Below are 56967 nucleotides of genomic sequence, written 5' to 3'. Positions count from 1 at the left end.
TCGGCGGCGACGTCGTCGCGGTTGGCGGCGTCGCGCAGCGCGGACGTCGCGTACGGGACCAGTTCGGCCACGTCGAGGGCCGAGGCGGCGGCCACCGCCTCCCGGACCGCGGCGATCAGCCGCCCGACGGCGGGCCGGCCGATGACGCCGTGCCGGTCGGTGGCCTCGGCCAGCCGGACGGCGCTCTTCACCGAGCGGACGGGCATGGGCGGGTGGCCGGGGTCGAGGTCGGCCACCCGCAGGTGCGCCGAGTTGGAGCCGATGTCGAGCACGCCGAGACGCAGGGGGCCGTCGTTCATGCGACGTGCTTTACCCCGCATTTACGTTCTCAGTCCGAACCCGCCGCCGGGAGGCCGCGGCGGTGCGGTAGAAGGCGGCGACTTCGGGAAGGCCGCTGGAGAAGGCGACTATTGGAGGAACTCCCGGTGTCGCACGACATGGACGCTCGGGACACCGGCCCGCACGGCGTCGGCGCGCGGGCCGACGTCGCGGCCGCCCGCGACGAGGCCGTCCGGGCCATCGACGGGCTGGACGCCGCGCGCCGGCGCGCCGAACGGACCCGCGTCGACCCCGGGTGGGAGCGCCAGGTGGCCGACGCCGCGCGCGTCCTGTCCGCCGCCGCCCGCGAGCTCACCCGCCTCGTCGACGACCGCGGCCGGGAGCCCGCGGCCCGCTCCGCCGGCCGCCGGGCCGCGCCGCCGCCCGCCAGGCGTCCGCCCGAGGGTGAACCGCTCGTGACGCTCGACCTCGCGCACCGCCTCGCCCCGGGGTGGCGGCTGTGCCAGGTCACCCTCGCCGACCGGGACGCCCACCGCTGGCATCTGCGGCACGGGGACCACGCCGCCGGGACCGTGACGCACGCCCTCGGCCTGCGCGGGCGCCGCACCGGCTGGGAGGCCCGCGACGCGCGCGGGTACCGGCTCCGCCCGGGGCCGGGTCCGGACGCCTACCGGCTCGCCGCGCCCCATCTGTGGGCCACCAGGGCCGCCGCCGTCCTGGCGGTGGCACGCGCCCACCGCTGCCCCTGAGGGACGTTTCGCCCGGATCGTCGGGGTAGGCCCGCCTGGGACGGGCCACCGCGTCGAGGAGGAGTAACGATGAGGGCTGTCACCTGGCACGGCAAGCGCGACGTCCGCGTCGACACCGTGCCCGACCCGCAGATCAAGGAACCCGACGACGCGATCGTCCGGATCACCTCGTCCGGCGTCTGCGGATCGGACCTGCACCTGTACGAGGTGCTCGGGCCGTTCCTCGACGAGGGCGACATCCTCGGCCACGAGCCGATGGGCGTCGTGGAGGAGACCGGCCCGGAGGTCAAGCACGTCAAGCCCGGCGACCGCGTGGTCGTCCCGTTCAACATCGCGTGCGGACGCTGCCACATGTGCGGCATGCAGCTGTACGCGCAGTGCGAGACGACGCAGGTCCGCGAGCACGGCTCGGGGGCGGCGCTGTTCGGCTACACCAAGCTGTACGGGCAGGTGCCCGGCGCGCAGGCCGAGTACCTGCGGGTGCCGCAGGCGCACTTCGGGCCGATCAAGGTGCCCGAGGGCCCGCCGGACGAGCGGTTCGTCTACCTGTCGGACGTGCTGCCGACCGCGCGGCAGGCCGTGGACTGGGCGGACGTCCCGGACGGCGGGACGGTCACCGTGCTCGGCCTCGGCCCGATCGGCCAGATGTGCGCGCGGATCGCCCGCCATCTCGGGTACCGCGTGATCGCGGTCGACTTCGTGCCGGAGCGGCTGGAGATGGCGCGCCGGCACGGCATCGAGGTGATCGACTCCGATGACGCCGACGACGTGCCGGACGCGGTGCGGCAGCTCACCGGAGGCCGCGGCACCGACTCGGTGATCGACGCGGTCGGCATGGAGGCGCACGGCTCGCCGGGCGCCAAGCTGGCGCAGACCCTCACCGGGCTGATGCCGGGCAATTCCGCCGCGCCGCTGATGTCGCGCGTCGGGGTGGACCGGCTCGCGGCGCTGGGCACCGCGATCGAGATCGTCCGCCGCGGCGGCACGATCTCGGTCATCGGCGTGTACGGCGGCATGACCGACCCGCTGCCGATGCTGCGGATGTTCGACAAGGGCATCGGCCTCCGGATGGGCCAGGCGCACGTCAGGAAGTGGGTCGAGGAGCTGCTGCCGCTCGTCACCGACGACTCCGACCCGCTCGGCGTGATGGACCTCGCCACGCACCGCCTGCCGCTGGAGAAGGCGCCAGAGGGGTACGAGATGTTCCAGAAGAAGCAGGACGGCGCCATCAAGGTGCTGCTGCAGCCCGGGGCGTGACGCGTCCTTCGCGAGATCATCGCGGCGCGGCCCCGCTCCCCCTAGGCTTTCGGCACGCCCTCACGGGGCGTGCCGATGACCCGAGCCTGGAGGTGGGCCCATGCACCCGTTCCGCGCGGCCATTGAGAAGGGCGACGTCGACGCCCTCCCGGCGCTGCTGGCCGAGGACGTCACGTTCCTCAGCCCGGTGGCGTTCGCGCCGTACGAGGGACGGGCCGCCGTCACCGCGATCCTGCGCGCGGTGACCCGGGTGTTCACCGGCTTCCGCTACGTCCGCGAGATCAGCGACGGCCGCGACCACGCGCTGGTCTTCAAGGCGCGGGTCGGCGACCGCGAGGTGCACGGCTGCGACTTCCTGCACCATGACGACGCCGGGCTCATCGACGAGTTCTGCGTGATGGTGCGGCCGCTGTCGGGCGCCCGCGCGCTGTCGGACGCGATGGCGGTCGAGTTCGAGAACGTCCGGCGGGAGATGGGCCTCGCCTGAGCGCCCGCCCATCGGTGGTCCCGGCAGGCGGGCTCGGTCATGAACAGTCGGCGGAAGGCGGCGGGCCCGGCCCGGCGGCTCGCATGCGTCCGCCGGACCGGGCCCGTTCCCGAGCCCCCGCTCCCCCGGAACGGATGCCCGGCGGCCGTCAGGCCGGCACGTGCGCCTTGTCGCGCGTCCAGTGCCGGTGCGCCTTGACCGCCTCGATCAGTTTGGCGGGGAAGTCGCTGGAGGCTCCCTCGCCGGTGACGACGCCGGCGTCGCTGACCGTGTTCTGGTCCGCGAACTCCACGCCGGTGATCCCGGCGCGTTCCAGCAGCCCGATGCCGGCGTCGAGGGCGCCCACCGCCTTGCAGTGCACGAACGACTCGGCGACGAAGTGGACGGCGTCGCCGTCCTGCGCGAGCGCCCGGACGCTCTCCTCGCCGCCGGGCACGAAGACCGCGTCGTAGAGGACGGACGCGACGGTCGACATGGCCCGGGTGACCTCGACCTGACCGCCGTCGGCCGCCTGGACGAAGCCGTCCTCGGCGGCGAGGACCTCGCAGACCGCGCCCGCCTCGGTGAGCGCGTCCCCGACCGCGGTGACGGCGCCGGAGTCGACGCCGTCCGCCGCCAGGATCGCGACCTTGCGTCCCAGCACCGAGTCCGCGGCCGAGTTCGCCTGGCTGAGCGCGGGCGAGCTGCGGCCGTGGTTGGGGGTCGCGGCCGCCTCCGGCGGCGACACGCCGATGCCCTCGGCCACGCGGACGGCGAGATCGTGGTCGACGTGGTTGAGGTGCCCGACGACGCCCTCCCGGATGTGCATGTGGTCGCACTTGCCGAGCTCGAACCGGAACGCGCCGACGATGTGCTCCTTCTCCCAGTCCGCCATGCTGTTCCAGAACAGCGTCGCCTGGGAGTAGTGGTCGGCGAAGCTCTCGCTCCGCTTGCGGATCTTGTTGCCCTCCACCCGCTCCTGGTAGTGGGTGAACGAGCCCTCGCCGCCGACGGCCGGGCAGCCGCCCGACAGCGAGTTCTTGTGGTAGGCCGCCTGCGCCTGATGGACCTCCATCTGGTGGTAGCCGTCGCGGTGGTGGTTGTGCACCGGCGCGACCGGCCGGTTGACCGGGATCTGCGGGAAGTTCGGCCCGCCGAGCCGGATCAGCTGCGTGTCCAGGTAGGAGAAGAGCCGCGCCTGCAGCAGCGGATCGTTGCTGAAGTCGATGCCGGGCACGACGTTGCCGAGGTGGAAGGCGACCTGCTCGGTCTCGGCGAAGAAGTTGCCGGGGTTGCGGTTCAGCACCAGCGTGCCGACCGGCCGCACCGGCACGTCCTCCTCCGGAATGATCTTGGTCGGGTCGAGCAGGTCGAAGTCGAACCGGTGCTCGTCCTCCGCGGGGACGAGCTGGACCCCGAACTCGTACTCGGGGAACGCGCCCGACTCGATCCGCTCCCACAGGTCCGCCCGGCCGAAGTCGGGGTTCTTCCCGGCGATCTTCTGGCTCTCGTCCCAGGCGAGCGAGTGGGTGCCGAGCTTCGGCTTCCAGTGGAACTTCACGAACGTCGGGCGCCCCTCGGCGTTCACCAGCCGGAACGTGTGGACGCCGAAACCCTGCATCATCGCGAAGCTGCGCGGGAGCGCCCGGTCCGACATCAGCCACATCATCATGTGCATGGTCTCGGGCTGCAGCTGCACGAAGTCCCAGAGGGTGTCGTGCGCGGACGACGCCTGCGGGATCTCGCTCATCGGCTCCGGCTTCACCGCGTGCACGAAGTCGGGGAACTTGATGCCGTCCTGGATGAAGAACACCGGCATGTTGTTGCCGACGAGGTCGAAGTTGCCCTGCCGCGTGTAGAACTTCGTCGCGAAGCCGCGGACGTCCCGGACGGTGTCGGCCGATCCGCGCGAACCGGCGACGGTGGAGAACCGCACGAACACCGGCGTCGTCAGCGACGTGTCGGTGAGGAACTCGGCGGTGGTGTACTCGGCGAGCGACTCGTGCAGCGTGAATTCGCCGTACGCGCCGGCACCGCGCGCGTGCACGACCCGCTCGGGAATCCGCTCGTGGTCGAAATGTGTGATTTTCTCGCGCAGATGGAAGTCCTCCAGCAGGGACGGCCCGCGCTCGCCCACGGAAAGCGAGTTGTCGGTGTCGTCGACCCGGATCCCCTGATCGGTGGTGAGCTTCGTGCCTTCGGGGCTCACCCGCCGGAGGTCCATCTGCTCCTGTTTCGGGTCCGCCCGGTCGGCGGGATCGGCCATGGTCCAGCTCCCTCAATGGTGAATGGGCATGTCGATGCGGCTACCCCCCGATGCCCGCGCCATGCGCGCTTTGACCTGAACTTGAGTCCGCTCCGGCGCACCCGTTCCGGAGCGCTCCCGGGGCGGTTGTCAGCGGGATGACAAACGCATCTCCACACGGGTGAAGGCCGCTGAGTGTCGCGGATCACCCCGCGTACCTAGGTTGGGACGACCGGGACGCCGGGCGGCCCGGGAATGGCGCTTTCGCGCAAGCGAGCGGGAGGTGGCACCGTGACCGCGGCGTACGAGGACCCGCACTCCGGATCACCGGTCCTGGAGGGCCTGACGGAGGAGCCGTGGCGGGACGTCCCGGCGGAGGAGGCGCGCTGGATGCGCCCCCGCCTGCCGGACCTGCTCGGCGTGATGGTGAAGGGCGTGCTGCGGCACGTCCCCGAGTACGACCGGCCGGGCGACGCGGCCTACTGGCGGGTGGCCGAGGCCGCGGTCGCGCACGCGATGGAGCACTTCGTGCAGATGATCGCCGACCCGGACACCTCGTGGAAGGAGGTGTACCAGGTCTTCTTCGACGTCGGCTACGGCGAGGCCGTCGAGGGCCGCAGCCTGGAGCACCTGCAGAACGCGATGCGGGTCGGGTCGCGGATCGCCTGGCGGCACCTCGCGGTCGAGGCCGAGCGGCTCGGCCGCCCCCGCGCGCTGGTCAGCCTGCTCGCCGAGGCGAACTTCGCCTACCTGGACGCGCTGGCGTCCGCGGCGGCGCACGGCTACGCGCGGGCCCGGGAGAAGGCGGCCGGGGAGCGCGAGCAGCGCCGCGGCCGGCTGCTGGCGCTGCTGCTGTCGGACCCGCCGGCGCCGCCCGAGGTCGCCCGCGAGCAGTCCGCCCGGGCGGGCTGGCCGCTGCCGCGGCGGCTGGCGGTGATCGTGCTGCGCCCGCGGCCGGGCAGCGGCGGCGAGGGCCCCGCGGGGCTGCCGCCCTCCCTGCTGACCGGCCTGGACCGCGGCCGCCCCTGCCTCATCATGCCCGACCCGGACGGCCCCGGCCGCGTCGACGAGCTGACCGCGACGCTCGCCGGCTGGACGGGCGCGATCGGCCCGTCCGTCCCGGTGGAGGAGGCCGGGACGTCGCTGCTGTGGGCGCGCCGCGCGCTGGACCTCGCCCCCGCCGAGCCGGCCGGCCGCCGGGGGGCGCGGCGCGGCGGCGTGCTCGTCCGGGCCGAGGAGCACCTCCCCAGCCTGCTGCTGCGCGAGGGCGGGACGCTCGCCGCGATCGTGGCGTCCCGGCGGCTGGCCCCGCTGGACGCGGCGGGGCCGCGGCAGGGCCTGCGGCTCGCCGTGACGCTGCTGGAGTGCATGAAGCACGGCTTCAACGCCACCGGCGCCGCCGAGGTCCTGTGCGTGCACCCGCAGACCGTCCGCTACCGGCTGGCGCAGCTCCACGAGATGTTCGACTTCGACATCGAGGACCCGGAGATCCGGCTGGAGACGATGCTCCTCCTGCACACCTGGATCCAGCGCCACGACGCCTGACACCTGCCCCTGCACGGCCGCGTCCGTCCTCCTGCCAGGCCGGAATCCGCTACGGTCGGGGACGCCGCGTAGGCGAGGGGAAGGAAGACAGAGAGCACATGGCCGAGAAGGTCATTCGCGTGGACGACATCGACGGCTCCGAAGGCGACGACGTCGTAAAGCGAGACTTCGAAGTCTTGGGTCGGACGTTCACGATCGACTTGAGCGATGACAACTTCAAGCGGCTGAACGAGATGCTGGACGCGCTCGCGCCCTTCATCGAGAAGGCCGCGGAGGTGAAGCCCGCCGGGAAGGGCCGCAAGTCCCGCGTCGCGAAGATCAAGGGCTACACGAACGGCGATGTCCGCGAGTGGGCATTGCGTCAGGACATCGAAGTCTCCGAACGTGGCAAGATATCGGATGAGGTCTATGCTGCATTCATCGAGGCACATCCGGACGCCAAGCCGGACGCATAGCTAGAGGGAGTCCCCGCATGGCACAGAAGGTCGAAGTCCTTCTCGTGGACGACATCGACGGTGGAGAGGCTGACGAGACCGTCAGCTTTTCCCTCGATGGCACCACTTACGAGATCGACCTGAGCAAGAAGAACGCCGCCAAGCTGCGCAACGGCCTGGAGCCGTTCGTGGCGAGCGCCCGCAAGGCCCGCAAGACCGCCGGCCGCGCCGGCCGCGGGTCGCGCACCGCGGGGAGCCGTGAGCGCTCCGCCGAGATTCGCGAGTGGGCCAAGAACCACGGCATCAAGGTCAATGAGCGGGGCCGTATCCCCGCCAATGTGATCGAGCAGTACGAGGCCGCGCACTAGCGGTCCCGGGGCCGGCGGCGTTCCGGCACGGCACCGAGGGGCCGGGGTGGAATTCTCACACCCCGGCCTCTTCCGTGCACACCGGGCAAATCGCCATTAGCAGAGAATGCCGGGAATGGTGCGAGTCGCCGCAATAGGCTGTCTGGCGGGCAGCGGCTGGAGGGGGCGGAGCGGTTGGCACCTGTGACACGACGGGACCGTGTCCGGTACTGGTTCGACCGGACGATGTCGAAAGGGACGCCCGCGCTCATCGGCTGGCTCGGACTCGCCTCGGTGGCACTCGTGCTCGTGGTGGCGAGCGCGGCCGTCGTCCTGGCACCGCGCGACAGCGAGGAGAACGGGCACTGGCCCGGCATGGTCTGGCGCAGCCTGCTGCGCACGCTCGACCCGGGGACCATGGGCGGCGACACCGGCACGGGCCCGTACCTGGCGCTGATGCTGGTCTCCACCATCGGCGGGATCTTCATCGTCAGCTCGCTGATCGGCGTCCTCACCACCGGCCTGGAAGCGAAGATCAGCGAGCTGCGCAAGGGCCGGTCGCGGATCGTCGAGCACGGACACACCGTCCTGCTCGGCTGGTCGGAGCAGGTCTTCACCGTGGTCGCCGAGCTCGTGGAGGCCAACCAGAGCAAGCGCAGGTCGTGCGTGGCGATCCTCGCCAACCGCGACAAGGTCGAGATGGAGGACGCGATCCGCGCCCGGGTCGGCGACCTCGGCCGCACCCGGATCGTGTGCCGCACCGGCGACCCGCTGAAGGTCGCCGACGTGGAGCTGGTCAGCCCCGGCACCGCCCGCTCCATCATGGTCGTCACGCCCGAGGCCGACGACGCCGACACCCGGGTCATCAAGGTGCTGCTGTCGCTCGGCGCCCGCGACTGGGGGCGGCGCCGGCCGCACGTCGTCGCCGCCGTGCACGACTCGGCGAACCTGCCCGCCGCGCGGCTCGCCGGCGGCCCCCGCGCGCACGTCATCGACGCCGACGACGTCGCGATCCGGCTGATCGTGCAGTCGCACCGCCAGTCGGGCCTCTCGCAGGTCTGCACCGACCTGCTCGACTTCGCCGGCCACGAGTTCTACATGCGGCCCGAGCCGGCCCTCGCGGGCACGCCGTTCGGCGAGTCGCTGTCGGCCTACGACCTCGGCGTCCCGGCCGGGCTGCGGCGCGGCGACGGGACCGTGCTGCTCAACCCGCCGATGGACACCGTGATCCGCGCCGACGACGAGATCATCGTCCTGGCCGAGGACGACCTGCTCATCAGGCTCTCCGGCGGCCCCGCCCCGAGTGTCCGGGAGGAGGCGATCAGCACGGCCACCGCGCGGGAGCCGGTGCCCGAGCGGACCCTGATGCTCGGCTGGAACCACCGCGCCCCGAAGATCATCGAGCTGCTGGAGGAGTTCCTCGCCCCGTCCTCGGAGCTGGTCGTGGCCGCGCCGCGGGAGGATCCGACCGCGGACCTGGCGCCGGCCGCCAACCTCAAGATCGATTTCGTCCGGGCGGAGCCGACCGAGCGGCCGTCCCTGGAGTCCCTCGACGTCGGCTCCTTCCAGAAGGTCATCGTCCTGTCCGACGCCGGCCACGACCCCGACCACGCCGACGCCCGCACCCTCGTCACGCTGCTGCACCTGCGCGACCTGGAGGACGCGCTCGGCGACCCGTTCGCCATCGTCAGCGAGATCAACGACGACGCCAACCGGGAGATCGCGCAGGTCACCAAGGCCGACGACTTCGTGGTCAGCGAGAAGCTGATCAGCCTGATGCTGACCCAGCTGAGCGAGAACCGGCACCTGTACGACGTCTTCGTGGACCTGCTCGACCCGGCCGGCTCGGAGATCTACCTCAAGCCCGCCTGCGACTACCTGGTGCCGGGCGCGGAGGCCGACTTCGCGACGCTGATCGAGTCGGCGCGGCGGCGCGGGGAGGTCGCGCTCGGCTACCGGCTGACCTCGCGCTTCCACGACCCGCCCGGCTACGGCGTGGTGCTGAACCCCGACAAGGCGGCGCCGATCACGCTGGCCGCCGACGACCGCGTCATCGTGCTCGCCGAGGACTGACACCGGGTCGCTCGGACGGCAGGGCCAGGTCGTGGCCCGCGCGGATCGCGCCGGCGACGCGCTCGCGCAGCGCCGTCTCGGCCCGGCGGGCGTCCTCGGCCATCCCGCGGATCTCCGCACCCGCCATGTCGTCCCCGACGGTGCCGGCGAGCAGGTCCCGGTAGCGGGCGTTCTGCTCCGGAAGGCCCTGCAGCACCCGCGACTCGTGGTAGGCGTCGTCGGCCTCGGCGGCGCGGCGCGCGTACGCCTCCAGCGCCTCGATCCGCCCGGTGACCGAGCGGACCGACGCCTCCATGGCGCGGTCCTGCGGCTCCAGCAGCGCCCGGACCCGCGGCGAGAGCCGCTCGGGCTGCTGGGCGACGCGCTCCCGGCGCAGCCGGCTGTGCTCGGCGAGCGCGCCCGCGATGGCCCACTCCTGGCTCGGCAGGACGACGGCGTTGTGGATGTCGTCCAGCAGCCCGGCGCCGTGCGCCCGCGACCCGAGGACGGCGTCGACGGCCCGCTGGGCGCGGACGAGCAGCCCCGCGGCGGGCCGGTCGAAGTCGGCGGGCAGCAGGTAGGAGCCGTGGTGCTCGCGGGCGGCGCGGGCGGCGGCGGGCTCGCGGACGTGCCGCAGCGCGCCGGTCACCCAGCCGGTGAAGCTCACGGCCGCGAGGACCGCGGCGGCCTCGATCTGGCCGAGCATCAGCAGCAGGATCTGCAGCGCCGGGGTGAGCATCATCGCGAGGACGGGCAGCCTCCCCCAGCGCATCGCGCCGCCCAGCAGCTCGTCGTCGTCCAGCGAGGCGAGGAGGCAGACGCGCAGCCACCCGCCGGGCAGGACGCCGTAGAAGACGGCGAACGCCGGGATCCACACGAGCCGCGCGACGACCGTGGCGGCGCGCAGCCGCGGCGGCCCCGGCGCCGGCCGGCAGGCCGCGACCAGCCGTTCGGGGGCCGCGGCGAGCAGCGCACGGGTCTCGGTGCCGAGGGCCGGGTCGAACACCGGGCGGGGACGGTCTTGTCCGGTCATCGCCACATCCCTCCGTGTCCGGGAATCCTCCGGTAGCCGGGGACGGAACCGATTCTCTCCACCGAATCCATCCCGTTCCGGATTGTCACGAGATTCGGACATCGCATGCCTGCCGCCCGGCTAGTCCTGGAGTTCCGTCCAGACCTCCCGGTCGCGTTCCGCCGTCCAGATCCGGGGGCGCTCGACGCCGTCCAGCTCGTCCCAGAGCCGCGACACGTCGAACGGCAGGCAGTGCTCGAAGATCGGCCAGCCGCCGTAGGCGGGCGCGAGGGCGGCGTGCACGGCGCTGAACGCGTCCTTGAGCGTGCCGCCATCCCGCCGGACCCGGCCCACCTCGCCGATCATCGTCGTGAGGAAGGCGCGGGTCTGCGCGACCGCGGCGCGGGCGGCGTCCCGGCCGTGCGCGACGGCGCCGCGCCCGCCGACGAGCGTCTCGGCGCCGAAGGAGTCGACGTGGTCGAGCGTGCCGGACGCCCACTCCCCGTGGAACGCGTCGCCGGTGTAGAGCGCCGCCTGCGTCTCGACGAGGTCGCCGGCGAACAGGATCCGGTGCCGGGGCAGCCACGCCACGATGTCGCCCTCGGTGTGCCCTCGCCCGCAGTACGCCAGGTCGAGGTCGCCGCGGTCGCCGCCGAGGTCGATGGTCAGCGTGCCGGCGAACGTCACCGACGGCCAGGTGAGCCCGGGGATGCCGTCCGGGTCCTTGAACAGCCGGGGCATCCGGCCGAGCTCGGACTCCCAGTCCTGCTTGCCGCGCTCGGCGATCAGCGCGCGGGTCAGATCATGCGCGATCACCCCCGGGGCGCCGAACGCGCTGGCGCCGAGCGTCCGGACGGCGTGGTAGTGCGACAGCACCAGGTAGCGGATCGGCTTGTCGGTGTGCGCGCGCAGCACGGCCAGCCAGTCGCGGGCCGCCGCGGGCGTGGCGAGCGCCTCGAAGCAGACCACGAAGTCCTCGCCCTCGACGGCGCCGACGTTCGGGTCGCCTTCGGCCGTCAGCGCGTACACCCCGTCGGCCAGGATCTCCAGCGTCGGCGTCTTGTCGCCCAGATCTGCGGACGACGCGAACGGTCTGGGCATCGGCGCCCCCTCGCACTCGTGGCCCCGGCTCCTGCTCGGTCAGGCTCCTGCTCGGTGAAGGGTTCATTCCACGCAGAGCGGTCGATAACCGTCTCGCAATCGGGAGAGACACCGTCCCGGCGGGGTAAGGAGGATCATGGTTGCCGGCGCCGGCGGGAGGCGCGGCGGAGGGAGGCCGCGTGAACGGCGCGCTCGGGCTGCTGGCCGTGCTGGTGCTGACGGCCGCGACCGGCTACTTCGTGGCGCAGGAGTTCGCGTTCGTCACCGCGGACCGGCCGGCCCTCGACCAGCGGGCCGCCGAGGGCGACCGGGCGTCCGCGCGGGCGGTGCGGGTGATGGGCCGGCTGTCGTTCATGCTCTCCGGCGCGCAGCTCGGCATCACGGTCACCGCGCTGGTCGTGGGGTTCATCGCCAAGCCGGCCCTGGCCGACCTGCTCGACCCGGTGCTGCGCGCGGGCGGGGTGCCGGACGCGGCGGCCGGCGGCATGGCGGTGGCGGTCGGCTTCGCCCTCGCCACCGTGATCCAGATGGTGCTGGGCGAGCTGTTCCCGAAGAACCTCGCGCTCGCGCGGGCCGAATCGCTGGCCCGCGCGCTCGCCGCGTCCACCCTCGTCTACCTGATGGTGGCGGGGCCCCTGATCAGGCTGTTCGACGCGTCCGCGAACCGGCTGGTGCGCGCGATCGGCATCGAGCCGGTGGAGGAGCTGCACCACGGCGCGACGCTGGAGGAGCTCGGGCACATCATCGGCGAGTCCGGCGAGCAGCTGCCGGAGGGGCATGTCGACCTGCTGGAACGCGCGCTGGCCTTCTCCGAGCGCGACGCCGAGGAGGTCATGGTGCCGCGGGTGGACGTGATCACCGTGCCCGCGTCCGCGCGGGCCGCCGAGCTGAGCGACGTCATCTCCGCGAGCGGGCACACCCGCTACCCCGTCCTCGGCGAGGGCGTCGACGACGTCGTCGGCGTCGTCGGGCTGGAGGAGCTGATCATGCTCGGCCCGGCCGAGGCGGCGGGCACCGGCGTCGGCGAGATCGCCCGGCCGCCGCTGCTGCTGCCCTCCTCGCTGCCGCTGCCGGACGTGGTGCTGCGGCTGCAGGCCGCGGCCGAGCCGATGGCCTGCGTGGTGGACGAGTACGGCGGCTTCGCCGGCATCGTCACCTGGGAGGACGTCGCCGAGGAGCTGGTCGGGGAGATCGCCGACGAGAACGAGCCGGGCGAGGACCTCGCGATCCGGACCGGCGAGTGGTGGACGACCGACGCCGGTCTGCGGATCGACGAGGTCGCCCACGAGACCGGCGTCGCGCTGCCGGAGGGCGACTACGAGACCGTGGCGGGGCTGCTGCTGAAACGGCTCGGCCGGGTCGCGCGGCCCGGCGACGTGGTCACCGTGGACCTCCCCACGGACCGGCTGGGCGAGCCGCCCCGCACCGCCGTGGTGGAGGTCCTGACCGTCCGCCGGCACGTGCCCGAGCTGATCCGCCTCCACACCGTCGAGACCGCCCGGGAGGACCGGTGAACCTCGCCCTCGGCGCGCCCGTCACGCTGGCGCTGCTGGCCGGCAACGGCTTCTTCGTCGCCACCGAGTTCGCGCTCGTGGCGGCGCGGCGGCCGCGCCTGGAGCGGGCCGCCGCGCGCGGCGGGCGCGCGGCGGGCGCGGCCGTCGCCGGGATCGACGAGCTGTCGCTGACGCTCGCGGGCGCGCAGCTCGGCATCACGATGTGCTCGCTCGGCCTCGGCCTGGTGTCCGAGCCGGTGTTCGCGGGGGCGCTCGCCCCGCTGTTCCACTCCGCCGGGCTGCCCGGCGGGGCCGCGCACGCGGTCGCGTTCGTGCTGGCCCTCGCGCTGGTGACGTTCCTGCACATGGTCGTCGGCGAGATGGCGCCGAAGTCGTGGGCGATCGCCGACCCGGAGCGCTCCGCGACCGTGCTGGGCCTGCCGTTCCGCGCGTTCACGACCGTGGCCCGGCCGGTGCTGGCCGCCCTGAACGGCGCGACGAACCTGCTGCTGCGCGCGGTCGGCGTCCGGCCCGCCGACTCGCGGGAGGTGTCGCGCACGCCGGAGCAGCTGCGCAGCATCGCCGAGGAGTCGCGGCGGCTCGGGCTGATCGAGGAGAACGAGCTGTCGCTGCTCACCACCGCGCTGGACGCGCCGCGCGCCCCGCTGGCCGGCCTCGTCGTCCCGGTCTCCGGCATCGTGTCGGTTCCGGTGACGGCGTCCCCGCAGGAGGTCGTCGACACCGCCGCCCGCACCGGCCACACGCGGATCATGCTGCGCGATCCGGGCCGGCCGGGCGCCGCCCGGATGGTGCACGTCCGCGACGCCTACCTGGCCCGCGCGCGGGGCGCCGCGACGCCGGCCGGGGAGCTGGCGCACCCGGTCCCGGCGATGCCTGTCGCGACCCCGGTCGGCGAGGCCGTCGCCGTGCTGAAGTCCCACCACAGCCACCTCGGCCTGGCCATCGCCCCGGACGGCCGAGTCGCCGGCCTGGTCAGCCTGGACGACCTGCTCACCACGCTCCTGACCGTCCGCTGAACCACGGGCGGAACACACCGGCGGGAAATGTCAACGTTGGTTGACGTGGCTCGAATGTCAACCTACATTGACACCATGAGCGATGGAGTGACGCTCGCCCAGGAGGCGAGCAGCCGCGACCCGGCGGTGGGGCTGCGGGCCGTGCGGGCGCTGCGCGAGCTGGCCGAGCGGCTGGAGGCGCTGCAGGTCGCCGGCGCCCGCGAGCAGGGCTGGTCCTGGCAGGAGATCGCGGTCTGCCTCGGCGTGAGCAGGCAGGCCGTCCACAAGAAGCACGGCGGTGGGCGCCGCCTCACCAAGAAGGAGCAGTGAACGAGATGTTCGAGCGTTTCACCGGCCCCGCCCGCGAGGCCGTCACCGGCGCCCAGGCGGAAGCCCGGTCCCTGCGCGACCACCGGATCGGCACCGAGCACGTCCTGCTCTCCCTGCTGGCGAGCGACGACGCCGTGGGCCGCGCCCTCCGCGAGCGCGGGCTGGCCGCCGCCGACCTGCGGGCCCGGATCGCCCGCGACCGGGCCGGCGGCGACGTCCTCGACCCGGACGCGCTGAAGAGCATCGGGATCGACCTGGACGCCATCCGGGAGGCCACGGAGCAGAGCTTCGGCGAGGGCGCCCTCGACGCCCCCGCCGGGAAGCAGAACCGGTACCGCAGGGGGCACATCCCCTTCACGCCGAAGGCGAAGAAGGCCCTGGAGCTGAGCCTCCGGCACGCGCTCCGGCTCAGGCAGAAGCAGATCGGAAGCGGGCACCTCCTGCTCGGCGTCCTGCACGACGACGACTTCACGTCCGTGCGGCTCGCGAGAGAGGCGGGCGTGGACGTCGGGGCGCTGCGCGCCGACGTCGAGCGGCTGCTCACGGCCGAGGCGGCCTGATCAGCGTCCGAACTCGCCGGTGAGGGCGGCGACGCAGGCGTCCCTGCGGAGCGGATCGTCCGGGAAGCGGCGGCGGCATTCCGCGGTGACCCAGGACGGGGGCGCGGGCCGTGCGGGGCGCGTCTTGTGCTTCGCGGGCGGGCGCGGTTCGCGCGGTGCGGCCGGGCGATGTTGCCGGGGCTTCGGAGCGGGGTGCCCCCGGCGAGGGGTTCGCTTCTCGGCAAGCGTGGCGGGCGAGCCGTCCTCGGGCTCGGGCCGTTCCGCCGACGGCGCGGGCGGCTTCACGGACGGCGCAGGGGGCCTCACGGACGGCGCAGGGGGCCTCACGGACGGCGCAGGGGGCCTCGCGGACCGCACGGGCGGTCTCAAGGGCGGTGACGGTGTGGCGGCGTCCGGGGTCGCCGTCCGGGCCGGAGCCGGCCGTGCCGTCCGGTGGCCCGCCGCGAGGAGGCCGGCGCCGAGGACGATCACGAGGGCCGTGGCGATCAGCCACGGCGACCGGAGACGGCGCGCGCGGACGGGCGGGCTCGGCTCGGCGCGGGTGAATCCTGCGGGCGGAAGGCTGGAGGAGAGGCGCACCCTCCAATACTCACGCTGAGCACACATCCGAACACGGAGAATGACCTCGACCGTTGTCACCTTGATACACGGCCACCGTCCGGCCGATGCGCGGTCACCGTCCGGCGGGCAGCTCCACCACGGGCGCGAACTCCTCGACGAACGGGGACGAGACCGACGGGGTCACCCGGCGCGGGTGACCGTGAAGCGGCGCAGGCCGAGCGCCGGGTTCTGCCTGCGGACGGCCGCGACCCGCTCGAGCGAGATCTCACCGGACGCGACGCCCGGCCCGTCCCCCAGCCCGGCGACGACCACGCCCATCGGATCGACGATCATGCTGTTGCCGGCGCCCGTCGGCGCGCACTGGTCGGCGGCGGCCACGTAGATCGTGTTCTCGATCGCGCGGGCGCGGACCAGCGTCCGCCAGTGGTCCTCCTTCAGCGGGCCCGGCACCCACTCGGCGGGCAGCGCCACGACATCGGCGCCCGCGTCCACGATCCGCCGCGTCACCTCCGGGAACCGGACGTCGTAGCAGGTCTGCATGCCGAACCTGACACCGTCGACGGTGAACGTCTCCGGCTCGCCGATCTCGCCGGGCAGGACCAGCGCCGACTCCGTGTACCCGAACGCGTCGTACAGGTGGAGCTTGCGGTACTCGGCGACGACGTCCCCGCCGGGGCCGACGGCGACGAGCGTGTTGGAGATGCGGCCGGGGTCGTCCAGCCGCTCGTTCATCCCCGCGACGAGGTGCACGCCGTGCCGCCGGGCCAGGTCGCCGAGCCCGCCCGCGAACGGGCCGTCCAGCGGCTCGGCGGAGTCCACGAACCGCTCGTCCAGCTTCGGCGCGGTGAACATGGCGAACTCGGGGAACACCACGACCCGCGCGCCGCGCCCGGCCGCCTCCCCGGCGAGCTTGCCGATCGCCGCCAGGTTCTCGTCCTTGTTGACCCCGGGCGCGTACTGCGCGACCGCGACCTGCACCATCGCTGCCTCCCTACATCCGGCCTACATCCGGTCAACGGCGGTGACCCGGACCACGGCCTCGCCCTCCTGGTCCGAGCCCGCGAGGTCGACCTCGGCGCTGATTCCCCAGTCGTGATGCCCCTCCGGGTCGTCGAACACCTGCCGGACCCGCCACAGCGCGTCCTCCGGGACCTCCTCGATCTGCAGCAGCTTCGGCCCCCGCGCGTCGGCCCCGGTGAGCAGTTCCTCGTGCTCGGCGAAGTAGCCGTCCATGGCGTCCGCCCAGGCGTCGGCGCCGAAGTCGGGGTCCAGCTCGCCCAGCTCGCCGTACCGCTCCAGCGCGGCGAGCTCCACCCGCCGGAACATCGCGTTGCGGACCAGCACCCGGAACGCCCGCGTGTTCGCGGTCACCCTGGTGACCCGTTCCTCGATCGGCTCGTCCACGTCCTCGGCGGCCGGGTTCGCGAGCTGCTCCCACTCGTCCAGCAGGCTCGAGTCGACCTGCCGGACCAGCTCGCCCAGCCACTCGATCAGGTCGATCAGGTCGTCGGTCTTGATCGACTCCGGGACGGTCTGCTGCAGCGCCTTGTAGGCCCCCGAGAGGTACCGCAGGACGAGCCCCTCGGTCCGCGCCAGCTCGTAGTAGGCGATGTACTCGGTGAACGTCATCGCCCGCTCGTACATGTCGCGCACGACCGACTTCGGACGCAGCGGATGGTCGCCGACCCACGGATGCCCGGCCCGGTAGATCTCGTACGCGGCGTCGAGCTCCTCCTCCAGCGGCTTCGGGTGGTCGACGTCCTGGAGCAGCTCCATCCGCTCCTCGTACTCGATGCCCTCGGCCTTCATCTCCTGGACGGCCTCGCCGCGCGCCTTGTTGACCTGCGCCGCGAGGATCTGCCGCGGGTCCTCCAGCGTCGCCTCGATCACCGACAGGACGTCCAGCGCGTACGAGGGCGACGCCGGGTCGAGCACCTCGAACGCGGCCAGCGCGAACGTCGACAGCGCCTGGTTGAGCGCGAAGTCCTCCTGCAGGTCGACGGTGATGCGCGCGTACCGCCCCTTCTCGTCGGGCTCCGGCAGCACCTCCACGACCCCGCCGGCGAGCAGCGACCGGTAGATCGCGATCGCCCGCGAGATGTGCCGCCGGCGCGCCGCCGGCTCCTCGTGGTTGTCGGTGAGCAGCCGCTTCATCGCCTGGAACGCGTTGCCCGGACGCGCGATCACCGACAGCAGCATCGCGTGGCTGACCTGGAAGCGGGACCGGAGCATCTCCGGCGGGGCCTCCTGGAGCTTGGCGAAGACGTCCTCGTCCCAGCCGACGAACCCCTCGGGCGGCTTCTTGCGCTGCACCTTCCGCCGCTTCTTCGGGTCGTCCCCGGCCTTGGCGAGGGCCTTCTCGTTCTCGACCACGTGCTCGGGCGCCTGCGCCACCACGAACCCGACCGTGTCGAAGCCGGCGCGTCCCGCCCGCCCGGCGATCTGGTGGAACTCCCGCGCCCGCAGCCGCCGCACCCGGTGCCCGTCGTACTTGCTCAGCGCGGTGAAGACCACGGTCCGGATGGGAACGTTGACGCCCACGCCCAGCGTGTCCGTCCCGCAGATGACCTTGAGCAGCCCGGCCTGCGCGAGCCGCTCCACCAGCCGCCGGTACTTCGGCAGCATCCCCGCGTGGTGCACCCCGATCCCGTGCCGGACGAAGCGCGACAGGTTCCGCCCGAACTTCGTGGTGAACCGGAAGTTGCCGATGAGCTCCGCGATGCGCGCCTTCTCCTCCTTGGTGCACACGTTGACGCTCATCAGCGCCTGCGCCCGCTCGATCGCCGCCGCCTGCGTGAAGTGCACCAGGTACACCGGCGCCTTCTGCTCGGCGAGCAGCTCCTCGATCGTCTCGTGCAGGGGCGTCACCCGGTAGTCGTAGATCAGCGGGACGGGCCGCTCCGCCGACGTCACGAGCGCCGTCGGCCGTCCCGTCCGCCGCGTCAGGTCCTTCTGGAAGAACGAGACGTCCCCCAGCGTGGCCGACATCAGCAGGAACCGGGCCTGCGGCAGCTCCAGCAGCGGGATCTGCCACGCCCACCCCCGCTCGGGCTCGGCGTAGAAGTGGAACTCGTCCATGACGACCACACCGATGTCGGCGTCGGCGCCGTCCCTCAGCGCGATGTTGGCCAGCACCTCGGCCGTGCAGCAGATGATCGGCGCGTCCGCGTTCACGCTCGCGTCGCCGGTCATCATCCCGACGTTCTCGCGCCCGAACATCTCGCACAGGTCGAAGAACTTCTCCGACACCAGCGCCTTGATCGGCGCCGTGTAGAACCCGACCTGGTCCCTCCCGAGCGCCGCGAACAGCGCCCCGGCCGCCACCAGGCTCTTGCCCGACCCGGTCGGCGTCGAAAGGATCACGTTCGCGCCCGACACCACCTCGATGAGCGCTTCCTCCTGCGCCGGGTACAGCGTGATCCCGCGCCCCGACACCCACCGCTCGAACGCCTCGAACAACGAATCGGCGTCGACGTCATTTCCAGAGGGCAGCTCATCGATAAGGCTCACCCCTCCATCCTGCCCCCGATCCCCCACTGCCCGCGTCATCGCGGCGCTTCCGCCCGGCCGACGTCACACCAGAGCGTGCCCGTACCCGGCCGCCAAGGGCTGCAGATCCGGATCGCCGAACACCTCGCACATCGCCCCGAAGGCGGCGGCCTTCTCCACCCCGAACCGCCGCACATGAACGGCATAGGTCTCGGCGGACACGAACGCGGGCGGATTGGTCTTGCTATGGAACTTGTCGGCGTACATGACGAGCCGCTCCTCCCCGCTTTCGGCCACATAGTCGCCCGGCGGCACCGCGAGCCCCTGCCGCTCGATGTCGTCCCGCGTCAACCCCATCCCGGTATGGCAGGAACAGAACCGGCAGATCGCCTCGGGAAACCCCTCGCCCGCGAGCAGCTCATGCCCGAGCACCCCATGCCGGATGTACTGCCCGCGATCGAACCTCCCGGTGTCGTCGTACAACCGGTAGACCCCGACGTCATGCAGCAGGCACCCGGCACGCACGAGCGCCGCGTCCACCACGAGCCCGGCACGCGCCACGATCTGCTCGGCGATCTCACAGACGATCACGCAGTGCGTCCAGACGAGCTCGAACGCCTCCCGCCCTGGCGCCCACCTCTCATGCAACGCCCGGACCTCGTCGTCCCCCGGAATCCGCACCCCGCCAACCCTACGGTTCACGACGCCCTAGACGCGATCACGCCCTGACCCGGCACATGTCAATGCCCCCGGAGAAACGCTCCGGGGGCATCGTCTCGTCCACGGCTGCTACCGCATAGCGCTGCTACTGCATCACGCCTTCGGACTTGGCGACCAGGCGGGCCAGCGTCCCGGCCATCTCCTCCTGGCGAGCGGCCATCTTGCCGAACTCGCCCATGATCAAGTTGACCGCGGAGCCCAGCTCCTGCCTGACCGAGCCCACCTCCTGGTGGATCTCCTGCCTGACCGAGCCCAACTCCTGGTGGATCTCCTGCCTGACCGAGCCCAACTCCTGGTGGATCTCCTGCTTGAGCGAGCGGAGCTCCCTGGCGAGGTCGTCCTTGGTGACGAGGTTCTTGAGGTCGTCCTTGGTGACCAGGTCAGCGAGGGTGACCTGGTCGAGGGGCTTGGGCGACATGACGGGCATGCTACCTCTCCTTCTGGTCCTGTTTTCGCGGGAGAGCGACACCTCAACCTGGCACGCCCCGAGGACTCCAGGTCGTCATTCGATCACGTTTAGCCACAACGGGCCACCCGCGAATCACCCCACCCTCCAGTCGCTTTCCCTTGGGTGCACCCAAGGGAAACCGACTGAGCGCCTTCGGGAACCGGGGGCGGCTATCAGGCGGTGACCTCGGTGCGGTCGGCGCCCCAGAGGGTGTGGAAGGACCCGTCGCGGTCCACGCGGCGGTAGGTGTGGGCGCCGAAGAAGTCGCGCTGGCCCTGGGTGAGGGCGGCGGGCAGGCGGTCGGCGCGCAGCGAGTCGTAGTAGGCGAGGGCCGTGGAGAAGCCGGGCGCCGGGATGCCGAGGCGGGCGGCGGTGGCGACGACCTCGCGCCAGGCGTCCTGGGCGTCGCCGGCGGCCTCGGCGAAGTGGTCGTCGGTCAGCAGGGTCGGGGTCCGCGGGTCGGCCTCGTAGGCGGCGCGGATGCGGTCCAGGAAGCGGGCGCGGATGATGCAGCCGCCGCGCCAGATCGTGGCCATCGCGCCGAGGTCGATGTTCCAGCCGTACTCGGCGCTGCCCGCCTGGATCTCGTGGAACCCCTGCGCGTACGCGACGATCTTGGACGCGTAGAGGGCCTTCTCGACGGCGTCGGCGAAGCCCGGATCGGCGATGGCGGCGCGGGGCGGGCCGGGCAGGCCCCGGGCCGCCTCGCGGAGTGCGGCGTGCCCGGAGACGGCGCGGGCGAAGACGGCCTCGGCGATGCCGCCGACGGGGACGCCGAGGTCGAGGGCGGTCTGCACGGTCCAGCGGCCGGTGCCCTTCTGCTCGGCCTGGTCGAGGACGACGTCCACGAACGGCCTGCCGGTGGACGCGTCGGTGTGCGCGAGGACCTCGGCGGTGATCTCGATGAGGTAGGAGCCGAGCCGGCCGGTGTTCCAGGTCCGGAAGACCTCGGCGATCTCGGCGGGCGCGAGGCCGGCGGCGTGCCGGAGCAGGTCGTAGGACTCGGCGATCAACTGCATGTCGGCGTACTCGATGCCGTTGTGCACCATCTTCACGAAGTGCCCGGCACCGTCGGGGCCGACGTGGGTGCAGCAGGGCGTCCCGTCCACCTTGGCGGCGATGTCCTCCAGCAGGGGACCGAGCGCGGCGTAGGACTCGGCGGAGCCGCCCGGCATGATGCTCGGGCCGTGCAGCGCGCCCTCCTCTCCGCCGGAGATGCCGGCGCCGACGAAGTGGATGCCGCGCTCGCGGAGTGCGGACTCGCGCCGGCGGGTGTCCACGAAGTTGGCGTTGCCGCCGTCCACGATCATGTCGCCGGGCTCCAGCAGCGGGGCGAACTCGTCGATGACCGCGTCGGTCGGCCCGCCCGCCTTGACCATGATCACCAGTCGGCGGGGCCGTTCGAGGGACGCCGCGAACCGCTCCGCCGTCTCGGCCGGCAGGAACGTCCCCTCGTCGCCGAACTCGTCCACCAGCGCCCTGGTCCTGGCGGCGGTGCGGTTGTGCACGGCGACGGGATGGCCGTGCCGGGCGAGGTTGCGGGCCAGGTTCCGGCCCATCACCGCCAGGCCGGTGACGCCGATTCGCGCCTTCTCCATTGGCTCACTCCTCCTCGTGTGCGACCCTGACGAAGGGGTTGTACGCGGATCATGATCCCTGCGTTCGAGCGGCCGGGCCCGCATGCCCGCGGTCGAGCGTGGGAACGGTTCCGCGCGTTGAGGATCTTTACGGTTGAGGATCATTTCGATGGTGCCACTGCAGGGGGTGCGGATGCTGGGACTGCCGGACGAGGCGACGGCGTGTCTCTTCGATCTCGACGGTGTGCTCACCCGGACGGCCTCCGTCCACGCCGCGGCGTGGAAGGAGATGTTCGACGGCTACCTGCGGGAACGTTCCCGGCGGACGGGTGAGCCGTTCACCGAATTCGACCCGGTGCACGACTACGGCCGGTACGTCGACGGCAAGAAGCGCGAGGACGGGACGCGCTCGTTCCTCGCGTCGCGAGGCATCACCCTGCCGGAGGGCGACCCGGACGACCCTCCGGAGGCCGAGACGATCCGCGGCCTCGGCAACCGGAAGAACGCGCTCGTGCTGAAGATCATCGAGGAGAAGGGCGTCGAGACGTTCGACGGGTCGATCGACTACGTCCGCGCGGCGCGGGCGGCGGGGCTGCGGACGGCGGTCGTGTCCTCCAGCGCCAACACCGTCCAGGTGCTGCGGACGGTCGGCATCACCGACCTGTTCGACGCCCGCGTGGACGGCGTCGTCGCGGCCGAGCGCCACCTGCCCGGCAAGCCGGCCCCGGACATGTTCCTCGCGGGCGCGCGGGAGCTGGACGTCCCGGCGGCGAGGGCGGTGGTCTTCGAGGACGCGCTCGCCGGCGTCCAGGCGGGCCGGGCCGGCGGGTTCGCGTACGTGGTGGGCGTCAACCGGGTGGGCGACGCGCACGCGAAGGCGCTGGCCGAGCACGGCGCCGACGTGGTGGTCGACGATCTGGCCGAGCTGCTGGAGGGGTCGTGAGAGCGCCGGAGGGCCAGAGCACCGCCGACCGGCCGGTGTTCACGGTGGAGCCCTGGTGCGTGCGCGAGCCCGAGCTCCGGCTGGACCGGCTGGCGCAGAGCGAGTCGGTGTTCGCGCTGTCCAACGGGCATCTCGGCATGCGCGCCAACCTCGACGAGGGGGAGCCGCACGGGCTGCCGGGCACGTATCTGAACTCGTTCTACGAGCAGCGTCCGCTGCCGCACGCCGAGACCGCCTACGGGTACCCCGAGTCGGGGCAGACGGTCATCAACGTCACCAACGGCAAGGTGATCCGGCTGCTGGTGGACGACGAGCCGCTCGACGTGCGCTACGGCCGCGTCCACCACCACGAGCGGGTGCTGGACCTGCAGGCGGGCACGCTCACCCGGCAGGTCGAGTGGACCTCCCCCGCCGACAAGACGATCAAGGTCACGTCGGTGCGGCTGGTGTCGCTGACCCAGCGGGCGGTCGCGGCGATCTGCTACGAGGTCGAGCCGGTGGGCGACGCGGTGCGGCTGGTCGCCCAGTCGGAGCTGGTGGCCAACGAGGCGCTGCCCGGCGGCGGCAAGGATCCGCGCGCGTCCGCGATCCTGGACAGCCCCCTCGTCAGCGAGGAGCACTTCGCCAACGGCACGAAGGTGCTGCTGCTGCACCGGACGCGGCAGAGCGGGCTGCGGATGGGCGCCGGGATGTCGCACGACATCGAGGGCCCCGAGTCCATGCAGGTGGAGACCGAGAGCGCCCCGGACGTCGGCCGGCTGACGGTCGCGACGCGGCTGGAGCCGGGGCAGAAGCTGCGCATCGTCAAGTACATCGCCTACGGGTGGTCGAGCCGGCGGTCGCGGCCCGCGCTGCACGACCAGGTGGTCGGGGCGCTGGCGGGCGCGCGGCAGACCGGCTGGGAGGGTCTGCTGGCCGAGCAGCGCGCCTACCTCGACGAGTTCTGGGAGGGTGCGGACGTCGAGGTCGAGGGCGACGCCGAGATCCAGCAGGCGGTCCGGTTCGGGTTGTTCCACGTCCTCCAGGCGGGGGCGCGCGCGGAACGCCGCATGATTCCCGCCAAGGGGCTGACGGGCCCCGGCTACGACGGGCACACGTTCTGGGACACCGAGACGTTCGTGCTGCCCGTGCTGACCTACACGTCCCCCAGCGCGGCGGCCGACGCGCTCGCCTGGCGGCACATGACGCTGCCGCTCGCCTGCGAGCGCGCCCGGCAGCTCGGCCTGCACGGCGCCACGTTCCCCTGGCGGACGATCCGCGGCCAGGAATGCTCGGGCTACTGGCCCGCCGGGACCGCGGCCTTCCACATCAACGCCGACATCTCCGACGCCATCGTCCGCTATCTCGACGCCACGCAGGACGAGCAGTTCGAGCGGGAGGTCGGCCTCGACGTCCTGGTGCAGACCGCGCGGCTGTGGCGGAGCCTCGGCCACCACGACGTCGGCGGCGTGTTCCGCATCGACGGCGTCACCGGGCCGGACGAGTACAGCGCGATCGTCGACAACAACGTCTACACCAACCTCATGGCGCGCCGGAACCTGCAGGAGGCCGCCCGGGTGGCGATGCGCCACCCGGACGTGGCCGACCGGCTGGGGGTGAACGCCGAGGAGGCGGCGTCGTGGCGGGACGCGGCGGCGGCCATGCTGATCCCCTACGACGAGCGGCTCGGCGTCCATCCGCAGAGCGAGAGCTTCACCAACCACGCCCGCTGGGACTTCGCGGCGACCAAGCCCGACCACTATCCCCTGCTGCTGAACTACCCCTACTTCGACCTCTACCGGAAGCAGGTCGTCAAGCAGGCCGACCTCGTCCTCGCCCTGCACCTGTGCGGCGAGTGGTTCACGGCCGAGCAGAAGGAGCGCGACTTCGACTACTACGAGGGCCTCACCGTCCGGGACTCCTCGCTCTCCGCGCAGACGCAGGCGGTCGTCGCGGCCGAGGTCGGCCATCTGGAGCTGGCCCACGACTACCTCGGCGAGACGGCCCTGATGGACCTGCACGACCTGAACCGCAACACCCGCGACGGGCTGCACATCGCCTCGATGGCGGGGGCGTGGAGCGGGCTCGTCGCCGGGTTCGGCGGGATGCGGGCCTGCCGGGGCGAGGTGCGGTTCGCGCCGCGCCTGCCGGGCGGGATCAGCCGACTGGTGTTCCGGATGCGCTACCGGGGCAGCCTGATCAAGGTCGGGGTGACGGGCGAGACGGCCCGCTACGAGCTGCTGGACGGACCGGACCTCCCGGTGCTGCACCACGGCGAGAGGTTCACGCTCGGCGAGGAGCCCGTGGAGCTGCCGATCGAGCAGCTACCGGCGCGTCCGGCGCCGCCCCAGCCGGCCGGACGGGAACCGGCGCCGCGCCGCTTCGACCCGCACGTCCGCACCCCCCGGCGCCGCCGTTAGCGGCCCGGTCCGGCCGGTAGGTCCCCCGGAGCGCAGACGTCCTCGCACCCGGGGGGCCTCGCGCTCACCCCGGGCTTCTCCTCACCGGACGGCCCGCCGGCCGCCTTGCCTCCGACGAGGAGCCTGCGCGGCCCCGGGCCCTCGTCGCCGAGCCGGTCATAGGGGTTGGCCAGGGCGCACTTGTTGATCGACAGGCAGCCGCACCCGATGCAGTCGGTGAGGTCGTCGCGCAGCCGTTCGAGCTGCCGGATGCGGTCGTCGAGGTCGCTGCGCCACGTCTCCGACAGGCGCGCCCAGTCCGCGACGGTGGGGGTGCGCTCCTCGGGGAGGGTGGCGAGCGCGTCGCGGATGTCGCTGAGCGGGATCCCGACGCGCTGCGACACCTTGATGAAGGAGACCCGGCGGAGCGTGTCGCGGCTGAACCGGCGCTGGTTGCCGGCCGTCCGGCGGCTGCTGATCAGCCCCTTGGCCTCGTAGAAGTGCAGCGCCGAGACGGCCACGCCGCTCCGTTCGGCGAGCTGCCCGACGGTCAGTTCGTGCACCCGGTGCTCCAGCCGCGTCATGATCGCCATCCTATGCGGCCTCAACCGGGGCTCGAGGGTCCCCGGGCGCGGCGCCCGGACGGCTAGTAGCGGGCGGCCGGGCTCGTCCGGCCCTGCCGTTCGGCCTGCCGGCCGAGCCGGCGGAGCCGGAACGCGGCGCCGAGCATCGCGGCGCCGGTCAGGATCGCGAGTAGCCCGATCAGCCAGACGATCGCGATCGCGCCGGAGACCGGCCAGCTGAACAGCAGGATCCCGAACAGCACCGAGACGGCGCCGGTCAGCACGTACACCCACTCGCCGCGGAGCTCCTTGTGCATCGCGATGGCGACCACGATCTCCAGGATGCCGGTGGCGACGGCCCACGCGGCGATGAGCATCAGGAGGGCGAACGCGGTGATGCCCGGCCACACCAGGGCCGCGATGCCGAGCGCGATGCCCGCGACGCCGACGAGCAGGAGCAGGCCGCGCGGCGCTCCGGCCGCCCCGCGGATCGCGTGCGTCACCGCGATCAGGCCGTCCGCCATGGCGTACGCGCCGAACAGCAGCACCAGCGCCCAGACGGTGATGCCCGGCCACGCCCAGGCGACGATGCCGAACAGGATCGCGAACGCGCCGCGGAGCGCGAGCGCCCACCAGTGGCGGGTCATCAGGTCGAGCATTCCGGCCTCCCGTGACGGGGACTCATCTCATTGCAGCCCCCGCATCCCGCAGGAAGGGTCAAGGCCGGTCGCGGACTCGGCAAAGTCCTCGACCGGCCCCGGTTCACGCCGGCGATCGCCCTCGGGTCACTGCTCCAGGCGGCGCACCAGGTCGTGGTACTCGTCCCACAGCGCCTGCGGCGTGTGGTCGCCGAACTTCTCGAAGAACTCCGGCACCAGCGCGGCCTCCTGCTTCCACACCTCGATGTCGACCGACAGGAGCGTCTCCAGGTCGGCGTCGTCGATGGTGAGGCCGTCGGTGTCGAGCGCCTCCCTGGTCGGCAGGTGCCCGATCGGGGACTTGGCGGCGTCGGCCTTGCCGTTCAGCCGCTCCACGATCCACTTCAGGACGCGGCTGTTCTCGCCGAAGCCGGGCCAGATGAACTTGCCGTCGGCGTTCTTGCGGAACCAGTTGACGTAGTAGATCCGCGGGAGCTTCTCGGCGTCGGTGGCCTTGCCGATGTCCAGCCAGTGGCCGAAGTAGTCGCCCATGTTGTAGCCGCAGAACGGCAGCATCGCGAACGGGTCGCGGCGCAACTCGCCGACGGCGCCCTCGGCGGCGGCGGTCTTCTCGGAGGCGATGTTGGCGCCGAGGAACACGCCCTGCTGCCAGTCGAACGACTCGGTGACGAGCGGGACGGCGGAGGCGCGCCGGCCGCCGAACAGGATCGCCGAGATCGGGACGCCCTTCGGGTCCTCCCACTCGTCGGCGATGATCGGGCACTGCCCGGCCGGGGTGGTGAAGCGGGCGTTCGGGTGGGCCGCCGGGGTCTGCGACTCCGGCGTCCAGTCGTTGCCCTTCCAGTCGGTGAGGTGCGCGGGCGGCTCGTCGCTGAGGCCCTCCCACCACACGTCGCCGTCGTCGGTGAGCGCGACGTTGGTGAAGATGCTGTTGCCCCACAGCGTCTTCACGGCGTTGGCGTTGGTGCTCTCGCCGGTGCCGGGCGCGACGCCGAAGAACCCGGCCTCCGGGTTGATCGCGTAGAGGCGGCCGTCGTCGCCGAACCGCATCCAGGCGATGTCGTCGCCGATGGTCTCGACCTTCCAGCCGGGGATGGTCGGCTCCAGCATGGCGAGGTTGGTCTTGCCGCACGCCGAGGGGAACGCGGCGGCCACGTAGCGGGTCTCCCCGGTGGGCGGCGTCAGCTTCAGGACGAGCATGTGCTCGGCCATCCAGCCCTCGTCGCGGGCCATCGTCGAGGCGATCCGCAGCGCGTAGCACTTCTTGCCCAGCAGGGCGTTGCCGCCGTAGCCGGAGCCGTACGACCAGATCTCCCGGGTCTCGGGGAAGTGGGTGATGTACTTGGTGGAGTTGCAGGGCCACTTGGCGTCCGCCTGGCCGGGCTCCAGCGGCGCGCCGACGGAGTGGACGGCCTTGACGAACGAGCCGCGCTCCTCGATGAGCCGCAGCGCGCCCGCGCCCATCCGCGTCATGATCTTCATGGACACGGCGACGTAGGCGGAGTCGGTGATCTCGACGCCCAGCTGGGAGATGTTGCCGCCGAGCGGGCCCATGCAGAACGGCACCACGTACATGGTGCGGCCCTTCATGCAGCCGTCGAAGAGACCGTTCAGGGTCTCCTTCATCTCGGCGGGCGCGACCCAGTGGTTGGTGGGACCGGCGTCCTCCTCCTTCTCGGAGCAGATGAACGTGCGGTCCTCAACACGGGCGACGTCGGTGGGGTCGGACGCGGCGTGGAAGCTGTTCGGCCGTTTGGCCGGATCGAGCCGCGTGAGCGTGCCCTGCTCGACGAGGAGACCGGTCAGCCGCTCCCACTCCTCGTCCGAGCCGTCACACCACTCGACGCGGTCCGGCTTGGTCAGCTCGGCGATCCCGCGTACCCACTCAATCAGTTCGGTGTGGCCGGTAGGGGCCTGGTCGAGGCCGGGGACCTGGATGGACACGGGCAACTCCTTCAGCTGTTCGCAGGATGTTTGCATGATGAACAAGACCCGACGTTTTTGCCATTTGGTCTGGACCAATCGCGCCCGCTTTTGTGGTTGTATGCCCGCTTTGTGATTGTTCTCACTCCTCGCGGGGCGTGACGCCCGCCACCCTGCCCGTCCTCCGTGCCGAGCCTCGCGGGCACCGCCTCAAGCTGGGTAAACGTGGGTCTCGGTGGCCTTGACGGCGGCCCAGACCGCGCTGCCCTCCGACAATTGGAGCTCGGCGACGGCGGCCGGAGTCACGTCCGCGACGGCGTCGAAAGGCGGCCCGGAGAGCCGCACCCGGACACGGTCTCCCTGCCGTTCGACCGCCGCCACGCGGGCCCGCCAGAGGTTGCGCGGGCTGCCGTCGGGACGGGTCCGGTACAGCGCCACCGAGGACGGCGCGAAGGCTATGAAGACATCGCCCTCGGGTGAGTCAACGGTGTCGAGGGTCCCGTCCCCGTCGCCTATCGCCACGGTCCCGCCCTCGGCCCGCCCCCGGTACAGGTTCAGCCCCACCAGCCGCGCCACGTAGCCGGTACGGGGACGGCGGGCGACGTCCGCGGGCGTCCCCTCCTGGACGAGACGCCCGCCCTCGACCACGGCGATGCGGTCGGCCAGCACCATCGCGTCCAGCGGGTCGTGCGTGACGAGGACGGCCGCGCCCTCGAACCCGGCGAGGTGGCGGCGCAGCGCGGCCCGGATCTCCAGCCGCGTGTGGGCGTCGAGGGCGGCGAGCGGCTCGTCCAGCAGCAGCAGGCCCGGCTCGACGGCCAGCGCGCGGGCGAGGGCGACGCGCTGCGCCTGCCCGCCCGACAGCGCGCGGGGACGGGCCGCCGCGTACTCCCCCAGCCCGACGCGGTCCAGCCATTCGGCGGCGACGCGCCGGGCGGCGCGGCGGCCCGCGCCCCGGCAGCGCGGCCCGAACGCGACGTTCTCCAGCGCGCTGAGGTGCGGGAACAGCAGGTAGTCCTGGAAGACCATGCCGATCCGGCGGCGGTCGGGCGGCAGCGGGCGCAGGTCCTCGCCGTCCACCCGGACGTGCCCGTCAGCCAGCGGGACGAGCCCGGCCAGCGCCCGCAGCGCGGTGCTCTTGCCCGCGCCGTTCGGGCCGAGCAGCGCCACGACCTCGCCCGGCGCGGCGACGAGCGACAGGTCGAGGTCGAACGCGGGGCGCCGCACGACGAGCCGCGCGTCTAGGCCGTCGCTCACGCGGTGCTCACCCAGCGATCCCGCAGGGCGGCCAGGACGAGCACCGACACGGCGAGCAGGACGAGGCTGAGCACGATCGCGGCCTGCGGGTCGGTCTCCAGCGCCAGGTAGACGGCGAGCGGCATCGTCTGCGTCCGGCCCGGGAAGTTGCCCGCGAACGTGATCGTCGCGCCGAACTCGCCCAGCGCCCGCGCCCAGCACAGCACGGCGCCGGCCGCCACGCCGGGCGCGACGAGCGGCAGCGTGACCCGGCGGAAGATCGTCCAGCGGTCGGCGCCCAGGGTGGCGGCGGCCTCCTCGTAGCGCAGGTCGGCGGCGCGCAGCGCGCCCTCGACGCTGATCACCAGGAACGGCATCGCGACGAACGTCTCGGCCAGCACGACACCGGCGGTGGTGAACGGGAACGTGATCCCGAACGTGTCGTCCAGCCAGCCCCCGACCAGGCCGCGCCGGCCGAGGACGAGCAGCAGCGCGACGCCGCCGACGACGGGCGGCAGCACCAGCGGAACCGTCACCAGCGCCCGGACGAGCCGGACGCCGGGGAACCGGACCCGGGCCATCGTCCAGGCCAGCGGGACGCCGAGCAGCACGCACAGGCAGGTGGCGAGGGTGGCGGTGAGCAGCGACAGGCGCAGCGCCTCCAGGACCTGCGGCTCCACGAGCCGGGTGCCGAGCGTCGACCACGGCGCCCGGACGAGCAGCCCGAGCAGCGGCAGCACCAGGAACGCGAGCCCCGCCAAAGCGGGAAGCAGCAGGACCCACGGCGGCCGTCCCGGAAGCCGGTCGGCCTCCCGCGCGGATCTCACGGCCCCTCGAAGCCCGCCCTGGTCAGCACCGCCCTGCCTTGCTCGCCGAGCACGAGCGCGATGAAGTCCCTGGCGAGCGCGCCGTTCGGGGCCTTGGCGACCTCGACGATCGGGTAGTCGTTGATCGCCTTCGCCGCTTCCGGGAACTCGATGCCCATGACCTTGCCGCCCGAACTCTTCGCGTCGGTTCGGTAGACGAGCCCGGCATCGGCCTCCCCCAGGCCGACCTTGGTGAGAACGGCCTTGACGTCCTGCTCCCGCGACACGGGCTCGACCTCGACATCGGCGGCTTCGAGCGCGGTCTGCGCGGCGGCGCCGCAGGGCACCTGCACCGCGCACAGGACGACCTTCAGCCCCCGCCGGGACAGGTCGCCCACCGTGGCCACCTTGCCGGGATTGTCTTGGGGGACGGCGATCACCAGGCGGTTCTTGGTGAACACCCGCGGCGTTCCGGACGCGTCGCCCGCGTCGGTCACCGTCTTCATCGTGGCCGGGCTGGCGGCGGCGAACACGTCCGCCGGGGCGCCCTGCGTGATCTGCTGCGCGAGCGTCGAACTGCCGCCGAAGTTGAACCTGACCCTCACCCCGGGGTGCGAGCCCTCGAACTTCTTCCCGAGCGCGGTGAACGTCTCGGTCAGGGAGGCCGCCGCGAAGACCGTCAGCGTCCCGCCGCCGGCGGCGCCGCCGCCCGTCCCGGACGAGGTCTTCTCGGTGTCGCCGCAGCCGGCCGCGGCCGTGAGCAGGAGGGCCGCCGCCACGGCGGCGCGCTTGATCATGATGCTCCCGGTTCCGAGACCTCGACCACGACATTCGTCGACTTCACGACCGCGTCGGCGACCACGCCCACGCGGAGGCCGAGGTCGTCGGCGGCCTCCCGGCTCATCAGCGACACGACCCGGAACGGGCCCGCCTGGATCTCCACCTGCGCCATCACGCCGTCCCGGACGACCTCGGTCACGATGCCCCGCAACCGGTTGCGCGCCGAGGAGAACCGCTCGGACTGGTCGGGCGGCCCCGCGCCGCGCGCCTGGTCGCGCACGAAGGCCGCCAGTTCGGCGCCCGGCACGCGCCGGTGGCCGTGCTCGTCGCGGGACGCCGGGAGCCGCCCGCCGTCCACCCAGCGGCGGACGGTGTCCGCGCTGACGCCGAGCAGCGTCGCCGCCTCGCTGATCCTGAACGTGGGCACGGGGGCGAGCCTAGCCAATTGCAGATACGAGGGGAAGTTGGCGATAGATCCAGAGATTGCGAGCTATGTCACGACATCAGGCTGGCAGATGCAGCGAGCACACATCCCGGGGTTCCAGCACCGGCCCGGTCCTCCAGCCCACTTTCCATGGAAATGCTCCCTTTTTGGCCATGTGTGGGCCTTCCGGTCGCGTAGACCGCTCCGCTCCGGGTAAACGGTGCCTCAAACAGAATCGGACGCCCGGTCAGGAGGAATGATCATGGCTGGGACCATGCGAGCACCACGCACCCGGGGCGTTCTCAGCGGAGTCCTGCTGATCCTGCTGGGGCTGTGGGGCGGCCTGCTGCCCTTCGTCGGCCCCTACTTCGACTTCGGCTTCGCGCCGAACGACACCTGGGTCTACAACATCGACCGGCTGCAACTGAGCATCGCCCCCGCTGCGGCGACCGTCCTCGGCGGGCTCATCCTGCTCGTCAGCGCCAACCGCGCGGTCGCGATGTTCGGCGGCTGGCTGGCCGCGCTCGGCGGCGCCTGGTTCGCGGTGGGCGCGCCCCTCGCCACGCTGTGGGGCGTTTCGGGCGTCGGCGCCCCGCTCGGCACGACCAAGCACCAGATCATCGCCGAGCAGCTCTCCGGGCTCACCGGGCTCGGCGTCGCGATCGTCTTCCTCGCCGCGTTCGCGCTCGGCCGCTTCGCCGTCATCGGTGCGCGGGAACGGGCCCAGGCGGACGCGGCGGGCTCGGCCGGAGGCGCGACCACCACCCATCCGATCGTGCACGGACGCTACGCGCGCGAGAACGGGCCGGCGCAGCAGCCGAGGCCGGGAGACCAGCATGTGGCGGGCGACGACCGCTACGGCCGCTACGACCGTTAGGGGCGGGCGTCAGCGGTTGCGGCTGCGCATGTTGCGGACCGCCTTGGTGGTCTCGTAGTCGCCGCGCTCGTCGTCCGTCCGGACGTCGTCGCGGTCGGTGAACATGGCGACGAAGGCGACCAGCAGGCCGACGCCGCCGATCCACGGCTCCCGCCAGGCGAAGCTCAGCGCCACGCAGACGACAGCAACGGAGATGAGCAGCAAGAGCTTCACGTCGCACCCCTCGACCGCGCCCTGTTGCCCGGAAGACCGCGGTCCTCCGGGTGAAACCGGTGTCCGTCCCGGGATCAGCGAGTAATGGAAGACTTACGCGCGTCCCGTCGAGTGCATCCTGACATGCCGCGGCCCGTCCGGGAAAGATCCGGACGGGCCGTATGGCGAATATTTCCGCTACTTCTTGGCCTTGCCGCGCTTCTCCCGGATCTTCATCGTGATGTCCAGCGGCGTCCCGGCGAAGCCGAACTCCTCGCGCAGCCGCCGCTCGATGAACCGCCGGTAGCCCTCCTCCAGGAACCCGGAGGTGAACAGCACGAACCGCGGCGGACGCACCCCCGCCTGCGTCGCGAACAGCACGCGCGGCTGCTTGCCGCCCCGCACCGGATGCGGATGGGAGTTCACCAGGTCGGCGAAGAACTGGTTCAGCTTGGACGTCGGGACGCGGGAGCCCCAGCCCTCCAGAGCCGTCTCGATGCCCGGCACCAGCTTCTCCATGTGCCGGCCCGTCTTCGCGGAGATGTTCACCCGCGGCGCCCAGCGCGCGTTGTGCAGCTGCCGGTCGATCTCGCGCTCCAGGTAGTGGCGGCGCTCCTCGTCCAGCAGGTCCCACTTGTTGTAGGCGATCACCAGCGCGCGGCCGGAGTCGATCACCATCGAGATGATCCGCAGGTCCTGCTCGGCGAGCGGCTGGTCGGAGTCCACCAGCACCACCGCGACCTCGGCGCGCTCCAGCGCCGACTGCGTGCGCAGCGTCGCGTAGAAGTCGGCGCCCTGGTTCTCCCGGTGCCGCCGCCGGATCCCGGCCGTGTCGATGAACCGCCAGGTCTTGCCGCCGAGCTCGATCAGCTCGTCGACCGGGTCGCGAGTCGTCCCCGCCACCGAGTCCACGACCGCGCGGTTCTCCCCCGCCAGCTTGTTCAGCAGGCTCGACTTGCCGACGTTCGGGCGGCCCAGCAGCGCCACCCGGCGCGGCCCCCCGTCCTCGCCGAACAACTCCGCCGGGGGCTCCTCGGGCAGCGCGTCCAGCACCGCGTCCAGCAGGTCGCCGCTGCCGCGCCCGTGCAGGGCGCTCACCGGGTGCGGCTCGCCGATGCCGAGCGACCACAGCAGCGCCGCGTCCGACTCGGCGCCGACGTCGTCGACCTTGTTGGCGACCAGCACCACCGGCTTGCCGGACCGGCGCAGGATCTCCACCACGGCCTCGTCCACGTCGGTCGCGCCCACGGTCGCGTCGACCACGAACATCACCACGTCCGCCAGGTCGACCGCCAGCCGGGCCTGCTCGGCGATCGCCGCGGCCAGGCCGGACGAGTCGGGCAGCCACCCGCCGGTGTCGACGACGGTGAACCGGCGCCCGCTCCAGGCCGCGTCGTAGGCGACCCGGTCGCGGGTCACGCCCGGGACGTCCTCCACGACGGCCTCGCGGCGGCCGAGGATCCGGTTGACGAGGGTGGACTTGCCGACGTTCGGCCGTCCGACCACCGCCACGACGGGGGCCGGCCCCGCGTCCGCGGCGACGTCCTCGACCCGGTCGACCGTCTCGATCTCGTAATCACTCAATACAGTGCTCGCTCATGCTCTTCGGCGAGGCGGACGACCGCCTCGATGACCTCGGCCAGGCTCAGCTCGGACGAGTCGACCTCGTGCGCGCCGGCCGCCTTCGTCAGCGGCGACGCCTTCCGGGTGGAGTCGAGCCGGTCCCGGCGGGCCTGCTCGGCCCGCGTGACCGTCACCGACGCCCCGGGGTCGGCCGCGAGATCCTTCGCGCGGCGCGCCGCGCGCACCTCCTCGCTGGCCGTCAGGTACACCTTCACGGCCGCGTCCGGCACGACGACCGTGCCGATGTCGCGGCCCTCCACCACGATCCCGCCGGCCCCGATGATCTCCCGCTGCAGCTCCACCAGCCGGGCGCGGACCGCCGGGACGGCGCTGACCGCGCTGACCGCGTTCGTCACCGTGCGCTCGCGGATCGGGCCGGACACGTCCGTCCCGTCCACCGTGATCGTGGGCGCGTCCGGGTCGGTGCCGCAGGCGATCTCCGGGTCGAGCGCGCGGGCCGCGACGGCGACGCCGTCCTCGACCGGGACGCCGTGCTCCAGCATCCACCACGTCATGGCGCGGTACATCGCACCGGTGTCGAGGTACCGCAGCCCCAGCGCGCGGGCGACGCCCTTGGACGCGCTGGACTTGCCCGAACCGGAGGGTCCGTCCATGGCGATGACGAGCGGCACGATCGCTCCCTCTCTTCTCCGTCGGAGCGCCCGCCGACCCCGGATCGGCGAGCGGATCGGGCGGCGCTCGACGCCGCCCCGGCGCATGCGTCCCCCGGACAGGCCCCGGCGAACCAGGCTACCGGTCCCCGCGACCGGCAGGGACCGAGCCGGACCCGGTCACGCTGGACGACGCCCGCCGAGATTCCCCGGCACGAGCGGCCGGCCGCCGCCCCGCCGCCGGTCAGCCGGGGACGGACCAGCCGCGGGCGCGCAGCTCCGCGGCGAGGCCCTCGGCCGACTCCGGGACGACCGACAGCTCCAGCACGCCGAGCGGACGGCCCGGAGAGTGCTCGATCGTCACGTCCTCGATGTTGACCCCCGCGATCCCCGCCGCCTGGAAGATCATCGCGAGCTCGCCGGGACGGTCCGGAATGACCACCTGAACGGTCGCGTACGCGGGCTGGTCGCCGCCGTGCTTGCCGGGGATCCGGGACCGGCCCGCGTTACCGCGCAGCAGCAGGTCCGCGACGTGCGCCGCGGCCTCCTCGCTCCCGTCGCGCAGCAGCGACGCGGCCACCGCGAGATCGGTGGCGACGGCCTCCAGGACGTCCGCGACCGGCGCGGAGTTCGCCGAGAGGATGCCGATCCACAGCCGCGGGTCGCTCGCCGCGATCCGGGTCACGTCCCGGACCCCCTGCCCGGCAAGGCCCAGCGCCACGTCGTCCGCGCCGGTCAGCCGGGCGGCGACCGCGGCCGACACCACGTGCGGGCCGTGCGAGACGAGCGCGACGGCCCGGTCGTGCTCGGCGGCGTCCACCTGGACCGGCATCGCCCCGCACGCCTTCGCCAGCCCCGTGACGACCTCGACGGTCTCCGGCGTCGCCTCCGGGGGCGCGCACAGCGCCCACGGGCGGCCGAGGAACAGGTCGGCGCGCGCGGCGCTCGGACCGGACCGCTCGCTGCCCGCCAGAGGATGCCCCGCCACGAACGTCGTCAGGTCGCAGCCCAGCTCGGCCGCCTGCGCCAGCGGCAGCGCCTTCACGCTCGCCACATCGGTGTAGGCGACGGCGAGGCCGCGCTTCTGCGCGTCCAGCAGCGTCACCGCGACCGCCGCCGGCGGCACCGCCAGCACCGCCAGGTCGGCGGGCTCCTCGCGCGCCCCGTCCGGCAGCGCCTCGCCGGCGCCGAGCTCCACGGCCAGCGCCAGCGCCGCCGCGTCCCGGTCGGTCAGCAGCACCTCGGCGCCGCGCTCCCGCATCGCCAGGGCGATCGACGTCCCGATCAGCCCCGTCCCGACGACGACGATGCGCCGCGCCACCACGTCCTCACTCACGCCGAAAACCCTACTGCGCCCCGCGCCCTGCCGACGCCTGGCTCCGCTCGGGCGCCACCGCGCCCCACCCACTGGCGCTACTGCGCCCCACCAATGACGCTACTGCGCCCCACCAATGGCGCTACTGCGCGATGTCCAGCCGGAGCGCCGTCGCGCCGCGCAGGTAGACGTGCTGGACGTCCGAGCGGGGGCGGTCCGTCTCGATGTGCGCCATCAGCCGGATCACCCGCGGCAGCGAGCCCGGGACACCGATCTCGGTCGCGCACAGCAGCGGCACCTCGTGGAAGCCGAGCTTGCGCGCCGCGAGCGCCGGGAACTCCGCCGTCAGGTCCGGCGTCACCGTGAAGATGACGCTGATCACGTCGTCGGTGCTCAGCTCGTTGCGGGCCATCACCTCGGAGACGAGCTCCGTCGTCGCCTCCAGGATCTGGCCCCGGTCGTCGGCGTCGATCTGCGTCGCCCCACGGACCGCGCGTACCGCCACAGTCGTTCCCTCCTCGTGTCCGATGCCCTGACAAGCCGATGCCCTTACAAGCCGACGGCCGCGTACAGCTCGCCGACCTCCCGCACGGTCAGCGCTCGCATCCCGCCCGGCTTCAGCGACCCCAGCTTGATCGGCCCGAACTCTATGCGGGCGAGCTGCTGGACCGGGAACCCGACCTCCTTCAGCAGCCGCCGGACGATGTGCTTGCGGCCCTCGTGGAGGGTGATCTCCACGAGGACGCGGCGGCCGACCTGGTCGAAGACGCGGAACTTGTCGGCCTTGGCCGGGCCGTCCTCCAGCGTCACCCCGGCCTTCAGCCGCTTGCCGAGATCGCGCGGGATCGGGCCGTGGATCTCCGCCAGATACGTCTTGTAGACCCCGTAGGACGGGTGGGTGAGCCGGTGCGACAGCTCCCCGTCGTTGGTGAGCAGGATCAGGCCCTCGGTGTCGGTGTCGAGCCGCCCGACGTGGAACAGCCGCTCGGGCACCTCGACGTAGTCGGCGAGGGACTTGCGGCCCCGCTCGTCCGACATCGTGGACACCACGCCGCGCGGCTTGTTGATCGCGTAGTACCGCATCTCGGAGCGGGTCTCGACGCGCTTGCCGTCCACGTGGATGACGGCGGTCTCCGGGTCGACGCGCTCGCCGAACCGGAACACCTTCTTCCCGTCCACGGTGACGCGGCCCTCGCCGATCAGCTCCTCGCAGTGGCGGCGGCTGCCGATCCCGGCCTCGGCCAGGACCTTCTGCAGCCGCACGCCCTCGTTGTCGCTCACGGATCCTCAACCACTCACTATGTCGTCTGGCAGGTCATCGGGCAGGTAGGGGGCGAGCTCGGGCAGCTCGTCGAGGTCGCGCAGGCCGAGGCGCTCCAGGAAGTACCCGGTCGTGCGGTACAGGTGCGCCTGCGACTCCGGGTCCTGCCCGGCGTCCTCGATCAGGCCGCGCAGCGTCAGCGTCCGCATGACGCCGTCGCTGTTGACGCCGCGGATCGCCGACACGCGGGCCCGGCTCACCGGCTGCCGGTAGGCGACGACGGCGAGCGTCTCCAGCGCCGCCTGCGTCAGCCGCGCCTGCTGCCCGTCGGTGACGAACCGCTCCACGACCGGGGCGCACACGTCCCGGGTGTAGAACCGCCATCCGCCGGCGACCTCCCTGAGATCGAACCCGCGGCCCTGCTCGGTGTATTCCGCGGCCAGCTCGCGCAGCGTGGCGGTGACCTCGCCGCGGGGACGCTCCAGCAGCTGCGCCAGCGTCATCACGGTGACCGGCTCGTCCACCACCAGCAGGATCGCCTCGATCGAGGCGCGCAGCCCCGGAAGCTCCGGCGCGTCCGCGCCGGATTGCTCAGTCATCGTCTTCCTCGTCCTTCTCAGTGCTGTCCTTCTCGGTGCCGTCCTTCTGAGGGGCGCCCTCGTAGTCGTCGCCGACCTCGACGTCGCCGTCGTCGGTGCCGGTCCAGGTCACGTGGAGCTCGCCGAGGGGCTCGTCCTGCTCGAACGTGACGGCCTGCTCCCGGTACAGCTCCAGCAGGGCCAGGAACCGCGCGACAACCTCGTAGGTGCCCTCCGCGTCGGCCGCCAGGACGCGGAACGTCGTCACGCGCAGCCTGCGGAGCATCTCCACGACGATCGCGGCTTGCTCCTTGACGCTGGCCTTCGGCTGGTACATGTGCTCGACCGACACCGCGGGCGGCGCCTTCGGCGTGAGGGCCCGGCCCGCGAGCCGCGCGAACTCCTCCGGGCCGAGGCCGAGCAGCACCTCGGGCAGCAGGTTCGCGAACTGCGGCTCCATCGGCACGAGGCGCGGGAACCGGCGGCTCGCGTCGGCGATCCGCCCGGCGATCACCTGCGCGACCTCCTTGTAGGCGCGGTACTGCAGGAGCCGCGCGAACAGCAGGTCGCGGGCCTCCAGCAGCGCGAGGTCGTCCTCGTCGTCGACCTCGCCGGACGGCAGCAGCCGCGCGGCCTTCAGGTCCAGCAGGGTCGCGGCGACCAGCAGGAAGTGGCTGGCCTGGTCGAGGTCCCACTCCCTGCCGTAGGAGCGGATGTGCGCGATGAAGTCGTCGGTGACCTTGTGCAGCGACACCTCGGTGATGTCGAGCTTGTGCTTGGAGATCAGGCCGAGCAGCAGGTCGAACGGGCCCTCGAAGTTGTCCAGGTGGACGCGGAAGCCCTGTTCCTGCTCGCCCTCCCGCTCCGGCTCCGGCGACGTCTCGTCCACGTCGCTCACGGTAGCGGAGGACTCGTCCCGCGCTGTGCTCACCGGCCACATCGTCCCATGCCCGGCGCGCGGCTCGCACCACCGGCGATCACGAGCGGTGACGGCCGTCCGGCCGCTACCGCCCCGTCAGCCGGTGGACCAGGCTCTCGGCGTCGCCGCGGGCGTCGGGCCTGTCGACGGCGCCGTCGATCTGCATCCTGCCGCCCGGGATGGGCGCCGCCACCTGCGCGGGCTCGGAGAGGAGCGTCCCGCCGAGGAGCATGCCCATCCGCCCTCCGGGCAGCCGGCCGGCATACGCCTTGGCCGCCCTGCCGGTCAGTTCCGCGAACCCTGCCGCGTCCGCCGGCGTCAGCGTGATCGACACGCTCCAGCCGGTGCGGCCGGCCGCGGGGTCGGGCCCGAGCGCCCTGACCTCCTCCAGCCGGCGCACCGTCAGCCTGTCCGAGCCGAAGGAGTAGCAGGAGCCCGCCCCGGCGACGGTGAGCGCCCCGCCGCCGCACGGCGGGTCGGAGACCTCCTCGACCAGCGCGAACGTCAGCGGCTCGCGCAGGTCGAGCGGGCCGGACGAGGCGATCGGCTCGGGTTCGTCGCCGGTGACCACGAGGTAGCCGACGACACCGCCGATCACGAGGAGGACGGCGGCGCCGACGGCGATCAGCACGAAGACCAGCGGCCCCGGCGCGCGGGCGGGCGGCGGGAGCGGCGGTGCGCCGGGTAACGGGCCGTATGGGGGCGGCGGGGGTTCGCCCATGTGCGTGCTCCGTCTCAGGGGACGCCGGGTCGGCTCACTCGGTTTCGGCCCACCGGATGAGGACCTCGCGCGCGAGGCTCCGGTACGCGTTCGCGCCCATCGAGCTCGGGTCGAAGAACGTGATCGGCTCCCCGGCGACGGTCGCGTCGGGGAAGCGAACCGTGCGGTTGATGACGGTGTGGAAGACCTTGTCGCCGAACGCCTCGACGATGCGGCCGAGGACCTCGCGGGTGTGCAGCGTCCGGGAGTCGTACATGGTGCCGAGGACGCCGTCGATGACGAGGTCCGGGTTGATCCGGCCCTGCACCTTCTCGATGGTCTCCATCAGCAGCGCGACACCGCGCATCGCGAAGTACTCGCACTCCAGCGGGATCAGCACGCCCTCGCTCGCGGCCAGCGCGTTCACCGTGAGCAGGCCGAGCGACGGCTGGCAGTCGATGAGGATGTAGTCGTAGTGGTCGACGGCCGACTTCAGCGCGCCCTGCAGGATGTACTCGCGCCCGACCTCGTGGACGAGCTGGACCTCCGCGCCGGACAGGTCGATGTTGCTCGGCAGCAGGTCCATCCCGTCGACACCGGTCTCGATGACGACGTCCTCCCACTCGGTGTCGCGTTCGAGCAGCAGGTTGTGGATCGTCACGTCGAGCTGGCGCGGGTCCCCCTTGCCGAGGCCGACCGACAGGGCGCCCTGCGGATCGAAGTCGACGAGCAGGACACGGCGGCCGTACTCGGCGAGCGCCGCGCCCAGGTTGATCGTCGTGGTGGTCTTGCCGACGCCGCCCTTCTGGTTGCACACGGCCACGATCCGCGCGGGCCCGTGCTCGGCCAGCGGCTCGGGCTCCGGGAACACCGGCACGGGTCGCTGAGTGGGCCCGAGAGCCCGGCTCGGATCGGTCTCTATGGTGGCGGAGGAAAGGACTCCATCCGCACTGTTAGTGCTGGTCACTAGATCCCTCCCCGGCGGCCCGGAAATGCCATCCAGAACGGGGACTCTAGGGCCGTCGTCCCCGTCGCTCAAGCCGACGCGCGCCGAAGGTCGCGATTTCTCGGCGTGCCGGTCCGTCCGGATCATCCCTCCGCAGGCGTCCCGGGCGCGGCCGTTCCATGGTCAGCTCCGCGCACGCGGATGCGACGTCGCGTACACCTCCCGCAGCAACTGCACCGTCACCAGCGTGTAGACCTGCGTCGTCGTCACCGACGCGTGGCCGAGCAGTTCCTGGACGACGCGGACGTCGGCTCCCCCGTCCAGCAGATGGGTCGCGAACGAGTGCCGCAGCGTGTGCGGGGACACCTCCGACAGCCGCGCGCGGTCGGCGGCGGCGCGCAGCACCATCCACGCGCCCTGCCGCGACAGCCGGCCGCCGCGCGCGTTCAGGAACAGCGCCGGGCCGCCCCGCCCGGCCCCGGCGAGCCGCGGCCGGGCCCGCACCAGGTAGGCGTCCACGGCCTCGCGGGCGTAGTCGCCGATGGGCACCACCCGGGCCTTGCCGCCCTTGCCGGCGACGCGGGCGAACCCGTCCCGCAGGTCGAGGTCGTCGACGTCCAGGCCGACCGCCTCGGAGATCCGCGCGCCGGACCCGTAGAGCAGCTCCAGCAGCGCCCGGTCGCGCAGGCCGCGCGCGGTGCCCGGATCGCCGGACGCCGCGGCGAGCAGCCGCTCGACGTCCTCCAGCGAGATCGCCTTCGGCAGCCGGCGCGGCGGCGTCGGCGGCTTGACGTCGTGCGCGGGGTCGCCGGCGGCGAGGCCCTCCCGCAGCGCGAACCGGTGCAGCCCCCGCACGGCGACGAGCGCCCGCGCCGCCGACCCCGCCGACAGCGGCGGATGCCCGGCGTCGCCCTCCCGCAGCCCCACCAGGAAAGCGCGGACGTCGTCCTCGGTGATCTCGCCGATCGCCGCGCGGCCCCGCGCGCCCTGGATCTCGGCGTAGCGGCGCAGGTCACGGCGGTAGGAGCTGAGCGTGTTGGCGGCGAGGCCCCGCTCGACGGCCAGATGCCCCAGATACGTGCGCACGGCCGAGTCGAGCGCGGAACCCGCGTCCTGCGCGGCGGCACTCCGGGGGGACGGGCTCGGGGACAGTGCGCCACCTCTTCCGGCCGGGGACTGCGGGGACCCCGCCCATCATGCCCCCTCCGGCCGGCACGGGGGGACCCGATCGGGCTGCTCAGCCCTCGGGCGCGTCCGCGGGGCGCAGGGTGCGGAAGGCGGAGTCGCGGGCCGCGCGCGCCGCGAGCACCCCCATGCAGGCGATCATGTTGTGCAGCTCGCCGGCCAGCACCTTGCGGACCGCCTCGTCCAGCGGCACCCACACGACCGGCATGTCGGCCTCCTCGTGGACGCGCTCGAAGTCGATCTGGTCGGCGGGCACCTCGGTGAGGCCCCGGGCCAGGAAGATCCGGACGCGCTCGTCGGCCATGCCGGGCGAGGTGTACACGTCGACCAGGGTGTCCCAGCGCTCGGCGCGGTATCCGGCCTCCTCCAGCAGCTCCCGCTCGGCGAGCTTGTGGAGGGGCTCGCCGTCCACGTCCCGCAGGCCGGCGGGCGCCTCCCACAGCAGCCGCCCCACCGCGTGCCGGTACTGGCGCAGCAGCAGCACCCGGTCGCGGTCGTCGAGGGCGAGGACGCCGACGGCGCCGATGTGCTCGACCACGTCGCGGCCGACGATCTCGGTGCCGTCGCCGCGCGGCATCTCGACCCGGTCGCGGCGGACCCCGAACACCGGCCCATGGAACGCCGCGGACGACTCCACGACGTTCCAGCGTTCGGGCCGGTCGCGGACGTCGTCGACGCCGAGCTCCGCGCTCACGCTTCGTCCGCGATGCGCTCGGCGTAGTCCAGGGCGGCGGCGATCAGCCCGGTGAACAGCGGGTGCGGGCGCGTCGGGCGGGACCGGAACTCCGGGTGCGCCTGCGTGCCGACGAAGAACGGGTGCCGCTCGCGGGGCAGTTCCACGTACTCGACGAGCCGGCCGTCCGGGGACAGGCCGGAGAACCGCAGCCCCGCCTCCTCCAGCCGGTCGCGGTAGGCGTTGTTGACCTCGTAGCGGTGCCGGTGCCGCTCGGACACCTTCGCGTCCCCGTACAGCTCCCGCACGACCGAACCGTCGGCCAGGTGGGCGGGGTAGAGGCCGAGCCGCATCGTCCCGCCCATGTCGCGCTCCCCGGCGACGACGTCGAGCTGGTCGGCCATCGTCGCGACCACCGGGTGGGCGGTGGTGGCGTCGAACTCGGAACTGCCCGCGTCGGCGAGCCCGCCGAGCGTCCGCGCCGCCTCGATGACCATGCACTGCAGGCCCAGGCAGATGCCGAGCAGCGGGATCCGGTTCTCCCGGGCGTGCCGGACGGCGCCGAGCTTGCCCTCGATGCCGCGCACCCCGAACCCGCCGGGGATCAGCACGCCGTCGACGCCGTCCAGCTCCCGCTCGGCGCCCTCGGGGGTCTCGCAGTCGTCGCTCTTCACCCAGCGGATGTGGACCTTGGCGTCGTTGCCGAACCCGCCGTGCCGCAGCGCCTCGGTGACCGACAGGTACGCGTCCGGCAGGTCGATGTACTTGCCGACCAGCGCGATCGTGACCTCGCGGGCCGGCTTGTGGACGCGCCGGAGCAGCTCGTCCCAGGCGCCCCAGTCCACGTCCCGGAACGGCAGGTCCAGCCGCCGCACCACGTAGGCGTCCAGGCCCTCGGAGTGCAGCACCTTCGGGATGTCGTAGATCGACGCCGCGTCCACGGCCGACACCACGGCCTCGCGGTCCACGTCGCACATCAGGCTGATCTTGTGCTTGAGCCCGTCGGTGATCGCCCGGTCCGACCGGCACACGATCGCGTCGGGCTGGATGCCGATGGAGCGCAGCGCCGCCACCGAATGCTGCGTCGGTTTGGTCTTCAGCTCCCCGGACGGCCCAATGTAGGGCAGCAGCGACACGTGCAGGAAGAAGCAGTTCTCCCGGCCGATCTCGTGCCGGATCTGCCGGACCGACTCCAGGAACGGCAGCGACTCGATGTCGCCGACCGTCCCGCCCACCTCGGTGATGACGATGTCGACGTCGCCGTCCTCGCCCCACCCGTTCTGTGCGGAGACCCCCCCGGCCCCCGCCATCGCGCGGATCCGGTCCTTGATCTCGTTGGTGATGTGCGGGATCACCTGGACGGTGTCACCGAGGTACTCCCCGCGCCGCTCCCTGGCGATCACGTTCGAGTAGACCTGGCCCGTGGTCACGTTCGCCGACCCGTGCAGCTCGGTGTCCAGGAACCGCTCGTAGTGCCCGATGTCCAGGTCGGTCTCGGCGCCGTCGTCGGTGACGAACACCTCGCCGTGCTGGAACGGGTTCATCGTGCCGGGGTCGACGTTGAGGTAGGGGTCGAGCTTCTGCATGGTGACCCGCAGGCCGCGAAGCGTGAGAAGCCGCCCCAGGCTGGAGGCCGTCAGGCCCTTGCCGAGGCTGGAGGCGACTCCGCCGGTGACGAAGAGATGCTTGGTAGGACGTGACCTGCCATTGGCTGCCGAAGGCAAGAAGGCGCTCCCGTGGTCGTGATGAGGCGGACGAGACTCAACGTCCACGGGCCACCAGGATAGCGGGTTTATTGCATTGACCTCGGCGTCGGGCCCTGGGGGCCCTCCTTCCACGGTCAAAGCGGCGATCGCCGCATCGCTCCGGCTCGCCTTGCGAGCTCGCCGCGCGATCAGGCGCCGGGGTGCCGGGTGGGTGTGAGCGGACGTCCTGGCCTTGCGGGCCGGACGTCCGCTCTCGGGTCACAGCCGAGGTGTGGCCGCGCTCGGCATGATGGTGCGGAGTTGCCGGGTCAGTTCGTCGATCAGGGAGCGGGCCTGATCGGCGGCCTGGCGGGCGGCGTCGCGCTCCTGGGAGAGCTCGGCGATCTGGGCGCGCTGCTCGGTGACGGCCTGGGCGAGCTGGTCGACCCACTGGTCGCGTTCGGCGAGCTTCTCGGCGACGGCGTCGCGTTCGGCGGCCATCTGCCGCATCCCGGTCACCGCCTTGTCGCGCTCGCGGCCCGCCTGGTCGGCTCGGCCCCGGGCGAGGGTCAGTTCGGACTCGGCGCGGGCCTGGGCCTGGACGGCGGCCTCGCGGGTCCGCTCGGCGGCCTCCCTGCCCTTGGCGTTGGCGTCGCGTTCCCGTTCGGCCTTCTGGGCGGCTTCGAGGGACTGCGAGGCCCGGTCGAGGGCCTGCTGGCGCTCGGCCTCGGCGGCCTCGGCGCGTGCGGCGGTCTCCTGTGCGCGCCGCTCGGCGTCCTGCGCGCGGCGCTCGGCCTCCTGTGCGCGGCGCTCGTTCTCCTGCGCGCGGCGCTCGGCGACCTCGGCGCGGCGCCTGGACTCGTCGACCTCCTTGCCGGCGGCGACGACGGCGTGCTGCAGGTTCTGCGCGGTCATCTCGGCGTCGGTGACCTTGGCGCGCAGCCCCGACAGCTCGGCGTGCGCGGCCTCCAGCGCGCGGGACAGCTCGGCGGCCTGCTCGGCGACGCGGTCGCGCTCGGCCTCGGCGGAGCGGCGCCCGCCGGTGGCGTCCTCGACGGCGCGCAGGGCGTCGTCGCGGGCCTCGCTCATCGCGTCGCGCTGCTGTATCGCTTGGCGGACGGTGGCCTCGGCCTCGGCGAGGCGACGCTCGGCCTGCTCGACCTGCGCCTGCACCTGCTCCATCTGCGCGCGCGCCTGGTCGGCCTGGGCTCGGGCCTGGTCGGCCTGGACGCGTCCCTGCTGGGCCTGGTTCCACGCGGCCGCCGCGTCGCGCTGCGTGTTCTCCTTCTCGGTCTGGAGCGCGGCGATCTGGGTGACGGCCTCGTTCTGGATCTCGGCGGTGCGGCGTTCGGCGTCGGCGAGCTGCCGCTCGGCCTCGACGGCGCGGCGTTCGGCCTGCTCGGCCTGGCCGCGGGCGCGCTGCACCTCGCCCCAGGCGGCGGCCGCGTCGCGCTGCGCCGACTCCTTCTCCTGCTGGACGGCCGTGACCTGCGAGGCGATCTCGTTCTGCGCCTCGCCGAGGCGGCGCTCGGCCTCGACGGCGCGCCGGTCGGCCTGCTCGGCCTGGCCGCGGGCGCGCTGCACCTCGCCCCAGGCGGCGGCCGCGTCGCGCTGCGCCGACTCCTTCTCCTGCTGGACGGCCGCGATCTGCGAGGCGATCTCGTTCTGCGCCTCGTTGACCTTGCGCTCCCCGGCGGCGAGCGCGTCGCCGATGAGGTCGGCCATCTGGCGGAGCCGCTCGACCATGTCCCAGGGCTGGGCCTCGGACTGCTCGGCGTCGGGGCGCGCGATCTCCCCGGTCTGGCCGTGCCGCCCGTGCTGGCCGCCCTGCGCGGGCTGGCCGGGCTGGCCCGGCTTGGCCACGTGGATCGGCTGCTGGGCGGCCGGCAGCGCGGGCGGCAGTGCGGGCGGCGGCGCCGCCGGCGGTGCGGCCTCCGGCGCGCGGCCCGGGTCGCGTCCCATCGCGGGCCAGGGCGCGGCCGCGTCCGGGACGCCGCGGTTGCCGCCCGATCCGTTCAGCTCGCTCACCGTTCTCCTCGCCTCACGGCCGGGAGCCCGGTGACCGGCATGGCGCCGCCCATCCTGCTCGCCGCTTTCCTCGGACGGCTCGTCACTTCGCTCACGTGTCTCCTCGCCAGGCGGCGCGCGGCCGCGTTCGCGGGGGTCGTTGTGCACATCTGTTCGCTCCGCAGCCGGCCCTGTGGGCCCCTCGCTCAGCTCACTGAAGGCACTCTAGTCCCGAGCAGCGGAGCGTTTGCCCAGTTTGGGGTTTGCTTTCTCGGCGCCCCCGCGGCGTTCCCGCACGCAGGCCGCCGGATGGCGGCCGGTACGGGCCGTGTCACGGTGCCGCGGGTCACATCCGCCCGGCGGGACGCGCGGGTGGGACAATCGCACTCCATGGAGCTTCGCACCCTGTATCCGCCGATCGAGCCGCACGAATCCGGGCTGCTCGACGTCGGCGACGGCGATCGGATCTACTGGGAGGTCTGCGGGAACCCCGAGGGCAAGCCCGCGGTCATGGTGCACGGCGGGCCCGGAGGCGGGTGCAGCCCGGCGCACCGCCGGCAGTTCGACCCGGAGGCGTACCGGATCGTCCTGTTCGACCAGCGCAACTGCGGGCGCAGCCTGCCGCACGCGAAGGACCCGGAGGTGTCGCTGGAGGCGAACACCACCTGGAACCTTGTCGCGGACATGGACCGGCTGCGCGAGCACCTCGGCATCGAGCGCTGGCTGGTGTTCGGCGGGAGCTGGGGCAGCGCGCTGTCACTGGCCTACGCGCAGACCCATCCCGAGCGGGTGACCGAACTGGTGCTGCGCGGCATCTTCACGCTGCGGCCGTTCGAGCTGTACTGGTTCTACCAGGAGGGGGCTTCGCTGCTGTTCCCCGACCTGTGGGAGAAGTACGTCGAGCCGATCCCCGAGGACGAGCGGGAGGACCTCCTCTCGGCGTTCCACGAGCGGCTCAACTCCGCGGACCGGGACGTGCGGGTCGCGGCGGCGAAGGCGTGGGCGACCTGGGAGGGCTCGACGATCACGCTGCGGCCGGACCCGGAGCTGGCGGCGGACTTCGGCGAGCCGGACTACGCGGTGGCGTTCGCCCGCATCGAGAACCACTACTTCATGAACGAGGGGTTCTTCGAGGACGACCAGCTCATCCGGGACGTGGACAAGATCCGCCACATTCCCGCGGTGATCGTGCAGGGCCGCTACGACGTCTGCACGCCGGCGGCGACGGCGTGGGATCTGCACCGCGCGTGGCCGGAGGCCGATTTCCACATCGTGGACGACGCGGGGCACGCCTACAGCGAGCCGGGCATCCTGCATCGCCTTGTCGAGGCGACCGACCGCTTCGCCAAGAACCGGTAAACGGCGACTCAAGGAGGCCCGAAGAATCGGCTGCACCATAATGCGGCGGCCGAGCGGACCGTAATATGGCCGGGATTCACCCTCCCGGGCGAGTCCCGGCCCAGTCGTCCGCGCCCTGAACCCTCCGATTTCTTACCTGTCAGCAATCAACGCCTTACCCCGCGGCCAGCGAAGCTACCCCTTGCAGGCAACCAGGCGCGATCCCCAGGGCGCGCGTGGAGCGCCGTGGCTCCCATCCGCCCCAGGGACGGCCGCGACCGGACGACCACCGGCGATGCGACGTGACGCCCACCGCACCGATGCCGTTGACAGCAAATCTTAGTGACTTACCTCACACAACCGATACACGAATGCAGTCTCCCTGTAACACCGGAACATTAAGCTGGCGTTCAGGAAGCGCCCTGGCGGCCGCTCCGGTGCACCCGGCAGTAACTCCTGCGTAACAGCGGGAAAGGCGGATTTTCGCCGGGCCGGATCTCGTTCGAATTGCACCGAATTCGGCAAAGCCCTTAACCATACCCAGTGCGCAGGTCGGCTAAACATCTCGCAGATAACATTCATCTGCGATCACGGCGCGAGATTCGCTAAGTTGCCTGGACATGGCAGCGCAACCCCTGGAATCACCGACACGACGCCCGGACACCGACGCGACGAACGCGGAAGTGCAACTCCAGGAGCCGAGCCTCTCCGATGGGCCGGAGCTGTGGCGGCTCGCCCGGGACTCGCGGGTTCTGGACGTCAACTCGCCGTACAGCTACACGCTTTGGTGCCGCGATTTCGGGGATACTTCCGTGGTCGCGCGTGACGGCGCCGGCCCGTGCGGTTTCATCACCGGCTACGTCCGCCCGGCCCGGCCGGACACGTTCTTCGTCTGGCAGGTCGCGGTCGACCACGGCCACCGCGGCCAGGGGCTGGCCCGCCGCATGCTCGACCGCCTGGCCGACCGGCTCGCACCGCGCGGGCACCGGTACATGGAGGCCACGGTCACGCCGGGCAACACCGCCTCCACAGCGATGTTCGAATCGTTCGCCCGGGACCGCGGGTGCGAACTCGCCCGCAGCCCGCTGTTCGGCGCGGAGCACTTCCCCGAAGGGGGACACGAGCCCGAGGTGCTCTTCAGGATCGGCCCGATCGCCGGGATCTGACCACGTCACTCCTTCATCCGCTCCCCGACCTGCCTGGAGGCAGAAATGAACGTTTTCGCCCGCCTGGAATCGGAAGTCCGCGGCTACTGCCGAAGCTGGCCCACCGTGTTCAGCACCGCGCGGGGCAGCCATATGACCGACGAGGACGGTAAAACCTATCTCGATTTCTTCGCCGGTGCAGGGACGCTCAACTACGGGCACAACAACCCGCAGCTGAAACGCCGGCTGCTGGACTATCTCAGCAGCGACGCCGTCGTGCACGGCCTCGACATGTACACCACGGCGAAACGGGACTTCCTGGAACGCTTCAGCGAGTACGTCCTGCAGCCGAGGGGGCTCGACTACAAGGTCCAGTTCCCCGGGCCCGCGGGCAACAACTCGGTCGAGGCCGCACTGAAACTCGCACGCAAGTACACCGGCCGCGAGACCATCGTCAGCTTCACGAACGCCTTCCACGGCATGACGCTCGGCGCGCTCGCCGTGACCGGCAACTCGATGAAGCGCACCGGCGCCGGCGTGCCGCTCGGCCACGGCGTGGCGATGCCCTACGACAACTACCTCGACGGCCGCACGCCCGACTTCCTGCTGTTCGACACGATGCTGGACGACAGCGGCAGCGGCCTGGACAAGCCCGCCGCGGTCATCGTGGAGACCGTGCAGGGCGAGGGCGGCATCAACGTGGCCACCGCCGAGTGGCTGCGCGGCCTGCAGGACCTGTGCCACCGGCACGACATCCTCCTCATCGTCGACGACGTGCAGATGGGCTGCGGCCGCACCGGCTCGTTCTTCAGCTTCGAGGAGGCCGGGATCACCCCGGACATCGTCTGCCTGTCCAAGTCCCTCAGCGGCTACGGGCTGCCGTTCGCGGTCACGCTGATGAAGCGCGAGCTGGACGTGTGGGAACCGGGAGAGCACAACGGCACGTTCCGCGGCTTCAACCCCGCGTTCGTCACCGCCGTCGCCGCCCTGGAGCACTACTGGACCGGCGACGACATGGAGAAGCAGACCCTCGCCAAGGGCCAGCAGGTCCAGGCGGCGCTGGAGGAGATCGCCCTCGCGCACGCCGGCGCGATCGACGGCGTGCGCGGCCGGGGCCTCGCGTGGGGCCTGGTGATGAAGGACGCGGAGATGGCGCCGAAGGTGTGCAACGAGGCGTTCGCGCGGGGGCTGCTGATGGAGACCTCCGGCCCCGAGGGCGAGGTCGTGAAGCTGCTGCCGCCGCTCACCACGACGGAGGCCGAGCTGGACCGCGGCCTGGAGATCATCGCGGACTCGGTCGGGGCCGTCCGCGAGAAGGTCACGGTCTGAACCGCCCGCCGGCACCGATGGAAAGAGGAGATTCATGATCGTTCGTTCCCTTGACGAGATCGTCGGCACCGAGCGCGACGTGCAGGCGCCGACCTGGTGCAGCCGGCGGTTCGTGCTCGCCAAGGAGGGCGTCGGGTTCTCGCTGCACGAGACGATCCTGTACGCGGGAACCGAGACGAGGATGTGGTACGCCAACCACATCGAGGCCGTCTACTGCATCGAGGGCCATGGCGAGCTCACCAACGACGAGACCGGTGAGAAGCACGAGCTCCGGCCGGGCGTGATGTACCTGCTGGACGGCCACGAGCACCACACCCTGCGCGCCCACACGGACGTGAAGACCGTCTGCGTCTTCAACCCGCCCTGCACCGGCCGGGAGGTGCATGACGAAAACGGTGTCTACCCCCTGCTGACTGAGGAGGACGCATGAGCATCATCGAGTCCCATCCGAGCATCGACGACGCCTACCCCACCCGGAAGGCCGCCGAGGCGGCCCTGTTGTACCGGCAGGACCCGGTCGTGTACGGCGAACCGCAGGACGGCCCGATCGACGGCGCCACCCTCGACTCGTTCGAGGCCAACGGTTTCCTGTCCGTGGACCAGCTGCTCGCGCCGGAGGAGGTCGAGGACTACCGCGCCGAGCTGCGCCGGCTGTCGTCGGACCCGGAGATCCTGGCCGACGAGCGCACGGTCACCGAGCGCGGCTCGGACGAGGTCCGATCCATCTTCGAGGTCCACAAGATCAGTGAGGTCTTCGCCGCCCTCGTCCGCGACCCGCGCGTCGTCGGCCGGGCCCGGCAGATCCTCGGCTCGGACGTCTACGTGCACCAGAGCCGGGTCAACTACAAGCCGGGGTTCACCGGCAAGGACTTCTACTGGCACTCCGACTTCGAGACCTGGCACGCCGAGGACGGCATGCCGCGGATGCGCGCGGTGAGCATATCCATAGCGCTGACCGAGAATTTCGTGCACAATGGCGGGCTAATGATCATGCCTGGCTCGCACAAGACGTTCGTCGCCTGTGTGGGGGAGACTCCGGACGACCACTACAAGGAGTCCCTGCGCGGCCAGGAGATCGGGACGCCCGATCCGAACAGCCTCTCGATACTCGCGGACAAGCACGGGATCGAGCTGTTCACGGGCCAGGCGGGCTCCGCCACCATGTTCGACTGCAACTGCATGCACGGCTCGAACGGCAACATCACTCCCTTCCCGCGCTCCAACGTGTTCATCGTCTTCAACAGCGTTGAGAACACGTGCGTCGAGCCGTTCTCGGCGCCCGCGCCCCGTCCGACCTTCATCGGCGCGCGCGATTTCACGCCGGTCCACGACTGACCGGCGGACAACAATTCGATAACCCGACCGTTCGCCCCGCGCACGCGGGGGGCCGCTCCCGGCCCCCCGCGTGCGCTTGGGACACCGACAGGAGTTCAACGATGACTTCTTCGAGAAGAGACTTCCTCCGTACCGCCGTGCTGCTGTCCGCCGCGGCGCCACTGGCCGCGGCGGGCTGCTCCACGACGGATCCGGAGAAGGAGAAGGCGGGCGGCGGCACGCTGCAGAAGGCCAAGGACGCCGGCTCCATCACCGTGGGGTTCGCGAACGAGGCCCCCTACGGCTACACCGACAAGTCCGGGAAGCTGACCGGTGAAGCGCCGGAGCTGGCCCGCGTCATCTTCAAGAACCTCGGCATCGACGAGATCAAGGGCGTCCAGGTCGACTTCGGCGGCCTGATCGCCGGCCTCAACGCCAAGCGGTTCGACGCGATCGCGGCCGGCATGTTCATCACGCCGGAGCGGTGCGCGTCGGCGGCCTTCGCCAACCCCGAGTACGTCGCCAAGAGCGCCTTCATGGTGAAGGAGGGCAACCCGAAGGGCCTCAAGGGCGAGAAGGACCCGGCCGCGAAGGGCGTCAAGGTCGGCGTCCTCACCGGCGCGGTCGAGGCCGACTACGCCGAGAAGAGCGGCGTGAAGAAGGGCGACATCAAGACGTTCGCCGACCAGGCGAGCGCCTACGAGGGCCTCAAGGCCGGCCGCATCGACTGCATCTGGCTGACCCGCATCTCCCTCGCCGACCTGCTGACCAAGCACCAGGGCGAGGGCTTCGAGGTGACCGAGCCGTTCACCCCGGTCATCGACGGCAAGGAGCAGCTCGGCGCGGGCGCGTTCGCGTTCCGCCAGGCCGACTCGGACCTGATGACCGCCTGGAACGGCGAGCTGGCCAAGCTCAAGCAGCAGAGCAAGCTGCTGCCGATCCTGCAGCCCTTCGGGTTCACGCAGGCGGACATGCCGGGCGCCGAGGACACCGCCGCCAAGTTCTGCCAGGGCTGATCGCACGTGTCCGACGTCCTCGACGGCTACCCGCAGTGGCTGGACGGCGCGTGGGTCACGGTCCGGCTCACCCTGCTCGGTGGCGCGCTGGCGCTGGTGCTCGCCCTGCTCTTCGGCATGGCGGGCACCTCGCGCCACCCGTGGGTGCGGCTGCTGAACCGCGTGTACGTCGAGTTCTTCCGCGGCAACGCGACCCTCGTCCTGCTGTTCTGGTTCTTCTACGCGCTTCCGCTCGTCGGCCTGCGGTTCAGCACGATGTTCGCGGCGGTGCTGGCCCTCGGCCTGAACGTCGGCGCCTACGGCGCGGAGGTGGTGCGCGGCTCGATCAACGCCGTCCCCAGGGCCCAGTACGAGGCGACGATCGCGCTGAACTTCACGCCGTTCCAGCGGATGCGGCGCGTCCTGCTGCCGCAGGCGTTCGCGCTGATGCTGCCGCCGTTCGGCAACCTGCTCATCGAGCTGATGAAGGGAACGGCGATCGTGTCCCTCGTCGGGCTCGTCGACCTGACCCGCGTCTCGAAGAACATCCAGGGCAGCACCGGCGAGACCGTCGCGGCGTTCTCGGTGGTCCTGGTCCTGTACTTCGTCATCGCGCAGGTCCTGCAGCTGTTCGTCCGCTACGCCGAGCGCCGCGTGGACCGCATGCTCGGCCGCCGGCTGCCCGCTGAGCCGTCCCTCGGGACGATCGCGGCCGGCGCCCCCGGGGCGGGGGTGGCCGGCCGATGAGCTGGGACTGGCACTACTCCGGGGAGATCCTTCCCGACCTGCTGAGCGGACTGCGCTACACGGTCGTCGCCACGCTGGCCGGCTACGTGATCGCGATCGTCCTCGGCCTGGTGTGGACGCTGCTGCGCCGCACCCCGAGCCGGGTCTTCAACCAGGCGATCCGCTGGATGACCGAGTTCATCCGGTCGACGCCGCTGATCCCGCAGCTGTACTTCGTGTTCTTCGTCCTGCCCGCCTGGGGCATCACCATCGGGTCGCTCACCGCGGGCATCCTCACACTCGGGATCCACTACTCGACCTACACCGCCGAGGTGTACCGGGCGGGGATCGCGGACGTGCCGAAGGGGCAGTGGGAGGCGTGCACCGCGCTGAACCTGCCGAAGTCGCGGGTGTGGCTGGACGTGATCCTGCCGCAGGCCATCCGCCGGGTGATCCCGACGCTCGGCAACTACCTGATCGCGATGTTCAAGGACTCGCCGATGCTGCTGGCCATCAACGTCGCGGAGCTGCTGTTCTCCGCCTACCAGGTCGGCTCGAAGAGTCTCCAGTTCCTGGAGCCCATCACGATGGTCGGTCTGTTGTTCGTCGTCGTCAGCGTCATATCTTCGATACTCGTCCGCCGCTTGGAGAGGCGTTATGCCACCACCTAACACCGACGGAGCCGCACCGGGGGAACACCTCCCCTCGGAAAGTGCTGACATCACACCGGAAGCGCCCAAGGGCGCGGCCGACGCGACCCTGAACCCGGTCACCGGCAAGGGCGTCCCCGCACAGGGCGTCACCACGGAGAAGGGCGGCGCGCCTGAGGGCGGGCACGCCGCGGACCTGCCGCAGGGCGGCGCGCCGGGGATCCGCTTCGAGAAGGTGGTCAAGCGGTTCGGCTCCAATGTCGTCCTGCGCGAGCTCGACTTCACCGTGGCGCCCGGCGAGCGCGTGACGCTCATCGGGCCGAGCGGGTCGGGCAAGACCACGATCCTGCGGCTGCTGATGACGCTGGAGACGCTGGACGAGGGCGTCATCTGGATCGGCGACCAGACGCTGTGGCACATGGAGCGTGGCGGCAAACGCGTCCCGGCCAACCAGAGTCACCTGCACGAGATGCGCAAGCAGGTCGGCATGGTGTTCCAGCAGTTCAACCTGTTCCCCAACATGAACGTGCTGCGCAACCTCACCGAGGGGCCGGTGCGCGTGCTGGGGCTGTCCAAGGACGAGGCGGTCGAGCGCGCCAAGGGCCTGCTGGACCTGGTGGGCCTCGCCGACAAGGAGAACGCGCACCCGACGCAGCTGTCGGGCGGGCAGCAGCAGCGGGTGGCGATCGCGCGGGCGCTCGCCATGCAGCCCAAGGTGCTGCTGCTGGACGAGGTCACCTCCGCCCTGGACCCCGAGCTCGTCGTCGGCGTCCAGGACCTGCTGCGCGACATCGCCCGGCAGAGCGACCTCACCATGCTGTGCGTCACCCACGAGATGGCCTTCGCCAAGGACATCTCCAACCGGGTCCTGATGTTCGACCAGGGCCAGATCGTCGAGGAGGGCCCGCCGGACCAGATCTTCGGCGAACCGTCCGAACAGCGCACGCGGGAGTTCCTGCAGGCCGTCCTGGCCTCCTAGGCCCGCGCGTCGCGTGCCCGTCGCCCGCGTCCCCGTCGCCCCGGGGACGCGGGCGACCCTCGTCTCAGCGCGCTCAGGCGACGCCCGGCCAGGCGGCGGCGATGATCTTCCTGCCTGCCGCGGGGCCTTCCGGGGCCGTTTCCGATCACCCCGGCGCAGCCCGCACCGAACGTCATTCGGTACCGTGGCACCTACGAACGAGGAGAGCGAGGCGATGGGCACTTCGATCGTGGGGCTCGGGATGACCGAGCTCGGCAAGGTGTACGGGCGGAGCCCGCGGCGGCTCGCCGCGGACGCGGTGCGGCTCGCCGCGCGGGACGCCGGGCTGGCGCTCGGCGACCTGGACGGGCTGCTGGTCAGCCACGGGATGGGCGGCTCTCCCGGCATCGAGCTGGCCGGAACGCTGGGCCTGCGGGACCTGCGGCTGCTGTCGCAGGTCAACTCGTTCGGCGCGACCGCCGGGGCGATGGTGTCCTTCGCGGCGATGTCGGTGCTGAACGGGACCGCGACCACCGTGGCGTGCGTGTTCGCGGACGCGCCGCTGAAGCCGAAGCAGTCCGCGGGCTCGGCCTACAACCGCAGCGCCCGCGAGTGGTACGGGTTCGGCGGGATGACGGCGGCGCTCGGGCTGCGCAGCGTCAACTCCTTCTACGCGCTCGCCGCCCAGCGGCACATGGCCCGGTACGGAACGACGAGCGAGCAGCTCGGCGCGATCGCCGTCTCGACCCGCGAGTGGGCGTCCCGCAACCCGCTGGCCCAGATGCGCGACCCGATCACCCTGGAGGACCACCAGAACTCCCGCTGGGTGTCCGAGCCGCTCCACCTGCTGGACTGCTGCCTCGTCTCCAACGGCGCCGTCGCCGTCATCGTGACGAGCGAGGACCGGGCCCGCGACCTGGCCCGCCCGCCCGTCCGCCTGTGGGGGTGGGGGCAGGGCCATCCCGGGCACCGCAAGGAGCGCGGCGGCGACTTCGGCCTGACGACCGGCGCGGTCTCCTCGGGGGCGACGGCGATGAAGATGGCCGGGATCACCCCGTCCGACGTGGACGTGTGCGAGCTGTACGACTGCTACACCTACACGGTCCTCGTGTCGCTGGAGGACTACGGGTTCTGCGCCAAGGGCGAGGGCGGCGCGTTCGCGGCGTCCGGCGCGCTCGGCCCCGGCGGGTCGCTGCCGACCAACACCGGCGGCGGACAGCTGTCGGCGTACTACATGTGGGGCATGACCCCGCTCTCGGAGGCCGTGATCCAGGCGCGCGGGGACGGCGGCGAGCGGCAGGCGGCGTCCAACGACGTGATCCTCGTCAGCGGGAACGGCGGCATCCTCGACCACCACTCCACGCTGATCGTCAGCCCGCACCGGAAGGGGGCCTAGCCATGGAGATCGGCGTTCTGCGGCGGGACGGGCGGACCGACCCGTTCTTCGACGGCGCCGCCGCAGGCCGGCTCGTCATCAAGCGCTGCGAGGCGTGCGAGGCGTGGTTCGCGCCGGACGAGCCCGGCTGCCCGGGCTGCGGCGAGGACGACCTCGGCTGGGCGGAGGCGAGCGGCGCGGCGACGCTCGTGACCTGGACCGTCCTGCCCAAGGAGCCGCCCGCCTTCCTGGCGCTGGTCGAGCTGGCCGAGGGCCCGTGGCTGCACGCGCGGCTGGACGGCGTGGCCCGCGGCGACCTCCGCGAGGGGCTGCCGCTGCGCGTGGCGTTCGAGCACCCGGAGGAGGGCGAGCCCTACATCCTGTTCCGCCCCTGAGCGACTGGACCGAATGGCATTCGGTCCATTAGCGTCGGGGCATGAACACCGAGGTCTGCGAACGGTTCGGCATCGAGTTCCCGCTGTTCGCCTTCAGCCACTGCCGCGACGTCGTCGCCGCCGTCACCAACGCCGGCGGCTTCGGCGTCCTCGGGGCCGTCGCCTACAGCCCCGAGCGGCTCGAAGAGGAACTGCGATGGATCGACGACCACGTCGGCGGCCGCCCCTACGGCGTGGACGTGCTCGTCCCCGGCAAGATCGACAAGTCGGCGGAGAGCGGCGGCGGCCTCGACGCCATGCTCGCCGCGATCCCGGAGGAGCACTGGAGCTTCCTCATCGGCCTGTTCGGCAAGTACGACGTCCCGCCGCCCGACTTCGACAAGGCCAAGCGCGCCAACGCCCGCGGCGGGACGCAGGTCACCAAGGAGGGCGCGTCCGAGCTGATCGACGTGTCGCTCGCCCACCCCATCGGGCTCATCGCCAGCGCCCTCGGCACCCCTCCCCCGCTGATGGTGGAGAAGGCCCGCGAGACGGGCATCCCCGTCGCCGCGCTCGTCGGCACCTCCGAGCACGCCCGCCGCCAGGTCGCCGCCGGCGCGGACCTGATCATCGCGCAGGGAGGCGAGGCCGGCGGGCACACCGGCGAGATCTCCACGATGGTCCTCGTGCCCGAGGTCGTCGACACCGTCGCGCCGGTGCCCGTCCTCGCCGCGGGCGGCATCGCCACCGGACGCCAGATGGCCGCCGCGCTCGCCCTCGGCGCGTCCGGCGTCTGGT

General features: G+C 72.2%; 56 protein-coding genes (2 of these 56 cut by a window edge). 26 read left to right on the top strand and 30 right to left on the bottom strand.

From position 1 onward, the window contains the following. On the bottom strand, positions 1 to 299 hold the 5' portion of the coding sequence (locus SM418_RS18245) for a Ppx/GppA family phosphatase (RefSeq protein ID WP_371942039.1). 721 nt of this gene lie to the left of the window's left edge; the window shows 299 of its 1020 coding nt (coding positions 1-299); the start codon lies at positions 297 to 299; the stop codon falls past the left edge of the window. Between the two features lie 126 nt (positions 300 to 425). On the opposite strand from SM418_RS18245, the gene SM418_RS18240 reads away from it, so the two are divergent. The 3 genes from SM418_RS18240 to SM418_RS18230 all read left to right on the top strand — a co-directional run bounded on the left by SM418_RS18240 (position 426) and on the right by SM418_RS18230 (position 2772). Beyond that, complete coding sequence (locus SM418_RS18240; protein WP_371942038.1) at positions 426 to 1028, top strand: hypothetical protein; 603 nt, start codon at positions 426 to 428, stop codon at positions 1026 to 1028. Positions 1029 to 1097: 69 nt separating this feature from the next. Further along, entirely contained in the window at positions 1098 to 2285 is a 1188-nt protein-coding gene (locus tag SM418_RS18235; RefSeq protein WP_371942037.1) for a zinc-dependent alcohol dehydrogenase, read from the top strand. A gap of 100 nt (positions 2286 to 2385) precedes the next feature. Then, positions 2386 to 2772: a nuclear transport factor 2 family protein gene (locus tag SM418_RS18230; RefSeq protein ID WP_371942036.1), complete on the top strand. Its 387-nt coding sequence runs from the start codon at positions 2386 to 2388 to the stop codon at positions 2770 to 2772. 148 nt (positions 2773 to 2920) lie between these two features. On the opposite strand, the gene SM418_RS18225 is transcribed toward SM418_RS18230, so the two are convergent. Further along, the gene (locus SM418_RS18225) at positions 2921 to 5017 is read right to left on the bottom strand and encodes a catalase (RefSeq protein WP_371942035.1); all 2097 of its coding nucleotides are present in this window, start codon (positions 5015 to 5017) and stop codon (positions 2921 to 2923) included. A gap of 270 nt (positions 5018 to 5287) precedes the next feature. On the opposite strand from SM418_RS18225, the gene SM418_RS18220 reads away from it, so the two are divergent. The 4 genes from SM418_RS18220 to SM418_RS18205 all read left to right on the top strand — a co-directional run bounded on the left by SM418_RS18220 (position 5288) and on the right by SM418_RS18205 (position 9395). Next, positions 5288 to 6541, top strand: coding sequence for a PucR family transcriptional regulator (locus SM418_RS18220; protein WP_371942034.1), 1254 nt, complete (start codon positions 5288 to 5290; stop codon positions 6539 to 6541). 98 nt (positions 6542 to 6639) lie between these two features. Continuing rightward, positions 6640 to 6996: a histone-like nucleoid-structuring protein Lsr2 gene (locus SM418_RS18215; protein WP_371942033.1), complete on the top strand. Its 357-nt coding sequence runs from the start codon at positions 6640 to 6642 to the stop codon at positions 6994 to 6996. Between the two features lie 17 nt (positions 6997 to 7013). Next, positions 7014 to 7343 (top strand): histone-like nucleoid-structuring protein Lsr2, encoded by a 330-nt coding sequence (locus SM418_RS18210; RefSeq protein WP_371942032.1) that lies wholly within the window; start codon positions 7014 to 7016, stop codon positions 7341 to 7343. A 174-nt stretch (positions 7344 to 7517) separates the two neighbouring features. Further along, on the top strand, positions 7518 to 9395 hold the full coding sequence (locus SM418_RS18205; RefSeq protein ID WP_443098375.1) for a CASTOR/POLLUX-related putative ion channel: 1878 nt from the start codon (positions 7518 to 7520) through the stop codon (positions 9393 to 9395). Here the strand turns inward: SM418_RS18205 and SM418_RS18200 are convergent. Together SM418_RS18200 and SM418_RS18195 are read right to left on the bottom strand one after the other, a co-directional pair. Beyond that, positions 9373 to 10407 carry a hypothetical protein gene (locus SM418_RS18200; protein ID WP_371942030.1) on the bottom strand — a complete coding sequence of 345 codons (1035 nt, stop codon included), beginning with the start codon at positions 10405 to 10407 and terminating at the stop codon, positions 9373 to 9375. The genes SM418_RS18205 and SM418_RS18200 overlap by 23 nt on opposite strands. Positions 10408 to 10527: 120 nt before the next feature. Next, positions 10528 to 11487 carry an MBL fold metallo-hydrolase gene (locus tag SM418_RS18195; RefSeq protein ID WP_371942029.1) on the bottom strand — a complete coding sequence of 320 codons (960 nt, stop codon included), beginning with the start codon at positions 11485 to 11487 and terminating at the stop codon, positions 10528 to 10530. Between the two features lie 179 nt (positions 11488 to 11666). Here SM418_RS18195 and SM418_RS18190 point away from each other — a divergent pair, with 179 nt between their 5' ends. From SM418_RS18190 to SM418_RS18175, 4 genes are all read left to right on the top strand, one after another. After that, positions 11667 to 13001, top strand: coding sequence for a hemolysin family protein (locus SM418_RS18190; protein ID WP_371942028.1), 1335 nt, complete (start codon positions 11667 to 11669; stop codon positions 12999 to 13001). After that, complete coding sequence (locus tag SM418_RS18185) at positions 12998 to 14017, top strand: hemolysin family protein (RefSeq protein ID WP_371942027.1); 1020 nt, start codon at positions 12998 to 13000, stop codon at positions 14015 to 14017. The genes SM418_RS18190 and SM418_RS18185 overlap by 4 nt, the downstream gene beginning before the upstream one ends. Positions 14018 to 14092: 75 nt before the next feature. After that, positions 14093 to 14326: a helix-turn-helix domain-containing protein gene (locus SM418_RS18180; RefSeq protein WP_371942026.1), complete on the top strand. Its 234-nt coding sequence runs from the start codon at positions 14093 to 14095 to the stop codon at positions 14324 to 14326. Between the two features lie 5 nt (positions 14327 to 14331). Then, positions 14332 to 14886, top strand: coding sequence for a Clp protease N-terminal domain-containing protein (locus SM418_RS18175; protein WP_371942059.1), 555 nt, complete (start codon positions 14332 to 14334; stop codon positions 14884 to 14886). A 741-nt stretch (positions 14887 to 15627) separates the two neighbouring features. On the opposite strand, the gene SM418_RS18170 is transcribed toward SM418_RS18175, so the two are convergent. The 5 genes from SM418_RS18170 to gnd form a co-directional block, all read right to left on the bottom strand. Next, complete coding sequence (locus tag SM418_RS18170; RefSeq protein WP_371942025.1) at positions 15628 to 16428, bottom strand: carbon-nitrogen hydrolase family protein; 801 nt, start codon at positions 16426 to 16428, stop codon at positions 15628 to 15630. 21 nt (positions 16429 to 16449) lie between these two features. Then, a complete protein-coding gene (locus SM418_RS18165; RefSeq protein WP_371942024.1) occupies positions 16450 to 18957 on the bottom strand; it encodes a DEAD/DEAH box helicase in 2508 nt (835 codons plus the stop codon). Positions 18958 to 19020: 63 nt separating this feature from the next. After that, positions 19021 to 19617, bottom strand: coding sequence for an HD domain-containing protein (locus SM418_RS18160; protein WP_371942023.1), 597 nt, complete (start codon positions 19615 to 19617; stop codon positions 19021 to 19023). A 124-nt stretch (positions 19618 to 19741) separates the two neighbouring features. Next, complete coding sequence (locus tag SM418_RS18155; protein ID WP_371942022.1) at positions 19742 to 20074, bottom strand: hypothetical protein; 333 nt, start codon at positions 20072 to 20074, stop codon at positions 19742 to 19744. 203 nt (positions 20075 to 20277) lie between these two features. After that, positions 20278 to 21702 (bottom strand): NADP-dependent phosphogluconate dehydrogenase, encoded by a 1425-nt coding sequence (gene gnd, locus SM418_RS18150; protein ID WP_371942021.1) that lies wholly within the window; start codon positions 21700 to 21702, stop codon positions 20278 to 20280. Between the two features lie 148 nt (positions 21703 to 21850). Between gnd and SM418_RS18145 the strand changes: the two genes are divergently transcribed. Together SM418_RS18145 and SM418_RS18140 are read left to right on the top strand one after the other, a co-directional pair. Continuing rightward, complete coding sequence (locus SM418_RS18145; RefSeq protein ID WP_371942020.1) at positions 21851 to 22624, top strand: HAD family hydrolase; 774 nt, start codon at positions 21851 to 21853, stop codon at positions 22622 to 22624. Beyond that, positions 22621 to 25023 carry a glycoside hydrolase family 65 protein gene (locus SM418_RS18140; RefSeq protein ID WP_371942019.1) on the top strand — a complete coding sequence of 801 codons (2403 nt, stop codon included), beginning with the start codon at positions 22621 to 22623 and terminating at the stop codon, positions 25021 to 25023. Before SM418_RS18145 ends, SM418_RS18140 begins: the two co-directional genes overlap by 4 nt. On the opposite strand, the gene soxR is transcribed toward SM418_RS18140, so the two are convergent. From soxR to SM418_RS18105, 7 genes are all read right to left on the bottom strand, one after another. Beyond that, on the bottom strand, positions 25020 to 25586 hold the full coding sequence (gene soxR, locus SM418_RS18135; RefSeq protein ID WP_371942018.1) for a redox-sensitive transcriptional activator SoxR: 567 nt from the start codon (positions 25584 to 25586) through the stop codon (positions 25020 to 25022). The genes SM418_RS18140 and soxR overlap by 4 nt on opposite strands. 62 nt (positions 25587 to 25648) lie before the next feature. Then, positions 25649 to 26224, bottom strand: a complete 576-nt coding sequence (locus SM418_RS18130; protein ID WP_371942017.1) for an HdeD family acid-resistance protein — start codon at positions 26222 to 26224, stop codon at positions 25649 to 25651. 126 nt (positions 26225 to 26350) lie between these two features. Then, positions 26351 to 28168: a phosphoenolpyruvate carboxykinase (GTP) gene (locus tag SM418_RS18125; RefSeq protein WP_371942016.1), complete on the bottom strand. Its 1818-nt coding sequence runs from the start codon at positions 28166 to 28168 to the stop codon at positions 26351 to 26353. 189 nt (positions 28169 to 28357) lie between these two features. Continuing rightward, complete coding sequence (locus SM418_RS18120) at positions 28358 to 29404, bottom strand: ABC transporter ATP-binding protein (RefSeq protein ID WP_371942015.1); 1047 nt, start codon at positions 29402 to 29404, stop codon at positions 28358 to 28360. Beyond that, on the bottom strand, positions 29401 to 30210 hold the full coding sequence (locus SM418_RS18115) for an ABC transporter permease (protein ID WP_371942014.1): 810 nt from the start codon (positions 30208 to 30210) through the stop codon (positions 29401 to 29403). The genes SM418_RS18120 and SM418_RS18115 overlap by 4 nt, the downstream gene beginning before the upstream one ends. Then, positions 30207 to 30986, bottom strand: coding sequence for a molybdate ABC transporter substrate-binding protein (modA, locus tag SM418_RS18110; RefSeq protein WP_371942013.1), 780 nt, complete (start codon positions 30984 to 30986; stop codon positions 30207 to 30209). Before modA ends, SM418_RS18115 begins: the two co-directional genes overlap by 4 nt. After that, complete coding sequence (locus SM418_RS18105) at positions 30983 to 31396, bottom strand: TOBE domain-containing protein (RefSeq protein WP_371942012.1); 414 nt, start codon at positions 31394 to 31396, stop codon at positions 30983 to 30985. Before SM418_RS18105 ends, modA begins: the two co-directional genes overlap by 4 nt. 259 nt (positions 31397 to 31655) lie before the next feature. Here SM418_RS18105 and SM418_RS18100 point away from each other — a divergent pair, with 259 nt between their 5' ends. Further along, the gene (locus SM418_RS18100; protein WP_371942011.1) at positions 31656 to 32270 is read left to right on the top strand and encodes a hypothetical protein; all 615 of its coding nucleotides are present in this window, start codon (positions 31656 to 31658) and stop codon (positions 32268 to 32270) included. 9 nt (positions 32271 to 32279) lie between these two features. On the opposite strand, the gene SM418_RS18095 is transcribed toward SM418_RS18100, so the two are convergent. The 14 genes from SM418_RS18095 to SM418_RS18030 form a co-directional block, all read right to left on the bottom strand. Further along, complete coding sequence (locus SM418_RS18095; RefSeq protein WP_371942010.1) at positions 32280 to 32483, bottom strand: hypothetical protein; 204 nt, start codon at positions 32481 to 32483, stop codon at positions 32280 to 32282. Between the two features lie 177 nt (positions 32484 to 32660). After that, complete coding sequence (gene der / locus SM418_RS18090) at positions 32661 to 34046, bottom strand: ribosome biogenesis GTPase Der (RefSeq protein WP_371942009.1); 1386 nt, start codon at positions 34044 to 34046, stop codon at positions 32661 to 32663. Then, the gene (gene cmk, locus SM418_RS18085) at positions 34043 to 34717 is read right to left on the bottom strand and encodes a (d)CMP kinase (protein ID WP_371942008.1); all 675 of its coding nucleotides are present in this window, start codon (positions 34715 to 34717) and stop codon (positions 34043 to 34045) included. Before cmk ends, der begins: the two co-directional genes overlap by 4 nt. Positions 34718 to 34940: 223 nt before the next feature. Then, on the bottom strand, positions 34941 to 36032 hold the full coding sequence (locus tag SM418_RS18080) for a prephenate dehydrogenase (protein ID WP_371942007.1): 1092 nt from the start codon (positions 36030 to 36032) through the stop codon (positions 34941 to 34943). Positions 36033 to 36153: 121 nt separating this feature from the next. Next, complete coding sequence (gene aroH, locus SM418_RS18075) at positions 36154 to 36516, bottom strand: chorismate mutase (RefSeq protein ID WP_371942006.1); 363 nt, start codon at positions 36514 to 36516, stop codon at positions 36154 to 36156. Between the two features lie 44 nt (positions 36517 to 36560). Further along, complete coding sequence (locus tag SM418_RS18070) at positions 36561 to 37292, bottom strand: pseudouridine synthase (RefSeq protein ID WP_371942005.1); 732 nt, start codon at positions 37290 to 37292, stop codon at positions 36561 to 36563. A gap of 6 nt (positions 37293 to 37298) precedes the next feature. Next, positions 37299 to 37871, bottom strand: a complete 573-nt coding sequence (scpB, locus tag SM418_RS18065) for an SMC-Scp complex subunit ScpB (protein WP_371942004.1) — start codon at positions 37869 to 37871, stop codon at positions 37299 to 37301. Continuing rightward, on the bottom strand, positions 37864 to 38739 hold the full coding sequence (locus SM418_RS18060; protein ID WP_371942058.1) for a segregation and condensation protein A: 876 nt from the start codon (positions 38737 to 38739) through the stop codon (positions 37864 to 37866). The genes scpB and SM418_RS18060 overlap by 8 nt, the downstream gene beginning before the upstream one ends. Before the next feature lie 115 nt (positions 38740 to 38854). After that, complete coding sequence (locus SM418_RS18055; protein ID WP_371942003.1) at positions 38855 to 39490, bottom strand: SecDF P1 head subdomain-containing protein; 636 nt, start codon at positions 39488 to 39490, stop codon at positions 38855 to 38857. A gap of 34 nt (positions 39491 to 39524) precedes the next feature. Then, positions 39525 to 40391, bottom strand: a complete 867-nt coding sequence (locus SM418_RS18050; protein ID WP_371942057.1) for a ParA family protein — start codon at positions 40389 to 40391, stop codon at positions 39525 to 39527. Between the two features lie 207 nt (positions 40392 to 40598). Beyond that, positions 40599 to 41501 carry a site-specific tyrosine recombinase XerD gene (locus tag SM418_RS18045; protein WP_371942002.1) on the bottom strand — a complete coding sequence of 301 codons (903 nt, stop codon included), beginning with the start codon at positions 41499 to 41501 and terminating at the stop codon, positions 40599 to 40601. 151 nt (positions 41502 to 41652) lie between these two features. Then, on the bottom strand, positions 41653 to 42294 hold the full coding sequence (locus tag SM418_RS18040) for an NUDIX domain-containing protein (protein ID WP_371942001.1): 642 nt from the start codon (positions 42292 to 42294) through the stop codon (positions 41653 to 41655). Beyond that, a complete protein-coding gene (gene pyrG, locus SM418_RS18035; protein ID WP_371942000.1) occupies positions 42291 to 43997 on the bottom strand; it encodes a CTP synthase in 1707 nt (568 codons plus the stop codon). The genes SM418_RS18040 and pyrG overlap by 4 nt, the downstream gene beginning before the upstream one ends. Before the next feature lie 240 nt (positions 43998 to 44237). Continuing rightward, positions 44238 to 45986 carry a coiled-coil domain-containing protein gene (locus SM418_RS18030; RefSeq protein ID WP_371941999.1) on the bottom strand — a complete coding sequence of 583 codons (1749 nt, stop codon included), beginning with the start codon at positions 45984 to 45986 and terminating at the stop codon, positions 44238 to 44240. 369 nt (positions 45987 to 46355) lie between these two features. On the opposite strand from SM418_RS18030, the gene pip reads away from it, so the two are divergent. The 12 genes from pip to SM418_RS17970 form a co-directional block, all read left to right on the top strand. Further along, positions 46356 to 47324 carry a prolyl aminopeptidase gene (gene pip, locus SM418_RS18025; RefSeq protein WP_371941998.1) on the top strand — a complete coding sequence of 323 codons (969 nt, stop codon included), beginning with the start codon at positions 46356 to 46358 and terminating at the stop codon, positions 47322 to 47324. Positions 47325 to 47923: 599 nt separating this feature from the next. Then, positions 47924 to 48469 carry a diaminobutyrate acetyltransferase gene (gene ectA, locus SM418_RS18020; RefSeq protein ID WP_371941997.1) on the top strand — a complete coding sequence of 182 codons (546 nt, stop codon included), beginning with the start codon at positions 47924 to 47926 and terminating at the stop codon, positions 48467 to 48469. A gap of 45 nt (positions 48470 to 48514) precedes the next feature. After that, on the top strand, positions 48515 to 49777 hold the full coding sequence (gene ectB, locus SM418_RS18015) for a diaminobutyrate--2-oxoglutarate transaminase (RefSeq protein WP_371941996.1): 1263 nt from the start codon (positions 48515 to 48517) through the stop codon (positions 49775 to 49777). Positions 49778 to 49811: 34 nt separating this feature from the next. Next, positions 49812 to 50207 (top strand): ectoine synthase, encoded by a 396-nt coding sequence (locus SM418_RS18010; RefSeq protein WP_371941995.1) that lies wholly within the window; start codon positions 49812 to 49814, stop codon positions 50205 to 50207. After that, a complete protein-coding gene (gene thpD / locus SM418_RS18005; RefSeq protein ID WP_371941994.1) occupies positions 50204 to 51112 on the top strand; it encodes an ectoine hydroxylase in 909 nt (302 codons plus the stop codon). Before SM418_RS18010 ends, thpD begins: the two co-directional genes overlap by 4 nt. Before the next feature lie 101 nt (positions 51113 to 51213). Then, positions 51214 to 52107 (top strand): ectoine/hydroxyectoine ABC transporter substrate-binding protein EhuB, encoded by an 894-nt coding sequence (ehuB, locus tag SM418_RS18000; RefSeq protein ID WP_371941993.1) that lies wholly within the window; start codon positions 51214 to 51216, stop codon positions 52105 to 52107. 6 nt (positions 52108 to 52113) lie between these two features. Further along, complete coding sequence (gene ehuC / locus SM418_RS17995; RefSeq protein ID WP_371941992.1) at positions 52114 to 52833, top strand: ectoine/hydroxyectoine ABC transporter permease subunit EhuC; 720 nt, start codon at positions 52114 to 52116, stop codon at positions 52831 to 52833. Beyond that, complete coding sequence (gene ehuD, locus SM418_RS17990; protein ID WP_371941991.1) at positions 52830 to 53483, top strand: ectoine/hydroxyectoine ABC transporter permease subunit EhuD; 654 nt, start codon at positions 52830 to 52832, stop codon at positions 53481 to 53483. Before ehuC ends, ehuD begins: the two co-directional genes overlap by 4 nt. A gap of 175 nt (positions 53484 to 53658) precedes the next feature. Next, on the top strand, positions 53659 to 54441 hold the full coding sequence (ehuA, locus tag SM418_RS17985) for an ectoine/hydroxyectoine ABC transporter ATP-binding protein EhuA (protein ID WP_371942056.1): 783 nt from the start codon (positions 53659 to 53661) through the stop codon (positions 54439 to 54441). Positions 54442 to 54655: 214 nt separating this feature from the next. After that, complete coding sequence (locus tag SM418_RS17980; protein ID WP_371941990.1) at positions 54656 to 55816, top strand: thiolase family protein; 1161 nt, start codon at positions 54656 to 54658, stop codon at positions 55814 to 55816. A gap of 2 nt (positions 55817 to 55818) precedes the next feature. Further along, positions 55819 to 56190: a Zn-ribbon domain-containing OB-fold protein gene (locus SM418_RS17975; protein ID WP_371941989.1), complete on the top strand. Its 372-nt coding sequence runs from the start codon at positions 55819 to 55821 to the stop codon at positions 56188 to 56190. A 41-nt stretch (positions 56191 to 56231) separates the two neighbouring features. Next, a protein-coding gene (locus SM418_RS17970; protein ID WP_371941988.1) for an NAD(P)H-dependent flavin oxidoreductase crosses the window boundary here: on the top strand, positions 56232 to 56967 show its 5' portion. 401 nt of this gene lie beyond the right edge of the window; only the first 736 of its 1137 coding nucleotides appear in the window; its start codon is at positions 56232 to 56234; its stop codon lies beyond the right edge, outside the window.

Source organism: Actinomadura chokoriensis (assembly GCF_041463665.1).
Lineage (GTDB): Bacteria > Actinomycetota > Actinomycetes > Streptosporangiales > Streptosporangiaceae > Spirillospora > Spirillospora chokoriensis_A.
The sequence above is the reverse complement of the archived record's forward strand: the minus strand, read 5'-3'. Positions and strand labels throughout refer to the sequence as shown.

What these genes read in the sequence shown, in the direction of transcription:
- SM418_RS18235 (WP_371942037.1), top strand. Translation starts at nt 1,098, where the DNA reads ATGAGGGCTGTCACCTGGCACGGCAAGCGCGACGTCCGCGTCGACACC.
- SM418_RS18230 (WP_371942036.1), top strand. Translation starts at nt 2,386, where the DNA reads ATGCACCCGTTCCGCGCGGCCATTGAGAAGGGCGACGTCGACGCCCTC.
- SM418_RS18225 (WP_371942035.1), bottom strand. Translation starts at nt 5,017, where the DNA reads ATGGCCGATCCCGCCGACCGGGCGGACCCGAAACAGGAGCAGATGGAC.
- SM418_RS18215 (WP_371942033.1), top strand. Translation starts at nt 6,640, where the DNA reads ATGGCCGAGAAGGTCATTCGCGTGGACGACATCGACGGCTCCGAAGGC.
- SM418_RS18210 (WP_371942032.1), top strand. Translation starts at nt 7,014, where the DNA reads ATGGCACAGAAGGTCGAAGTCCTTCTCGTGGACGACATCGACGGTGGA.
- SM418_RS18200 (WP_371942030.1), bottom strand. Translation starts at nt 10,407, where the DNA reads ATGACCGGACAAGACCGTCCCCGCCCGGTGTTCGACCCGGCCCTCGGC.
- SM418_RS18195 (WP_371942029.1), bottom strand. Translation starts at nt 11,487, where the DNA reads ATGCCCAGACCGTTCGCGTCGTCCGCAGATCTGGGCGACAAGACGCCG.
- SM418_RS18180 (WP_371942026.1), top strand. Translation starts at nt 14,093, where the DNA reads ATGAGCGATGGAGTGACGCTCGCCCAGGAGGCGAGCAGCCGCGACCCG.
- SM418_RS18175 (WP_371942059.1), top strand. Translation starts at nt 14,332, where the DNA reads ATGTTCGAGCGTTTCACCGGCCCCGCCCGCGAGGCCGTCACCGGCGCC.
- SM418_RS18170 (WP_371942025.1), bottom strand. Translation starts at nt 16,428, where the DNA reads ATGGTGCAGGTCGCGGTCGCGCAGTACGCGCCCGGGGTCAACAAGGAC.
- SM418_RS18155 (WP_371942022.1), bottom strand. Translation starts at nt 20,074, where the DNA reads ATGTCGCCCAAGCCCCTCGACCAGGTCACCCTCGCTGACCTGGTCACC.
- gnd (WP_371942021.1), bottom strand. Translation starts at nt 21,702, where the DNA reads ATGGAGAAGGCGCGAATCGGCGTCACCGGCCTGGCGGTGATGGGCCGG.
- SM418_RS18145 (WP_371942020.1), top strand. Translation starts at nt 21,851, where the DNA reads ATGGTGCCACTGCAGGGGGTGCGGATGCTGGGACTGCCGGACGAGGCG.
- soxR (WP_371942018.1), bottom strand. Translation starts at nt 25,586, where the DNA reads ATGACGCGGCTGGAGCACCGGGTGCACGAACTGACCGTCGGGCAGCTC.
- SM418_RS18130 (WP_371942017.1), bottom strand. Translation starts at nt 26,224, where the DNA reads ATGCTCGACCTGATGACCCGCCACTGGTGGGCGCTCGCGCTCCGCGGC.
- modA (WP_371942013.1), bottom strand. Translation starts at nt 30,986, where the DNA reads ATGATCAAGCGCGCCGCCGTGGCGGCGGCCCTCCTGCTCACGGCCGCG.
- SM418_RS18100 (WP_371942011.1), top strand. Translation starts at nt 31,656, where the DNA reads ATGGCTGGGACCATGCGAGCACCACGCACCCGGGGCGTTCTCAGCGGA.
- scpB (WP_371942004.1), bottom strand. Translation starts at nt 37,871, where the DNA reads ATGACTGAGCAATCCGGCGCGGACGCGCCGGAGCTTCCGGGGCTGCGC.
- SM418_RS18055 (WP_371942003.1), bottom strand. Translation starts at nt 39,490, where the DNA reads ATGGGCGAACCCCCGCCGCCCCCATACGGCCCGTTACCCGGCGCACCG.
- pip (WP_371941998.1), top strand. Translation starts at nt 46,356, where the DNA reads ATGGAGCTTCGCACCCTGTATCCGCCGATCGAGCCGCACGAATCCGGG.
- ectA (WP_371941997.1), top strand. Translation starts at nt 47,924, where the DNA reads ATGGCAGCGCAACCCCTGGAATCACCGACACGACGCCCGGACACCGAC.
- ectB (WP_371941996.1), top strand. Translation starts at nt 48,515, where the DNA reads ATGAACGTTTTCGCCCGCCTGGAATCGGAAGTCCGCGGCTACTGCCGA.
- SM418_RS18010 (WP_371941995.1), top strand. Translation starts at nt 49,812, where the DNA reads ATGATCGTTCGTTCCCTTGACGAGATCGTCGGCACCGAGCGCGACGTG.
- thpD (WP_371941994.1), top strand. Translation starts at nt 50,204, where the DNA reads ATGAGCATCATCGAGTCCCATCCGAGCATCGACGACGCCTACCCCACC.
- ehuB (WP_371941993.1), top strand. Translation starts at nt 51,214, where the DNA reads ATGACTTCTTCGAGAAGAGACTTCCTCCGTACCGCCGTGCTGCTGTCC.
- ehuD (WP_371941991.1), top strand. Translation starts at nt 52,830, where the DNA reads ATGAGCTGGGACTGGCACTACTCCGGGGAGATCCTTCCCGACCTGCTG.
- SM418_RS17980 (WP_371941990.1), top strand. Translation starts at nt 54,656, where the DNA reads ATGGGCACTTCGATCGTGGGGCTCGGGATGACCGAGCTCGGCAAGGTG.
- SM418_RS17975 (WP_371941989.1), top strand. Translation starts at nt 55,819, where the DNA reads ATGGAGATCGGCGTTCTGCGGCGGGACGGGCGGACCGACCCGTTCTTC.